Raw genomic sequence first — 57,671 nt, 5'->3', positions numbered from 1 at the left:
TACCGGTCTTGGCCGAGCATCTGACGATATCGTCAGCGTTACATCCCAACAATTCCACGATTTCTCCGACCACTCGTTCGGTCTCGGCGTTGGGCAGGTCTATTTTGTTGACAACCGGCAGAATCTCCAGGTCGTTCTCCATGGCCAGGTAGAGATTCGACAAGGTCTGAGCTTCAATCCCCTGCGAAGCATCGACAACCAGGATGGCTCCCTCGCAAGCGGCCAGTGAGCGACTGACCTCGTAGGTGAAATCGACATGGCCGGGGGTGTCAATCAGATTGAGCTGGTAATCGAGGCCATCGGAGGCTACATATTTGAGTCGGATCGCGTGGGCCTTGATAGTGATACCCCTCTCCCGTTCCAGGTCCATGGTGTCGAGCACCTGGGCTTTCATCTGACGGTCGGGCAGGGTGTGTGTGTCCTGCAACAGACGGTCGGCCAGGGTAGATTTGCCATGGTCGATATGGGCGATTATCGAGAAGTTTCTGATCTGTTTCTGGTCCATCACTACAGGCACACTTTCATTTTGCAGCCGTTTACTCGGCCCCGGTCGCATCTTTGATAGTTATCGGGCGACGGTTCAAGCTGCTTAGCGGCGGCGAAGATACTGGAATGTAGCTGATTTGTCAAATGAGTGGTGTCGGGGGCACACCAGAACGGCGAAAAGTCTCGGGCCTCCGTCTACCTCCAAACAGCTTGACTAAACCGGCAACAGAAGTAACTTAGCCAGTGGCAGAGCAACCGGGACCGGTTATCGCCGGAGTCCCCAAGGCTCAAAACGCTCCAACGGAGGACCGATTGAAGAACAGGCGAGATCGAAAAGGACCGAAGCCGTCTACCCGATCGCAACCATTCTGGATCGAACACAAGTCCCTGCTTATCATCATTGCCGTGGGTGCGTTGCTTCGTGGTCTCTACGACATTGATCTGGCCGGCAGTATTTTCTGGGGCAATTACCTGCTCGACAGCCAAGCCTATCATACCTGGGCGCTGGATATTCTGAACGGAGTTAAGATGGACAGCCCTTTTTTTCGGGCTCCACTTTACCCGTACACGGTGGCTCAATTGTACCAGTGGTTTGGCGTATCACCGTGGCCGGTTGTCGTTTTCCAGAACATTCTGGGTCTGTTGACAGTCGTTGTGACTTACCGTTTCGCAACGAAGCTTATCGGTCGGCGATTGGCCCTTTGGGCTGCTGCTGTAGTAGCGGTGTATCCGACTTTGATTTTCTACGAAGGGGAGACACTGATGACAACGATGACAGTGTTTCTCTACATGCTGGCAATCTACTGCAGCTATATCGCGGTCAACTCCCCCCGGTTGCGGAACAGTCTCGTTGCCGGTGTTGTCCTGGGCTTGGCAGCAATCACAAGACCGACGATACTTCCCCTTTTGATCATTCTTCCGGTAGCTCTCTTGTTGAAGAGTGGATGGTCCAACCGCAAGATGCTCATGTTGCCGAGCCTTTGGTTTCTACTGGGAATCTCTCTACCGATTCTTCCGGTAACCCTGGCTAATGTGACGAAGGGGGGGGAGTTTGTTCTGATCTCGACCCAGGGTGGAGTGAACTTCTATATCGGCAACAACTCAGAAGCAGACGGAATCACCGTCAAGTCGCCCGGGCCACCACTGCGCATGGGCAAGTACCGTGACAATGTATGGACTGCCTCGGTTGATGAAGCCGAGCGCCGGGCGGGGCGGAAGTTCAGAGAAAGCGAAGTCTCCAGTTTTTGGTTTGGTGAAACGGTGAAGGAAATGACAGAGGAGCCGATGGCGGCAGCGGTTCGGGTGGTCAGGAAATTCTACTATTTCTTCCATGGTCAGGAGATTATCAACAACTACTCATTGTATTACAGCGGTGAGTATTCCTGGTTTATGAGATTGGCTCTATGGAAGTACGCTCTCAATTTCCCCACCGGGCTGATCTTCGGACTGGCTTTCCTGGGGTTCTTTTATGCGCGGCGCGAGAGGCTGGACTTGTTCGTTCCCCTGGCCTATGTCGTCGGGATGGCCTTAGTTGTGACGGCCTTCTTTGTCTGTGCCCGTTTTCGCCAACCAGTCTTGCCACTGGCCGTGGTTTTTGCCGTTTACGGAGGCCGGGGTCTGATAGGATATTTTCATTCGGACCGCCGCTTCTTCTGGGTCGGTCTGACCGTTTTGGCGTTATTGCTGGCAGTATTGAACATCGGAGGAGACATTGATTCGCCCACCAATCGCTCTTTCTTTGCCGGGTTTGTGGGAAACAGTTACCACAACCGGGCGGACTATGATCAAGCGGCCATGTATATGGAGCGGGCGCTTCGGTTGTCGCCGGACAATATGCAGTTGTATGAAAACCTTGGGAAAACGTACATGAAGTCCAATCAGATTGACAAGGCGAAGAGTATCTTAGAGGCTGGGCTTCAGAAGTTTCCGGTATATCCCCAGTACAATTTCAGCCTCGGGCGAATTGCCCAACTGAACAATGACATTGAGGCAGCCAGACAGTACTTCCGAACTACCATACAGTACGCGCCGGATTTCGCACCGGGTTATGATCGCCTGGGGTATATTTTTGACCAGGAGGGGCAACTGGACTCGGCGCTGTACCAATACGAGCAGCTATACAGGCTCAGGCCAAATGACACGCGGTTGCTGGCCAAAATAAACCAACTGAAACAAGCGCTCGGACTCAATAACTGATTGGACGGCCTATCATGGTGGTTGTCTGTGTCTGTCCGGCGGCAGAGCCAGCTATCGCGCAAATCCACAAATAAAGCAAGGCTGCCCCGGATGGAGCAGCCTCTACCGATGATGAGCGTGGGTTCAGCCTAAAGTATCATACTATCGTTACGGCTCGATGACGCATCTCGTGCGACATTCCTTAAAGACGCAGCCACACGGATTGCTTGATCCTGAACAAGTGCCACAGTCATATACGGCGTGCGGAGTAGGTTCTGAACAAAGCGGACTGTCACAATCGTATAACGGTTGCCAGACCTCGGGGAGACAAATGCAAGCTGAGGCATTGCCTGGAAGGAATAGAGTGATTCCCATCCCGAGAATGGCGGCGGTACAGAACAACATACCAACCTTCAGAAAACGTTTCATAACATACCTCCATGGTCTGTTTGAAGTTCAAATGTTACAGTTTAGCGTGGTGGAAAGCCCCTTCAAGTTGTCGGCTGAACTAGCATGACACCGTTGTCAAGCACCCATCATCGGCAATTCCAATTGTCACATATCAAGACCGTCTCCGCGCTCGGTATTCAAACGAAGCTGCCCCGGATGGGGCAGCCTCAGCCAATGACAAGCGTGGGTTCAGCCTATGATGTCAGACTACCCTTAGATCGGGTTGGGACACCTAGTCCGACATTCCCTAAATGTGCAGCTGCACGGAGCGCCCGTTCCTACACAGGTGAAGCAATCAAAGAGGGCGTGCGGGGTCGGGGCTGAACAGAGCGGACTGTCGCACTCGAACATCACTTGGGGGTCGTAAAAGTCACATATACAAGCAACGGCGTTGCTGGGAAGGAACAGAGTGACTCCGATCCCAAGAATGGCGGCGGCACAAAAAACCGTACCGGTCAAAAGAAAACGTTTCATAACGTACCTCCATGGTTTGTTTGAAGTTGTGAAACTGAATGTTGTCACGGAGGAAGGCCTCCGTCGAGTCCCGGCTGAACCCGATAGACAGTGTTGTCTGCGCCCGTCATTGGTGACTCCAATCTTCTATAATTCAGGTTTCACCTGTGCTTCATCTTCAAACAAGGCCACCCCGGACGGAGCAGCCTCGGCCAATGATGAGCGCAGGTTCAAGCTAAAGGGTCAAGCTATTACTAAATCGGAGTCGGGCACTTCAATTGACAGCGGACGAACTGACAGTTGCAGGGAGTCCCGGGGGGGATGCAGTAACCGTCCCATGTTCCGCAGTCATAAAGGCCGACGGGTAATTCCGGCGTGCAACCGGGGTCTTCACAGTCGAACCAGGGCTGCCGGTCATTCTCGTCGCAATGACAGGCTACGGCGGTGGACGGCAGGAACAGTGTAATCCCGAGTCCGAAGAGAGCCGCGGTACAGAACAGAGTTCCGATCAAAAGAAAACGTTTCATACAAAACCTCCATGGTTTGTTTCGATTCGTAGGTCCAATGACAACCACACCCTTACGCCATCAAGGCAGCGGCGTCGGGCATTTTAGTTGGCAACGGATGAAAACGCAGTCGCAGGGAAGACGACCCCAGGGGAACCAGTCAGACCCGCAGTCATAAACACCAACCTGTGTCGGTTCCGAGCAAACCGGATCGTCGCAGTCAAACCAAGTGAACCGGTCATTAGTGTCGCACCAGGTGGCCGAGGCGTCGGTTGGCAAGAACAGTACTATCCCGAATCCCAACAATGCTGCTGTGCCGAACAACGCACCGACCAACAGAAAACGTTTCATACATACCTCCATGGTTTGTTTGAAGTTGCGAATCTAACTGACTTCGTTGAGAAATCCCTCCATCAGGTGTCGGCTTAGTCCGAATGACACTCACGTCAAGCACTCATCACCGGCATATCCCATTGTCAAGCACCAAGGCCAGGCTCACGCTCGGCTTTCAAACCCGGCTGCTCCGTCTGGAGCAGCCTGGATCAATGACGGGCGTGGATTCAGCCTGGTGTGTCAGGCCACCACTACAGCGGTGGGGGCGGGCACTTCAACTGGCAGCGGATGAATTGACAATTGCAAGGACCACCGGGGTCGTTGCCACCGTCCCAGGTTCCGCAGTCATAAACACCCACCGGTGTCGGGGGCGAACATGCCGCGTCGGCGCAGTCGAAGTAGGCCTGTCGTTCGGCTTCTATGCAGATCCCCGCGTATGCGTCGGACGGCAGGAACAGCGTGATCCCGAGTCCGAACAGAGCCGCGGTACAGAACAGAGTTCCGATCAAAAGAAAACGTTTCATACAAAACCTCCATGGTTTGTTTGAAGTTGTGAATCTAACTGACTTCGTTGAGAAATCCCTCCATCAGGTGTCGGCTGAATCCGATTGACACCGCTGTCCGCATTCGTCATTGAAAACTTCGGAAACTTCGATGATCCAAAGTTCCGACTTCACCTGCGCCCGTCATTTTGACCAGGCTGCCCCGGATGGAGCAGCCTTCACCATTGATGAGCGCTGGTTCAGCCTATCTGGTCACGGGTCTACCAGCCCGGCGGGCACCGCAACTGGCAACTGACATGGTAACAATCGCAATAGTGTCCCGGTGGATTGCTGGAACCGCAGTCCAGTTTTTCCACCGGAAAGTTCGGATCGGTACACTCGTCGGAAACGCACTTGAACATCGTTATGCGAGTAGTTTCGTCGCATTCCCAGGCTCCTGCCTCGGACGGCAGGAACAGCGTGATCCCAAGTCCAAGCAGAGCCGCGGTACAGAACAGAGTTCCGATCAAAAGAAAACGTTTCATACATCCCTCCATGGTGTGTCAGAAGTTTTGAGTCTAACTGTCTTTGTTGAGTATCCCTCCCATAGGTGTTCGGCCGAACCCGACGGACGCGATCGTCTATCGCTCATCAGTTGGTTGTTTCGACCTTTTTTGTTTCTCGAACCGCATGGGACCGCTGGCCCGTAATCCATATTGGCCGGGCTGCTCTGCCGAGCAGCCCCGGCCGATTGTGGCCACAGGTTCAAACTTATCGGGTCAGTCTCAAGTCACGGTTTGAGAAAGCAGCCGACGAACGTACATTGGCACGGTTCTCCACAACATGGGGTCACGGTGAAGCAATCGTACTTAGCACAGAGAGGGAAATTACAGGTCCCACTGCTGCAATCCCACACCGTCTGTGGGTAGCTGTGGTTACATTCTGTCGCCTGTGCATCGGGCGGCATGAACAGGGTTACGCCGAACCCCAACAAAGCCGCGGCACAAAAAACAGTTCCGATCAAAAGTAAACGTTTCATAACATACCTCCTTGTCTGTTTGAGATGTTAGATCAGATATTGTCGCGGATGAAATCCTCGGTGATGTATCGGTTGAACCCGGAAGCCACAAATTTCATGCGCCCATCCTTGCCTATGCCGATTAAGGTGGGGAAAGAGTATATGTCGTGCTCGTTTAGTTGATCCATCGAAACCTTCAGCACCGTGAGGTCAGTTTCCTCTTTGAACGGCTCCGGATCGAGGGCCAGCAGGATAACGCGCAGATCGTCATTGGTACCGATGCCCTCCCGCTCAGCAAATCGGATAAATCGGTGGCAAGGTTCGCACCCGGCAGATACTATGGCCACGACACACCGTTGCCCTTTCAAGAGCGGTACGAGGTCGACAGTGTCGCCATCGACACCGGTTGCCTCAAGCAGAGGAAACGGTGATTCGACCTTTAGAAGGCTGTTGTTGTCGAGATCTTCGACAGAATACGTCATCGACGAAAGTTTGTCGGCAACGCCGAGTTTTGTTGCAACCACAATGCCGGTAGCGACGCCACCACCGATAACGACAAAATAGATGACGGCTTTAATCAGATGGGAGCGATAGCCGCTCGGTCCTGTTGAATCACGGCTGGGTGAATGGGACATATCCATGTCTCCTGTCTTCGACTCCGGATGGAGGTTGATGTTGTCTTCTTCTCCGTGTGCATCGGAATTATACAAAAGGTCACTGCCACAGTCTGTCAGCGGCATGCGAGGAAAAGCAAAATAGTTCTCGCCGTGATCCGAACTCACTGTTCCACAAAACGTTGAGCGTATCACATTTGAGTCATCCAGGGCCGGGGTGGGCTGGATCGTGGAGAAAGAACACCAAGTACTATCGTGGGCGTTGTGTGCCAGTCCGCTGCAGGAGATGAAAATACGCCCTGCGAAGCCACGCGCTTGGCGTGGCCTCGGTAAACTCTACCTGCCCATATACTCGGTCAGCTTGTCCTTGAACTCTGATTTGGGAATATCGGTGTTCAACAGGCCGTTGTAGGCTATCGATACCTGGCTGGTTTCCTCTGATACCACCACCACGACGGCGTCGGAAACTTCAGAGACACCTATGGCAGCTTTGTGGCGCATGCCGAACAGTTTGCGATAGCGAAGATTGGTCGTCAACGGGAGCGATGTAGCGGCGGCCGAAATGTGATCACCGGAGACGATGACGGCGCCATCGTGAAGCGGTGTGTATGGTGTGAAGAGTGTTACCAGTAGCTCCGATGACAACTCAGCGTTTAAGTCCTTGCCCGATTCGGCAAAGTTCCTGAGACCGGTGTTGCGTTCCATTACTATCAGGCCGCCATAGTTCAACTCGGCCAGCCTGAGAACGGCCCGAGTGACCTCTTCGATTGTTCGGCGTTGTTGCACCGTGAAGAAACGTCTCAGAAAACGATGTTGTCCCATTTGGGCCAGAACGCCGCGCAGTTCCGGCTGGAAGACAATCACCAGCACGATCAGACCGAACGGCGCCAGGATACTAAACAGCCAGGTCAGTCCCTCCAGTTGAAACCAAAAGGCGACTGAAGCCAGTCCGGCGATCAAAGTCAACCCAATGACGATTTGGGCTGACCGAGTGCCGCGAACCAGTTTCAGTATCTGATAGATGATGAATCCGACGATGAGAATATCGACAACGTCCTTCAACCCAAACGTCAGAAAGTCGAGTTCAAAGAAACTCACGTGGGTCTCCTCACGGTCTGAACGAGCTTTTCCAGGAAACTCACCTGGGTCTCCTCACAGTTTGAACGAGCTTTTCCAGGAAACTCACCTGGGTCTCCTCACAGTTTGAACGAGCTTTTCCAGAAAACTCACTTGGATTCCTTAACTGCCTGCAAAACCTTCAGGGCTTCGACCGTCTCGGCTACGTCATGGGTGCGGACAACAGCGGCCCCCTTCATCACGCCGACTATCGCTGCCGACAGTGAGCCGCCCAGTCTGAGGTCGGCTTCTTTATCAGCGTCATGGAGCATGCCGATAAACGATTTGCGCGATGCGGCCACCATCACAGGCACACCCAGTTGCGAGAATTCCTCAAAGTGATTCAGAATATCGAGATTGTCACTAAGTCGCTTGCCGAATCCAAGGCCGGGATCGATTATGATTTTGGATTTATCAATTCCTTGTTTGATGCAGATTGCGATCCGTCGCCTGAAGAACTCCGATATTTCTCGGACACAGTCTTCGTAGTGCGGATCGGCCTGCATTTCGCGCGGTGTTCCCTGCATGTGCATGATCACGACCACGACTCGACGGTCGGCAACCAATCGCAGCATTCTGGTGTCGAACCTGAGACCGGAAATATCATTGACCATATCGGCCCCGGCATCAAGAGCCGCTTCGGCTACACTCGCTTTGTAAGTATCAATTGAGATCGGAATGGTGGTCAGATCGCGCAGCCTGTTGATGACCGGAATGACGCGCTTGAGTTCTTTTTCTTGCTCGACCGGTTTGGCTCCGGGTCGGGTTGATTCGCCGCCGACGTCGATTATATCAGCGCCCGATTGTTCCATCTGAAGGGCTCGTTCGACGGCTGCCTCGACCGTGGTAAACCGTCCGCCGTCGGAGAAGGAATCGGGGGTAACGTTCAGTATACCCATTACCAGGGGGCGGCTCAGGGTCAACTGCCGTCCGACAGCTAATTGCAGGACTTTCTTTAGTTCCTCTGGTCTGTGAAAGGTCTGTTTCTGCATCCGGATGCCTCAGCGGTATATAACGGCAATTGAGGATCAAAAACAAGGGGGAAAACCAACGATACAAGGGCCGATGTTCAATTGTTGATCGAGTGGTGTTGGGCGACCCCGCCCGCTGATAAAACAATTTCTTGCACTTCGCGCTTTTGTAACCTCACCCTGAGCGGAGTCGAAGGGTGACCATGAACTCACCAGCCCACGACAGCCAGGCGAGTCGCCTGACTGCACCTGCCAACCAGAGAGACAACCGGCGACACGAAGACGGAAGTTCAATTGTTTGACAACCGACCGGGTCTGGGCTACCTTGCCTGAGTAGGTGGATGTGAACATGCGTTCACCCGGTGTACAAAAACGTCGGGTGGCCGCCTTGAACTTTGTTTGGGGCCGAAGGAGGAGCAGACGAGAATGTCTGCCGCCCACAATTCAATGAGAAGGAAAACCACTGCCATGACATTAAAGAGAGCATCTCTTGTCCTGCCCTTGATGGTTCTGACGGCTCTGGTCGGTTTTGGCTGCGAAAGCGCCCCGCCGGGACAGTTTATGGCCGACATTACAATCGGCGATGTTGACAAAATCACGCGCGGCAAGATCTATGTACAGAATTCTCGGTACCGCATGGACCTATCCGAAGGTGGCGCTGCCTGGTTCATGACGGTCGACCAGGAGGCTAATTTGAGTCGGTCGTTTTCTCCCCAACATAAGACGTATGTAGAAATCGCGGCCAACGATCAGCAGAGCATTATGGTAGACCCCATCCAGGGAATGAGGTTCCTGCGCGGAATCGGCACCCTGCGGGACCTGGGCAGCGAGGAGATAGCCGGGTATGAGTGTCAGATCACTGTTGTCAGCATGCAGGGTCAACCGTTGGTGACTGAATACTTGTCGCTGGACCTTAATTTCGTGCTCAAGACGGTCAATCACATTTCGGAAGAGTTGTTTCTTGAGATAGACAATATCGAATTGACCGCTGTTCACGACTCTATGTTTGCAATTCCCGAAGGCTATAACACGAAATCCGAGGCGGGGCAGGGGCCGGTTGAAGTGCCGGGCTGGATTCTGGATGTGAGCAGTGTGGAGCATACTTCGCCGCCCTTTGAGCAGACGGTGGCCGCCGGTGAGCTTTTCAAAGTGGCCGTGGAGCCGGGCTACGGGCTGGACGTGCATGGGCGCAACGTCTCAGACGGCAGCGCCTCGTTCTCGGCCGTGCCGTTCATTCTCGGCCTGCCTATTGCCGATGTCTCGGTGTACAGTTTGAACCTGCCCAATCAGGGAACCGGCGGTGGTTGGACCTTTGAAGAAACACCCCTGGAGGCCGATGAAGTGGTGATCCGTGTCAACGAAGGTACCGTCGCCTTTACTATACAGCAGATCGAACTCGGATTTGGTCAGACCATTGCCGCCGGACGTCAGCACAAGCAGACGGTGGCGCCCAACCAGGAAATCGTGATGCGCCTTGTTAACATTCACGACGGTGAATCGGTGTGCGTGGTCAAGCTGGCCAAGGATGGCGCCTTGCTTGAGGGTGACACGGTGGGTCCTTTGAGTTTCCGCACGGTTTCGCTGAAAACCAAGCATGCCAGCGAACGTCGTACTTACACTGTCGATGCCGACGAGATCATTGTCGAGGTGCAGAAAGGCCAGATGCTGATCAACATCCGGCAGCCGTAGGCACGGTCAAGCCGTGGGTGTCACGGTCAAGCCGCGGGTGTCACGGTCAAGCCGTGTTCTTGTGGTTTCGCCACCTGCCCCACTGTGGGTCGTCATATTGGGAAGTTTCGTCGGTCGATACCGATGTGGTTTCGACGTTGTGTCAGGAGCACAGGGCTCCTGACCTACTCGAGAAGGACTCACACAAAAGGCAGGAGCTTGTGCTCCTGCCTTTGTTGGTTCTAGTATGTGAGCCGGTCGCCTAAACGACCAAGGTCACGAATGAATACGACCTTCGTCACAAGACGTTGGTGTTTTAATTCCTCAGTCTTGTAGGTCGATACCCCTGTGGTTTCGACACCGTGTCAGGAGCGCAGGCGAAGACGGACCCGCCCTACAAAACCTGCTCCGGGTGGTCGTCTCAAACCTTGTTTGGGACGGAGAAAACAATGTCCACCCCCAAACCGAGTTTGAGGGTGCCACCCACGATCGTCAAGACCAATTTAGGAATCGCAGAGATCACCAACACAAAAGGCAGGAGCCCATGCTCCTGCCTTTTTCTGTTCTAGTATGTGCCTGCGAACGGCAGATGTGGACATCTGCCGCGCACAAGAAATTGGATTCCCGCCTTCGCGGGAATGACAAAGGGGCGCGAAGCGCCAAAAAACTGGCTTGCCTGCTATTTCATCAGAACCATCTTCTTCGTCTCAATCATGTCATCCGCCTGTAAACGATACAGGTAGATACCGCTGGACAGATGGGATGCGTCAAACTCGTACTCGTGCAGCCCGGCGTTGAGCGTGCCTTCGTACAAGGTCGCCACGTTTTGGCCGAGAACATTGAACACTTCCAGCCGGACGTTCATCGAGGACGGCAGACTGAATCGGATCGACGTTTTCGGGTTGAACGGGTTGGGATAGTTCTGGTCGAGATTGAACGTGTACGGCATCGAACCGTCGACCAGTTTGGCCGCGCCGCCTTCGCAGTCGGAAGATTCGACATTTTGCGAGGGATCGTAGACGTTGCTGCCGAGCGAAACACCTGTGACCGTAAAGCACCAGTTACCGACCGGGCTCTTGATCCGCTGCGAGGTGAGAGTCACCGAACCTGAGCCATCGGTTGTGCCGCCTTGAGTGTCGGAGGACGGGCCGCTGAAGTCGCCAGTGACTGAGGCACCACCGACCGGTTGACCGGACTGGTTGAGGATTGTCACAGTCGCCTGGCCGTTGTAACGGTTACCTTTGCCACCGATGCGAGTCACCGTGATGCTGTTGACATGCATGGTGTCCGGCGGCGGTGGAGTGCCACCTGTTTCGATGTACATGTAGTCGATGAACACATCGTCAAAAGTTCGTGCGCCCTGAGTGTGATCGGTGTCGACGCAACGGATGTAAACGGTTCCGCTGACATTGGGCATTGACACCGAATACATCTGCTCAACGGCAGAGGTGACCGTTACCAACGACGAGTAGTTGATGTCATCGGTGGAGTACTCAAATGCAAAGTCGTCACCTTCGGCGTTGTCCGGACGGTAGGCTTCGACATTGAAACTGGTCGTAGCACCGGCAATGACCGAGAAGTTCCATTTCCAATCGAGCGTGCTGTAACGTCGGCTCGGTTTGCCGCCGGACTCGCCTTCGGTAAGACCTTCGTAGGAGTCATCGCTGGCCTGAGTGTTCAGGTAGCTTCCCGAGGCGGTGCCATTCACCGGAATGTCGGAAAGTGCAAAGGCCTGGTTGACGGCGGTGGACGGATCGGCAGTGATGTAATCCACTTTGGTGTTGACATCGGAACCGCAGGCGTTGGTAGCGGTCAGCGTCACCGTGTAGGTACCGGCTGTGTTGTAGGTGTAGTTCGGATTCTGCTGTGTGGAATTTCCGCCGTCACCAAAGGTCCACGACCAGGACGTAGCGCCGGTCGAGAGATCGGTGAACGAAACATCCAGCGGAACCTCGCCGTTGGTCGGTGTGCCTGAGAAGTCTGCAGTCGGTGACACGCACGGGTTGACTGTAATGTAGTCGACCTTGGTGTTGACATCGGAACCGCAGGCGTTGGTAGCGGTCAGCGTCACCGTGTAGGTACCGGCTGTGTCATAGGTGTAGTTGGGGTTCTGCTGCGTGGAATTTCCGCCGTCACCAAAGGTCCACGACCAGGATGTAGCGCCGGTCGAGAGATCGGTGAAACTTACATCCAACGGCTCGGTGCCCGAGGTGGGGCTGCCTGAGAAGTCGGCGGTGGGTGCTACACAGGGGTTGACTGTGATGTAGCCATTCTTGGTCTCGCCATCGGAACCGCCGGGACCGGTCACGGTCAGGGTGACGTCATAAGTGCCCGCCGAAGTGTATTCGTATGACGGGTTCTGAGATGTTGACGAACCACCGTCGCCGAAAGTCCAACTCCAATCGGTAATACTGCCCGTCGACTGATCGGTGAAGTTCACGGTCAACGGCTCGGTACCAGAAGTCGGAGAACCGACAAAGGCGGCTACCGGAGGCGGGGGCGGACCGGTGTTGACGGCGTCGTATAGGTTTATACGGCCGGCGCCCATTTTGCCGATATAAGCTCCTGATAATTCGGCGTCAATGTTCTCGGCGCTGGCATATAGCTGAGTTTCAACCTGAGAAGCAGTCCATGTCGGATTCTGGGACCATATCATGGCGCCTACAGCGGCGGCCATCGGACAGGCCATCGAGGTGCCGTCCATCGATGCCCAGTAATCAACACTGGGATCATAGTGATCATGATATGTCGAGTAGATGCCTACACCGGGGGCGCAGATATCCACCCAGGTGCCGTAGGTTGTAAAGGATGCTGCTCCATCATTTTGATTGGTAGCCGCAACAGAGATACAATCTCCACGTCCGTTCAGATAGTCGGCTGACTGGGTGCCGTCGTTACCGGCGGCGACAAAAATCAGACCACCATTGCTCAGGAAGTAGTTGGCTGCGGCGCCGATGCCGCCCGAGTTGGAGGAACCCCAACTACACGAGGCGATTTTGGCTCCGTTGTCGGCGGCGTAATAGAACGCTTCTGCGGCAGCGTCCATGTAGACCACTCCAACCTCACCATATAGAGGGTGATTATAGGAAAAGCCCATACGACAGGCCATAACTTTCACGCCGTTGCCATACTGCTGTTCGGAACCATTGCCCCAGCCGCCGGCAACACCGGCCATGCCGTAGCCGTTGTTGGTGATCATGCCAACAATACCCGCAGTATGCGTACCGTGGCCGTTGAAGTCGCGAGGATCATTGTCTTGAGTATTGCAGTCTTCGCCGGGCCAACAGTTGGAGGTCGAGGATATGAAGTCATATCCGATCCAGTCGTCGGTATAGCCGTTACCGTCATCGTCGACGCCGGTGGAACCGTTCAGTTCGGCGTTGTTTATCCACATATTACCGCGTGCGGCAGCTTCATTTGACGGCGATGTGTTGCCGCCGCCAAGGTCGCGGTGATAGTAACGAGTTCCGGAATCAAGAATCGCGAGGATGAAAGAAGAGCTGCCGGTCTGGATGTCCCAGGCTTCGGGTGAATCCAAATCGTCATCATTGGTTTGATTGTGATACCATTGATAGGGGTCAAAAAAACCGTCGTTCGGCGTCGCAAGCATCGTGTGGATGCCGATCGGCTCTACTTTTTCGACCATCGGATGATTTCGATAGGCCTCCATAGCTTCATCCAGGGTGCCTTGCTCGAATTTGACTTTGTGATATTTGGCCAGTTCTGCGGTTGGCGACAGAGCACCGGCCTCTGTGCCCGGGAACTGTTTTTTGATACGGGAAACTACGAATTGCTTTGATATATTGTCGAAATCGGTTTCGCCAATTGCGACGATTCCGCTGGCCGCCTTTTGCGTACTCAGCTTGCCAACATCAGGGCGCATGACGACAATAAACTCATTTGATTTATACCCGAGAAACGACGGCAGTCGGTCCGGCCGGTCAATCTGTTTGATTTGATCGGCGGATGTCGCCAGTGGGGCGATAAGACAGACCATCAATAGTGCAACGGCGCAAGTTTTCATGGATCCTCCGAAACGAAATGAAGAAGTTAGTCACCAATGTACTGCAAATACGGACTAATTCAGGCCATTATCCATATAGGCTCCTCCAGATCATGCAAAAACGCGGCCGCTACCGGCTCGGCTATGCTTTGATCAATCATAGTTGGTTTGTTTTGCTGCGTCTCTGAAGGGAGTATACAGAATTGGATGCTTCTGGTGCAAGTGAAAAAACACCAAACGCGCCTCACTCTAAAACCGCACCCTGAGCCGCACAACCTAACCTTGAGCATCCCATACTGCCTCACCCTGAGCATCCCACCACCTCACCCTGAGCGGAGTCGAAGGGTGAACCGGAAGACAAAGTTCATGGTTCGACTCCGCTCACCATGAGGTTGGAAAGGACTTTTCAACTGTAGGTATCTGCCTTACTTTTGTCCGAGCTTCGACCCCGCTCATGGTTCGACCAGCTCACCATGAGGTTGCAGCGGGCTTGGCTAGAGGTTGAAAAGGACCAGGTTGCCGCACCGATTTCTCCTTTTGCGCAAGCTGGTACCGGTTTTTGCCGGTTTTTGTCTGCTCAATATTTGAACAGTATTGGCTTCCGGCGCGTCTGATATCCAGGGAAGTTACTACATTTGGGGGACTTGGCCGCGCCGGAAGAAGATAGGTTGCGGCCAGGCCGCTTTTTTGCAAGGAACATCAGATCGTGGTTTTTTTGCGAACTTGACATTTTCTAAGGAACTTCGTACTATCTGTCGATTTATACAGTGAGAGGAAATGAATATAGCATAACGGTTAACTGGTTGAATCATTCGGTCTGACAAGACCGACACAGTACAAAGGCAGGTCGCGTGCGATCTGAACCGTAGCTATGTTTTTTTTCGGTCGGAGAGCCGGGGTGGATTCCCCGGTCCTCAAGGACAACAGCCTGTATAAGTCACTTTTTCCATATATCTGTATGGTGGCTGTGGCGCTGGCCGGCAATGTCGGTGGCGCTGAAACAGCCGTGCTGCAATCCAGTGAGCAGGAGTTGCAGTTTCTCGTCAGTATCCCCGATAGCCCGGCTGAGTTGTTTCAAGAGGTGGGTCCTGATTCGACTGTGCGGCTTTACACCGTTACCTTGATCGGGCTTCCACCCGGAGCCACTGCTGAAATCGTCTCAGTGGTCGGGCGGCAAGCAAGAGCGACTGAGCATAACTCGGTCCCACCAGTGTCCGGACCGGGCCCCTTGGCCAGATTACAGAAACCGTTCATGGTGCGGGGTCAGCGGCTGGTTGGCATACGGGTCTATCCTGTCACCGAGCAGTCGATCTACCGAGAGGTCCAGGTATCACTTCGCTTTGGTGGCGGCCGGGCGGGCGTGGGTGTATCGGTACCCGATCCGTTTTTCGGCCGTTTAGCCGAGGTGGCCGTGGTCAACCATGAGCAGTTGAGCCATTGGTCGACGACCGAAAAGCCAGGTTACAAGTTTGCTTCGTCCGGTCTTTTTGGGGTTACCTCGGACTGGTACAAGATCACAACCAATCAGAGCGGACTTTACAAAGTCACCGGAGCGCAGTTACAGCGGGCGGGAATGATTCTCACCGGGATTCCATCAGAGCAGATTCATCTGTTCAATGCCGGTGGACGGCAGTTGGAGGTTCCCAACGAATCACCGAGGCCTGATTTTCGCGAGGTGGCTATCCTGGTCGAGGACGGCAATGATGGTGTCTTTGACCGCGAGGATTATATACTGTTTTACGGCGAGGCGCTCAATCGTTGGTGGTATCGGCCTTATGATTCGGTCGGGTTTTATCACCACCACTATGCTACCCAGAATGTCTATTGGTTCACCGCTTCGGAGCTCATTGGCACTTCTGGTCGCCGCATGGCCTCAATGGCCGGGGCGCCGGACGGGTCCGAGGATACGGTCGTTACCAGTTTCCGTCGCTTGGTTCATTCTGAGAGTGATACGCTGTTAAGCAGTGACAACACCGAGCACATTCGCGACTACTACCGCTGGTATGCAAGCGACGACATGAGTCAGTCGGTTTACATTGCGGCATCAAACGTCGTTGTGGGTCCGCCGGCTGAGGTGCGAGTGGTGGCCAAACTGCCGTGGTCGACCGATTCCTACACTCTGCGAGTGGCCGGCGTGACGGCCGCTAAAATGTCCTGCGACGACTCCAGCTGCACTTTCGCAGTATCTTCGCTGCGTGAAGGACTCAACCAGTTCAATCTGAATTTCAACATCGGTGGCAGCCACCGACCGTTCCTGGATTACATCGAGTTGGCCTACTCAAGCGATCTGGCCCCGCAAAGTGACCGTTTGGAGTTTAATCTGGTGAGCTATGATGGTCGTGCCCGGGTGGAACTGATCGACGATTTTTCATCTGTGCCGCTAATCGTCGACATAGCCGACGGCCGCCAACCGAGAGTACTAACGGGATTCACACGGGCGGGAGGTTTGCTTTCGTTCGGTCTCGATATGACGCCTACGCGACCAAACCATTTCTTCGCAACTACCCTCAACCGGACGTTGTCACCGGTGGCCGTTGAAAAAAGCAGCCCGGAAGACCTGAGGGCGGGAAACGCACAGGCCGATCTGATTGTCGTCACACCTGCCGCCTTTACTGAGGCCATGCAGGAGTATATCGACTACCGACAGAACCAGCGGGTGCGAATAGTGTCCACCGAAGACATTTACGACAATTTCGCCGGTGGTGTTTTTGACCCGGTGGCCATCCGGGATTTCCTCAAGTTTGCCTATGAAACCTGGCCGGCCCCGGCGCCTTCAGTGGTGCTGTTGGTCGGCGACGGCAACTATGACTACCTGAATCTGACTGGTCACGATGCGCCCAACCATGTGCCGCCGCTGATCCATGAATACGACCAGGCCTTTGCCTACAGCGACGACAACTATGTGTACTTTGGCGAGTATGGCACTCTCGACGGTGATTCCAGCTACAGTCCACAGGTCGACCGCGGATTGGACATGGTATCGGCGCGCTGGACGGTGCGAAACGCAGGTGATATACAGACTATTATCGACAAGATCAAACGGTATGAGTCGCCGACAAATTTCGGGCTTTGGCGGACCAAGATTGCCATGGTGGCCGATGACGAATTCGCCGGAAACCGAACCTCCGAACTGGTGCACACCGGACAAACCGACACCCTGGGCATGTACCATCTTCCACCCATGTTTGCGCGCGACAAAGTTTATTCGATAGAGTATCCATTCGTGAACAACCGCAAGCCCGAAGTCAACGACGCCATCGTCGATGCTTTCAATGAGGGTCGTCTGGTAATCAACTATGTCGGGCACGGCAATCCCGGCCTATGGGCGCACGAGCGTATTTTCACGGTGGCCGACGATCTACCCCGTTTGGCCAACTATGACCGCCTGCCTCTGGTGGTGGCTGCGTCGTGTGCAATCGGCGCCTATGACGAACCGGAGGGTCAGGCCATGGCTGAAGACCTGCTGACGCATACAAACGGCGGCGCCATTGCTGTTATCTCCGCCACCCGGCTGGTCTGGTCTTCACCCAACAAGCAGTTTAATCAGACCGTCTTCGACGTCTTGTTCTCGGCGCCGCGCTTAACTATTTGCGAGAGTATGTTCACAGCCAAACTGTTGCATCAACTCTGGGCAGGCGGTCCCTCTACTCAGACGAGAAACGACAGAGCTTTCATATATATGGGCGACCCCATGCTAAAACTGGCCCAGCCGAACCACGTCGTGAACTACGATACGGCGCCGGACAGTCTGGTGGCGCTTGAGCCGGTCGCGGTCACCGGCGAGATTGTCGATGAGTTCGGCGGCCTGTTCCGTGGCGATGGCCGACTGGACATCAGAGTGTATGATTCCGACCAACAAAAGAGCTACAACTCCGCCCAGCACGGTGGCACCGGCGGAGTTATCGATTATAGTGTGGACGGCGCTGCGATTTATCGTGGATCGGCCAGTGTTTCAGACGGTCGCTTCAGTTTTGAGTTTATGCCGCCGCTGGACATCGGATTCGGCGGGCATAGGGCGCGGATCACCGCCTATGCCACCTTGGACAGTGTCGACGCGGCCGGTATCATCGACAGCGTCTATGTCGCGGAGTCTATCGCTGAGGTGACCGACTCGGTTGGACCATCGATTGAGTACAGTTTCAGCGGCCAGAGCCACTTCGCCGATGGTGATCACATTCAACCCGGTGATACTCTGCGCGCGGTGATTTCCGATCCATCAGGGATCAACCTCACGGCCGGTTTGGGACACGGCGTGACGCTTGAGCTTGACGGCCGCTCCGATCGCGTTTTGAATTTGACCGCGCAGTTCGAGTACGACACCGATGATTTTACCGGCGGCAGTGTCGAGTATGCACCCGACAGCCTGGAGGAAGGCCGTCACAGCTTCAAGATCAAAGCGTGGGACAACGCCAACAACTCAGCATCGGTTTCGTTTTCCGCCGAGATGGTTGCCGCCGGCGGACCGGTGGTTACCGAGTTGTTGAACTACCCCAACCCGATGCAAAAGACGACCCGGTTTTCGTTCTACGCCGCGCGTCAGTTGGAAAGTTTTTCCCTGGAGATTTTTACACTTTCCGGCCGAAAGATAAAGAGTTATAGTCAAAACTCGCTCCTCCCCGGTTATCATGATGAAATCGAATGGCGGGGCGAAGATTCCGGCGGCGATCGCGTGGCCACCGGAGTCTATATTTACAAAGCGACCGCTCGTCCGACCGACGGACGAGACGAGGTCGAGATGTTTGGTAAAGTTGTTGTTATCAATTAGTGAGGAGAAGGCAATGATCCGACCAAGGATATTTGTGTTACTGGCCCTGGTGCTACTGTTATCCGTCATAGCGGGCGATGCCACCGCCGACATTTCAAACGCCGCCGTGTTGTATCTCAGGATTGCCCCTGGCGCCCGAGCCGCCGGAATGGGCGAGGCGTATGTGGCAATCACCGACGATGCCACGGCCACCCACTGGAATCCGGCCGGGCTGGGGGCCTATCCTTTGGCTGATTCCTGGATCGAGGCCGGTATCCCTAAAGCTTATCGACCTTTGAAAGGCATGGCCGCGCTCAAATCCGGCGGCGCCGGTGACTATACGGCCTACGAAATCTGGGCTATATCACCCAAAGGATTGGTGCGGTTTGATAACAAGAATTGGCACCTGAGCGAAAAGTTCACCACCAAGACCGACCAGACAGTGGAGAAAATCCTCACTTCGTATTTCAATGTGAGCGACGAAGAACGGCTGGCCGAAATGGTCCAGAGGATAGCCGCGATCAACAACAAGCGGACATACACCTACCTGGACAGTCTGCGCGGACGGGTGATGGCCGCTGTCGACACCGAGTACTCCGGCCTGGAGTCACTAACGACCCTGTTCGACAGCCTGATGCTGGCCTACAATAAGTGCCGTGTCAACTGGGATCAGGTGAAGCAAATCGAACGTCGCCTCAAAGACGGCTTGAAAGACGATGGCGTATCGGAGGTGGAGGCCGACCGGATCAGTATTGCGGTTGAGAAATCACGCTCACGTTTCATTAAGGAAGAGATAACTGTTCCGTACAGTGTCAACTACACCGGCGAGCCATCCGCCGTCGCGGTTTCCGGCTCTGACCTTTTGGTCGGCACCAACGACGGTCTGCTGGTATACAATGCCAACAGTAACCGGTGGCGGACATTGACCGTTGTCGACGGACTTCCTTCGAACAGTGTCACCAGTGTTTTTGCGGTTCAGGGTCAAGCCTATGTGGGCACGAGCGCCGGTCCGGCCCGTTTCTTCGGGGCCAGAGTGGCGCCTATCGAGGGCGCCGACCAATTGCCTGAAGGATCGGTGCAGGCCATCGGTGGACGATCCCAGAATGATCTGTGGATGGTTCTCGGCGACGACCTTTATCATTTCGATGGCCGGACCTGGTCCAACAGCATGAGTTATAAAGTCGCGCTGGACGACACTCCTGAATCTATCGCACGTCGAAATGTCATCTACAATTCTTCCACCGAAGTCCAGGGATACATCGAAAAATACCGGTTGGCCAACGAAGCCACCAGTGGCGTGGGAATGGTCGATCCGGGTGGTTCAGGCGAGGTCGATATCATGTCTATGGTGGCCCAGGGAAATGCCGGGAATGAAAACGATACGACCGAAACTTCAGCCTCAGACACAACCGATACTCCGGCCACCGACAATGAAATAACCCAGGAAACTACATCCTCCCCAGGCGCTGACTCGGGCGGTTTGAAGCCGGGGAATATTGTCCAGGTTCCTTATGTGAACGCCATCAAGGGGAAGGTCAACTCCATCTTCGGTGGACCCAACAACCGCGTCTGGATCGGGACCGACTACGGCTTGCTCTATTTTGACGGCTCCACCTGGTCGACGCCGGGCTATCGTGACTACACAATGAAGGCCGGAGAAACTTTTGACCAACTGGTCGATGTAAAGAATCATGCCGACGCCGACGCGCGGGCATCGTATGCCGCAGCAATCACCGATATCAACGATCTCGACGAAGATCCGATCGCCCCCGGACGCCGGGTCAAGATGTATCGCAATCCCGCAGCAGCCGGGATCAACGCTATTGTTCGGGCCGGTGAGCGTCTGTTCTTTGCCACCGACGTAGGGCTTATCGCCCACGACGGCCTATACTGGGAACGAGCCAATATCCGGGGGCTTGATCGCACTCCGACGGCCGATGTGTACTCTGTTGATGATGAACTATGGTTGGTGGGCCCGGACAAGATCGTAATCAAGGCCAACGCCCTGCAGCAGATTACTCTGATGCACGTTAAGTGGCTGCCGGAGTTGACTGATGATGTTTACTATGAGTTCGTGTCGTTTGTAACCTCCAGCGAAGAGTGGGGGACCTTCGGCGGCAACATCACCTTTATTTCATACGGAAAATTCCTCCGCACCAACGAAGCAGCCGACACCCTGGGATCGTTCGACTCTTTTGACATCTCGTTTACCGGCTCCTACGGTACCGCTCTGTCATCGCGTCTCAAAGTGGGACTCTCGGCCAAAGTGCTGTACTCAAAACTGTCCGACCTCGGGGCCGGGCTGGAGAAGGGCAAGGGAACCTCGGGCGGATTTGCCGTCGACTTCGGTTTGCTCTATATGTTGTCGCACCGTTTGACCTTCGGGATGGCTCTTACCAACTTAGGTCCCAAGATGGCCTACATCGACGCCGCCCAGGCCGACGACCTGCCGCGCAACCTGGCGGTCGGGTTTGCCTATGAGTTGCTTCAGTCTGAGTACTATCGACTGCTGGTGACGTCGGAGGTGAACAAGATTCTGGTCGGTATGGACGATGGCCTCTCCGAAGAGTTGAAGCAGTTGATCCTCAATACCGGCGCGGAGTTCTTGTATGCCAATATGTTCGCTCTCAGGGGTGGATACATCCATGACGAAGAGGGTGATGTCAAGACTCTGACCCTGGGTGTGGGACTCTCGCTCTTTGATAAACTCAAATTCGACTTCTCTTATATCCCCTCAGGTTCCACGGAGTCACTCAGGAACACCTTGCGCGTCTCACTGGCCGTGCTGTGGTAGATGGAAGGAACATGCGCACCAATCGAATGACATTTGTGCCCCGACTCATCTTGTCGCTAGTTCTGAGCCTTGCTATGGTTACGACTGCATACATGGTCTCGACCGCCCAGTCCGGTGGCCGTGTTCTCAGAGTTGAGCGACAACGAGAGGACACCCGGGTTACCGACAACAAAGTGCAACATCACTCGCTGGCCCAGCGACGTCCCCGGTCGGACCTGGTGGCGCTGGAACGTAAGGCGCCCTGGTCGTTGCCGACGATGGCTTTGGCTGATCCACTCGACACAATCAAGATACTCGTCATGCGTTTCAATTTTCAAAAGGAGACAAGCGACGATCCCAACACCACCGGCAACGGCGAGATGGATCTCAGGCGTCCGCTCGATAACCTAACCGATTCGGCCGCTTACTACAATGAGGTCAGGCACTGGATCGATCCGCCGCCCCACGACTCGCTCTACTTTGACGCCCACCTGAAAGCGCTCCGGGTTTACTGGGAGACGGTCAGTGACGGCAAGATCACTCTCGACTGGGATGTCTGGCCGCCCGGGATCGACTCGACCTACCGCCTGCCGGCCCCGATGAGCGAGTACGGCATCTGCGCCGCCGGTCTGCCGGAAAACCAGGCTTTCGACACCGTCATCTACGGGCTGGTGCACTACTTTGTCGATTGCTTCGAGACAGCCGATGCCGTCTCTCCGGAAATCGAGTTTTCAAAGTACGACTCGTACTTTTTGTTCCATGCCGGCAGTGATCGTCAGAACGACATCGGCTTCCCGACGACATGTTCCGATATGTTCACCGGATATATCAATTTCGTACCCGACACGGTTTTCTTTGACACCCTCTATGTCGACAACGACTCGACCACCATCTGGGATGCCATGATAATCCCGGAAACCTCCAACCAGGACAACCGCGCCACCGCCCTCAACGCCGTTTTGGCGCACGAATTCGGTCATCAGTTGGGCCTGCCCGATCTGTACCGCACCGATGCCTTCATCACCAATCTGGGTGACTTTGCGCTGATGGATCACAACGGTTTCAACACCGGTGTCGATTTTGGTTGGGAGGCCGGTAATTCTTTCGGCACCATCCCGGTTTTCCCCTGTGCCTGGTCGCGGGCCTACCTGGGCTTTGTCGAGGTGCGCGATTTCCGTGCGGGGACCGACATCTATCTCGCCGCCGCCGAACTGGCCTCAGACAGCACTCGGATCGCACGTATTCCCATCAGTGAAAACGAGTACTACCTGCTGGAGAACCGGGTCGACGATCTTTACCCCGATATCGAAACCGCTTTGCTGGCCGATTCGGCCACCGGGGTGATTCAGTATCCGGTCGATGTAGAGACCCGTGAATTCACCGGCGAGTTTGACTTTCTGATTCCCGGCAACGGTCTTTTGATCTACCATGTCGACGAAGGAGTGGCCGGGCTCAACTACGACTGGTTTACCGGCGACACGGTGGTCAATTTCGAGGATAACAAACTGCAACTGGTGCCCACCCGGCGGTTTATTCGGATCGTCGAAGCCGACGGCGTCGTTGACATGAGCGGTTACTATGAAACCGGACGCCGCCGCTTCGGGTCGGCCGAAGATATGTTCCGTGAGGACACCAAGAGTTCGTTTACGCCCAACACCAACCCACCGGCAATCGACAACTCCGGCAACGACACTCACGTGCGGGTGGAACGTATCGGACGTGTTCGCTATTCTGTCGGCGGCATTCCCCGCAGGCTGGACACGGCCATGACTTTCAATCTGGAGACGGATAAGCTGGTCGATGGTTTTCCGGTACGTGGCGGACCGCCTGTTCTCGGCCTGTCACCTGTGCTGGATGATCTCAACGGCGACGGCAGCAGCGAGATTATTTTCGCCTCCGGCAGCAATCTGTCGGTGGTGACTTTGGATGGTCAGAATTTCCTGCACCAGGTGTCCCAGTGCGACCCGTGTGTCACTTACGATGATACCGCGCTGGCTTCGATCCATACCGGTCGCCCGCATCCGCTACCCCTGTTTGCACGGACTGCCGAGAATATCTATGCCGGGCCGGTCACCGGAGATTTCGGATTCGGCCTGACCGAGAAATTCGTCGCGGTCGGCTATCCAAGCGGCGCGGCCGGACGGGTGGCCATCTATCGACCGAGCGATGCCAACAACGACGGCCTGGCCGATGCAGCGATCCCAGGCCAGCCTGATTTCTCCACCTCGGGTGCACCCCTGGCCTTGTCGTTCGGGGACGCTCTCTGGGTCTTGACCAGTGATGGCAGTGTCTATCTCAAAGAGGACCTGGGACCAACTTTTCCACGCGTCCATGTATTGGACGAAGAGGTCTTTCACGGTATTTGCCGTAGTGAAGATCTACTCTGGGTATTGGCTGGAGACTCGTCGGCGACGGATGCAACAGTGCAGACGCGGTTGTGGCTTATGGATGGCGCTGACAGCCTGAACTTTGCGCTTGACGGTTACTACAACCTGGGCCCCATATTGGTCGATGTGGACCGCAACGGCATCCCTGAATTGGCTATGGCTTCTTCCGACGGCCGCATCCTGCTGTTGACAGTTCATTGGCACCTCGGACCTGCACTGGTCTTCGACCCCCTCACCCAGGTGTTGGCTTCAATAGAGACCGGCTACAGTTTCACCACCAATCCAGTCGCAGGAGATATTGATCGCGACGGGTATCCCGATCTGGTCATCGGCGGCGCCAATGCCGTGTATGCGTTCAACCGAAATCTAACCCTGCTGACCGGTTTCCCGATTGAAATCGATGACCGGTTGCAGTATGACGACGTGAATTTCTTTGGATACTACGAAGACCTGGCCATCGCCGCGCCGGTAATCGGTGATATTCAGAAGGGTGGATCGCCCGAGATAATCTTCCCCAGTTTCGCCGGTAACGTCTATTCGTTCGGTCCCGAGTTGTCTTATGGTTTTCCGATGTCGGCCGGCGAACGTGGCGCGGGTTCCTGTCTGACCTTTGCCGACACGTCGTCGAGCGGTCGACTGGGCTATCTGGGCGCCGACGGCTGGTTCTACCTGTGGGAAACAGGTCCCGATATTGATCCTATTCACTGGCCGATGGGTGGTCACGATCCGTCCGGCAGTTTTGCATACGACTCGGCCAGTTTGTCCGCACCGGTCAGTCTGTATTCCGGACTGTTCCCCGAGGAAAGGTATTACAACTATCCCAACCCGGTGGTAGACGGCAGCACGACCATTCGATATTACCTGGGCGAGGATGCCAACGCCGTGGAGTTTACAGTTTATGATCTTTCGGGTCAGGAAGTTGCCCGTTTTGATGGACCTCGCAATGGTGGGGTGGACAACGAATTGGTGTGGGTATGCTCAGACGCCACGCCCGGAGTGTATCGCTGTTTGATTGAAGTAGATTTTGGCGGAACCACAGAGACCGCCTTCACCGATATCGCCGTTATCAGATGAGGAGTCAGAAACATGAAAACGAGAATTAGAATAGTCGGTCTCATTTTGAGTCTGGGTTTGCTATTGCTGTTGTCAACCCCATCGGTTGCTATTGCCGAAGGTGAAACATCGGTATTCGAAAGTGAACTTCAGAGAATCCGTTACAACTATGACTATGAAGCCACTCAGACGGATGATGTAACCGGCACTCCGTCGGGCGAGGATAATCTGACCCTGGCTGATCTGTCCCAGGCCGATCTCCGTCCGCCGGAATACAAGTCGCCCGGCAAGGCCTTCATCTATTCGTTGGCCGTGCCCGGTTTGGGCCAGTATTACTCCGGCAGTAAGTGGAAACCGCTGGTGTTTCTGGCCGTCGAGGTGTTCGGTCTGAGTCAGGCGTTTAAGTATCATGGCAATGGTGAGGATATCACGGCCGAGTTCGAGCAGTTCAACAGGGATCACTGGAACCATCCCGACAGCATATACACCGTCAACGGCGACGACTACCTTGCTTATCAGGCCTATCTGATGTCGGCTTATGGTACCCTGAGTCCGGACACGCTGAAGGAACCGGATGATAGACATGGTTTCACCCACATCCTGCCCGACACACGAACGCAGCAGTACTACGAAATGACCGGTAAGTACCACCAGTTTTCGTGGGGTTGGGACGATGCCAATATAGACGGCGAGTATCTGAACGATTTTCTCCTCGGAAATGGTGTGCAAAAGGCTGTAACCGAGGAAACTATCCCGCATTCTGAGAACCGTCTCCACTATGAAGGCTTGCGTGACAACGCCAACAAAGAGTACGACAAAGGGATGAAGATGGTCTTTGTGGTCATGGGTAATCACCTGATCAGCGCTTTTGAGGCCTTCTTCGCCACCAAGCGACATAATAACGGGTTGAAGTACGACCAGCCTTTTTCGAATATCGATGTCAAACCATCTATACGCTCCTACAACGAGTGGAAAGACACGCCCTACGTGACTTTCACGTACAAGTTTTGATGGGGTTTGGACAAAGTGTTAGATCGTTCTAAAGTGCCGACAGATTTGTCACCCCTACCAAGGGACGTATCAAAAACCGACCATCCCGTTGTGTCGGGTCTTGGACACGCCGAAGGCGTGGTTGTGACCCGACACACCATTGCCGGTCAGACGAGGGCGGCGGGTCACATCCCGCCAGGGCGGGACAAGACCCACCGCAACATGGGCCTGAGTGGTGTTGGGCTACCCCGCCCGACACCTACCGTGCATCCCAGAGGCGGTCAGGCGAGTCACCTGACTGCACCGACGCGGCGCACGCGGACGTACACCACGCACAAGGGTGTGGGTGATGTTGGGCGACCCCGCCCGACACCTACCGTGCATCCCAGAGGCGGTCAGGCGAGTCACCTGACTGCACCGACGCGGCGCACGCGGACGTACACCACGCACAAGATGTTTGCCGCTATGCGACGTATCTGTATCATATTTGGTCTGTGCACGTTGATGACAGTGCCGGTTGTGGCCTCAGGCTTCCGACCCGGTCCGACACCAATCCAGTCAGGCTTCGCTGCCCTGGCCTCATATTCCGCTCCCACTCGGCCTGTAATCGGTTCACCGGTGTCTCTGGCCCAGCAGGATCGCGATGATTGGGGCTTGACAAAACAGGATGCCAACCGCAAATCCGTTTCCAGAGCCATGCTGTACTCTGCTCTGTTGCCGGGTCTGGGTGAGCATTATGTGGGCAGTCGCAAGAAGGCGCGCTACTTCTTCGCGGTTGAGGCGATTTCGTGGTTGGGTTTTCTGTCGTACCACACTTACGGCAACTGGAGAGAGGATGACTATATAAACTTTGCCCGCGAACGAGCCGGAGCACAGCTTGAAGACAAAGACGATCTCCACCGCGATTGGGTCGGGTTCTATGATGACATCGATCAGTTCAACGAATTCGGTCGGGTGCAGGATCGCGAACGCCCCTATCTGGTGGACAACGAATCAAACCATTGGCGCTGGCGCAGCGCCTCCGACAAATCGGCCTACCGCGAGCTTAAGAATCGCAGTCGGGAAGCCTTTCGGCGACGAGACTTCACGGTCGGCCTGATGATTCTCAACCGGATCGTGTCAATCATTGACGCTATTCACGATGCCCGCAAAACCCGCCGTCTGTTCGGTGATACTACACCGTCCAACGGGCGTGAGCGCTTCGGTTATCGCCTGGACATAGATCCCTTGAGCGCCGGGCAACAGGTTCGGCTGGAACTGTTGGCTCGCTTCTGATCAGACGTTACGAGGTCGGCATGTACAGGTTCATCACCTTGCTGTTCTTGTCGGTCCTGGCTTGTGGTCCTGGGCCACGAGTAGGATCAGAGAAACCTGACGATACAAGTGCACCCTCCGCTCTGCTGGTAGAGCAAGTGATCGAGGGACCCATGCTGGGACAATCTCTGAAAAACCCGCGCAGTGTGGCGGTGGCGACCGACGGCAGTTGGTATCTGGTCGACAACGGAAACAACCGGTTGATAAGGTTCAACACCGCGCTGACACCACAGGACCAAACCGGTGGCTACGGTTTCGGCGCCGGCCTGCTCAACAACCCGGCCTGGGTGACCCTGGACAACAGCCTTAATCTGATGGTGGCCGATGAGAGTAATCACCGCCTGGTGCGATTTGACACCCGCTTGAACTTCGTCGATGATTTCGAGTTGCGCGATGAAGACGATCCTTTCAAGTACGGACGACCGGCCGGACTGGGCGTGACCGATTACGGCGAGGTATGGCTGGCCGATGCAGATCAGGACCGTATCGCCGTCTTTGACAACGTCGGCAAATTCAGCCGATTCGTCGGCGATTTCGGTTATTCCGGCGGCCAACTGTCACGTCCCAGCGAGATAGCGCTGGATGCCGATGGGCAGTTTGTGGTCTGCGATCCGGGCAACTTACGATTGGCCCGCTATGATGCCTACGGTGGATTCATCGCAGAAACTTCTACACGGACTTTTGGCGCTCCCACCTCGGTGGCCATTGCAGAAGATGTTGTGTGGCTGCTTGACATCGCTCAGGGCCGCCTGACCTGTCTGGATTCAAGAAGCGGTGAGCAGTTGCTGGTAACCGGCCCGCAGCTTATGGGTGATCGAAAGCGGCTGAAAGAGCCGGCCGATGTTGCCCTTCTGGATGATGGTCGCCTGATGATTGTCGACTCGGGCAATGATCGAGTATTGGTTTGTCGCGTAATCTATGATGAGACGGACTAAGGGCAAAGCCCAACGGAGCATAGGCTCTTTGTGCAAACCCGCAAGCGGCCTGAGCCGATCTTTCTTTCTCACAATTAGCTCTCTCTTGTTCATGTTGGCTGCCTCTGTGACCGGCGGCACGGTCCGGCAGGTTTTGGTTGGACCTGATATCCCAAGCCGTTTGTTTATCGGATCACACCACATATTCGACGGATCGGACTCGCTCTATTTCAACGGCCGCCACTTGAGGCGCGGTGTTGACTATAGTTTTGCAAGCGGGCAAGGCGCCTTTGATCTTTCATCGCTTGAGCCGACCGTTAACGACACGCTGATTGCAAGCTACCACCGGCTGCCTGAATGGCTCAAAACAAGCTACGGCGCCAGTCTGCCGACGACGACCCCGGCCCAGCCAACGGTCCCGGAGTTCTCTACCGACCTCGGCCTGCCCGGTCGAGCTGCCGATGAAAGCAGCGTGTCGCTAACCGGCGCCAAGACCTTTCGTTTTTTGGCGCGAACCAATGGACCTTCCCAGTTCAGCCAATCATTGGATCTTTCTGTCGAGGGTGAGTTGGCCCCCGGCGTTATCATCAGCGGCGCTGTCTCCGACCGTGGCTACGACCCATCATACGGCACCGCCGACAGTCGGCTCAACGAACTGGACAAGGTCCGACTACAGTTGAACTCCCCATCGGTCACGGCCCAAATCGGAGACATATCCGTGAGCAGTCGCATTTCGCCATCGCGAGTAATCCCCCGAGCTCTGTCCGGGGTCAGGTTCATGGTGCATAAACCAAACTGGCGGGTCGATGCTCTGGCTGCCCGACCCAAAGGAAGGTTTGCCAGCGTGCGTATCGCAGGTGACGATGGCTTGCAGGGACCTTACTTCATCGGTGAGAGTTCTCGTATTCAGCCGATAGTCCCCGGTTCGGAGTCGGTCTGGCTGGATGGTGAGCGCCTGGAGCGCGGCACGACCAAAGATTACACCATGGAATATCCGGTCGGCGGCATAACTTTCAATGTCAATCATCCCATCGACCGGCGCAGCAGAATCGAAATCGACTTCGAGCCGCTGATAGCCGACTACAAAGGTGAACTGTTGTCGATGGCCGGCGGTGCCGTGTTTGGAGATTCGATGTTCTCTGTCGACGTTGAAGTTCAGCGCGACGGTGACGACAAAGACCAGCCGCTCTGGGGTGAACTGTCGGCGGCCAATACCGAACTTCTTTCGGAGCTTGGCGACAGTACCCAACAAGCGGTGCGATCCTCGGCGACAGAGGACAGCCTTGGCGCATACCGGTTGATTGCCGACAGTCTGCCCGATTCTGTGTTTCAGTATGTCGGCGTTCCCAACGGCGACTACCGTGTCACTTTCAGTTTCGTCGGTCTGGGTGCGGGGAGTTATCGTTTTCTCGGTGCGGACGTCTACGAGTTCTCGGGCGCCGGGCAGGGCGACTATCTTCCCCTGGTCACTCTGGCTGCAGCCGTGCGGACCGATCACTACCGCCTGCGAGCCCGACTCAAAACCGCAACGCTGGGCACCATCAGCACCGATGTGCGTCAGAGCCGCTTTGATCGCAACTTGTTTTCATCTTTGGACGACGACAACAATGACGGCCTCTATTACCGCGTGAATCTCGATAAGCGTTTCGGTCGCGAGGATGAACTGACTCTCACCGTCCGTCATCGGCAATCTGAATACATGACCCTGGAACGGTTGAACGAACCGGAGTTCCGCCGCGAGTTTCTGCTACCACGGCAATACGATCAGGACGATGATGAAACAGTGTTTCGCGGAAGAAGTGTCGCCAGACCGTTCGGTTTCCTGACAGTGCGTTCCGAATTTGGACGGCTTCAGTACGCTGAACAGTTCCAGGCCAACAAGGGTCACCTCGGCCTGCAAGTCCAGCCGCACGATCGGGTCGACATAACTCTGGAGGCCTACGCCATCAGATCGGAGTTTTCACCCGACGCTCAGTCACGCCAGGGTGATGGTGAAAACCTGCTGGGACGGGTGCGGTTTGGTTTAACCAAAAACATCAGCCTCACGTCGTTGGTCGAGTCAGACAACCGCAAGCACGAGTATAACGGAATCGCCCAGGGGACCCGGTATCTGAGGTCCAGCATTGGATTGTCCGGTGAAAACGAGAACCTCCGTTTTGAACAGTATGGCGAAGACAGCCTTGTAACAGATTGGCAACAGAGTCTGAGGCGGAGGCGAATTGCGCTGGCATCCAACCGTCGCATCGGCGAAATGAGTTACCAGTTGACTGTGACCCATCAGTGGCTGGACGGCCCAAGTATCACGGAACGCAGTTTTCTGGGGCGGTTGGGTTATCGCTACCACAGTCAACATAGACGACTGACTATCGAAGGAGCTTACACCATCTCCACCGAGTCGCGCCATGCCCGTGGCTTGACCTACCTGGAAGTTGAACCGGGCCGGGGCGACTTCATTTTCGAGGACAGCATATTCGTCCCCGATCCCGACGGCAACTTCATCCAGGTCGACCAACTCCTTTCCGAGCGTTCGCGGGTTCGTCGCGGCGAGAAAAGTTTTCACCTCAGGCGTGAGTTCAACCATGTCTATGTCCGTTTCAATTCGCGTATCAACGAAGAACTTCTCGATGGTGGTAATCGCGGGCTCTTGTGGAGTCTGCCCTTTTATTCAGATGAGTCTGAGCCGTACCTGTTTTATGATCGTCAATACGATTCAGACCTGCGTTTGTGGAAGGTGGGCGGTTTTCACGTGATCAACCTGTCGTACCGCGAGACCATGCAGCGCCGTCAGGTGGCCGACGCACCCCGGTTGCGCAGGCAGCGAGAAGAATCGTTGAACCTAAAAGAGGTGGCCCTGGATACCTATCTGGAACAAAAGCTGGAACTCTTCCAGGTCGACCGTGACCGTTACTATGGAAGTTCGGGAGAGATCGATGGTTATAAGATCAGTATCTCGGCGCGTCGACGAATTACGGTTTTGGAAATCACAACTACCGGCAGCTACCGTCGCGCAAAATCATCGACCGACGAACTCTCGCAACTCTATACCGTCTCACTGAACGCGCGGTGGCAGATGGTGCGCAAAGGGGAGTTGCGCTCCTCGCTTGAGGGGTACAGCCAACGATTGACCAACGTTGGGGGGTCGCACTCCTACTTCCTGACCGACAACAGACCTGGTGAGAAGGGTGCTATCTGGTCGGTAAACCTGAACTACGGGGTGAAAGGTGAGGTTCGTCTCAATTTCTCGTTGACCGGTCGCCATGCCGACAACCGCACGGCCCGATTGACCGGTCGCACCGAGATGGTGGCGGGATTCTGATCTGTTATGAAGCGACCAGCCATTATAATACTGATTACAGCCGTGATAGCCGCTTGCGGCTCGGCGGGCGAACTGGTTTGGCGCGGCGATCATCCGGTAAACGCAAAGCAGATCAAGCGGCTGACGGCCTCTCGGTTATCGGCGAGAGAACAAGCTGACAGCGCGGAGGTACTCTTGCATGATCTGGGATACCTTGAGGCCAGGGCCGGGCTTCGTGGCGAGAGTCTGATTGTCCATGGTGGGTCGAGATTCAGTCTGGGTCGGATAGCTATCTTCGGAGATAGCACTTTTGATGTCTACGGTCAGGGCTTCTTCAGTCGTCGCAACGTTCAGGACCGGCTGGCCGGCATAATCGACAGATTGAACGACCGAGGGTACTACTTCGCATCGATGCAAATCAGTGGTGTGCATCGGGACGGTCATTCGGTGAATCTGGATATCAACCTCAACCGGGGTCCGGTTGTGACGGTATCAGACTTGCGCTTGGTCGGACTTACGCGAAGCCTCCCTGCCATGATCGAACGCAGCCTGCCGGTTCGTCGGGGTGATACGCTGACCGGTCGGCTTTTGCGCTCGGTCGAAGCGGCGGCTGATGAGTTGGACCAGGTTGTGTTCCAGCCGCCGCTGCGAGTGCAGCCACAAACCGGCTTTAGGGCGGCAGCGTTGGAAATCGGTTTTGCCGAACGAAAGCAGTTTCATCTCGAAGGCAGCGCCGGTTACATCCCGGATGCATCTATCGGTCTGGTCTGGTCGCTGAGGGCGGCATTCACCAATATGTTCGGCCGGGGTCGGCAGGCATGGGTTCATACCGAGCGATCCGAAAAAGGGCGTAATAGCCTGTTGTTGAAATACCGGCAGCCGCTCTATCTCGCCGGAGTGGGAAGGCTTGGCATTGAAGTGTCGACCCGGGACTATCGGGATCAGTTCTACGAGTTCTACGCCGGCGCCGATTACACCGCCCGTCTGGCTGCCGGCTGGGAGGGGGGCTTGGGAGTATCATACAAAGCAGTGACGCCCGACGATTATCACCCTTCGTTCGTCCGTTGGGCCGCCAAACTTTCTTCTGAGCGACAGACTCTGCACCCTGAACACAATCCGACCGGCGGCTGGGCGCTTTCGTGGTCCCTGATCTACGCTCATCGACGCTACCGGCAGGACAGTGCGACCGCCGAGATTGAACATCGGGTCTTGAACGATACACGCGCTGCTGTGGCAATGCAACTGGCGCCTGCGCTTTGGGGACGGCTGGTTACAAAGCTGGGGGTAAGGTACCTGGGCTATCTGACCGATGAGCCACTGCCGCCGACATCGGAGTTGTTCCTGATAGGCGGGCCGCGCTCGCTTCGCGGTTTTCGCAACGAGAACTTCCCGGCTGTGCATGCCGTGATAGGCACCGTGGAACCGCGTTTTCGTTTTGAAAGCGGCTACCTGTACTTGTTCCATGACGGCGCCTATCTGAACAATCGGGTGCGCCGCTTCGATGGTTCGGTCTATACGGAAGAACGCTATCGTCACGGCTACGGAGTGGGGCTGGCCGTGATAGGGCCGGGAAGCCGCTTGCGGCTGTCACTGGGCTGGAATCCGGAGTCGGCCATTGACCAGCCGCGACTCTCCATCGAGTTCTCAGCCGACATCTAAACTTGACCACCACGGTGACATGTGCCTATCCTCAACTGTGCGTAAGCTGATAGAAACACTCAGGCTGATTCGCGTTATCAATTGCATCATGGCCATGTTGGGAGTGGGGTTGGGCGCGCATTTGGTCGAGGCCAGTGTGGCCTACTATGGACCGGCTATGGCGGCTTTGTGTGCCGCCTTCGTTTGCGCCGCCGGGAATATCGTAAACGATCTGGTCGACATAGACATAGACCGCATCAACCGTCCACAGCGTGTATTGGTCAGGCAAGCGCTCAGCCGCCGCTATGCGATAACACTGGCTGTGATTCTGAATCTGGCCGCCCTGGCCGTGGCCCTGACTGTCAGTATGGCGGTGGCCCTGATCGGGCTGGTAGCAATCGGGCTGCTGATGGCCTACAATTTCAAGCTGAAGCGGGTCACTTTTCTTGGCAACGTAATCATTTCCATTCTGGGTGGTATGACTTTTTTGACCGGTGGTATGGCGGTCGATACTGCCGCCGCTTTCGGACTACCGGGGCCGCTGATTCCGGCGCTATTTGCGTTTATTTTTCACCTGGTGCGGGAAATCGTCAAAGATGTTCAGGACATTGAGGGCGATCGACGGTTGGAAGTGAGGACTTTGCCGCAACTGGTCGGTGTCAGGCGGTCACTTTGGCTCGCCTGGGGTTTTTTCATGCTCTTGGCGGTGCTGACGCTCGTCCCCATTTTGCTGGACTGGTTTGGCGGCTGGTACAAACTGATTACGGTATTCATAATGGACTTGCCTCTGGGCGCACTTTTGTTTTTACTTTGTCTCCGGCCCACTGACGGGATGTTGCAGACTGTGTCCTGGGCCTTGAAGGCTGGAATGGTCGTGGGAATTGTGGCCATTTGGGTGGCCTGAGCTTTTGGGAAACGAACAATGAGCTTGCGCGTATAACAGCCGTTACGAGCAGGGCTGGACGCAGGCAAAAAACGAAACAACCGCCCGGCGTTAACCGTACCGCTGGAAAGTCGGCCCCAAACAGGAGTTAGATTCACGGTTCTTCAAAATGATCAAGCAACTGATAACGCTTCTCTCCCTTTCAACAATAGCCGCTTCGATACTAGCCGATGGCATCTCAGTCAGCCAGACGGTAAGCAGTTCCAGTATTGCCTTTGAAGACAGCGTGCTGTTCGAGATCGAGCTGTCCTGGGACGGATCGCAGGCTGCCTACTTGTTTCCCCGGCCGCTCAGTCCCATAATAGACCGGATGACTGTTCGCGGCTTCTCCTCATCGGTGGCTTCGGCCGGCGATGACGAATCCGAGAGAACGATCAAGAAATACCGCTATGTCCTGCTGCCGAAATCGTCCGGATTGGGACACATAGCGCCGGTTACGATCAGCTATTATACCTGGCCGGATTCGTTGCCGGGTGAATTGACCACCGAAGCGATGACCATATCAATTGCCCAGCCGCTGCCGCCCGTGGAACCGTTCGATTTTACGATATTCTGGTGGCTGGGCGGCGCCGTCCTGATCGCGGTGGTCGGATTGTTAACAGTTATTAACAGACGAGCCCGGAACCAGCAGCGGTTGGAACCGGTAAGAACGGTAGTGGAACAGTTCCTGGATGAGTTGAGCCGGTTGAAAACTGAGTCCGGAAACGACCACAAGCGGTTCCAGACCGGGCTGCACAAGATTATGACCGAATTCCTCAGCCGACAATACGGCCTCAGTCCGGAAGGAATAGGCCAGGAGGACCTGAAAGATCAACTTCTCTCAGTCGGTTTGAGCGACCAGTCAGGTTCGAAAATCGCAGCCTGGTTCGCACAGGCGGCGCGCGACAAATTCAGCCCGGTCTCAGTGGGTCCGGGTCAGACCATTAGACTCGAAGCGGAAATCCGCCAACTGTTTGAGAAACTTTAGTTTTGAACGATACCGGAGGATGAATGAACATCGACATTGAAGCAATTCAAGCCAAGGTAGAAGAGGAGTCGTCATTTGTTGAACGATTGACTCAGCAAATGCATAATGTCATCGTCGGTCAACAGTATCTCATAGACCGGCTCCTGATTGGAATTCTGGCCGACGGTCACATCCTAATTCAGGGTGTGCCGGGTTTGGCCAAAACGCTATCGGTAAAAACGCTGTCGGATGCCATCGATGCCAAGTTCCAAAGGCTTCAGTTTACACCCGATCTTTTGCCGGCTGACCTGATTGGCACGCAGATTTACAATCCTCAGACATCTGAGTTCTCGGTGAAAAAAGGTCCTATCTTCGCCAATATTATTCTGGCCGACGAGATAAACCGTGCCCCGGCCAAAGTACAGTCGGCTTTGTTGGAAGCGATGCAGGAGCGGCAGGTTACGATTGGTGAAACCACTTTCCCGTTGGACGCGCCTTTTCTGGTTCTGGCCACACAGAACCCGATTGAGCAGGAGGGTACCTACCCTTTGCCTGAAGCGCAGGTTGACCGGTTTATGCTGATGCTAAAGATAGGCTATCCGACCCCGGCTGAAGAACGCGAGATTATGGATCGTAACACCGGCGCCCTGGTTGAGCAAGTCTCAAAAGTGGTCACGCCGACCGAGATTCTGAATGCCCGGAAGGTCCTCAGGGATATCTACGTCGACGACAAAGTCAAAGAGTATATCATCAACATCGTCTTTGCCTCGCGCGAACCGGCCAAGTATGGTCTGGGCGACCTGACCGATCTGATCGCCTACGGCGCTTCGCCCAGGGCATCGATCTATCTCAACCTGGCTGCGAAGGCTCATGCTTTCCTGAAAGGTCGTGGTTACATCACGCCTGAGGATGTCAAGGCGGTCGGCTACGACGTGCTGCGCCATCGCGTCATTATCACCTATGAAGCGGAGGCGGAGGAGATCGACTCGGACAACATCGTCGCGAAGATCTTCGACACTATAGAAGTTCCGTAGCAGACGCCTATGATCCCGAAGGAAGTACTCAAAAAGATTCGTCGAATAGAGATTCGGACCAAAAAACTGGTCAACGACCTCTTTTCGGGCGAGTATCACTCCACTTTCAAAGGTCAGGGGATGGAGTTTGAGGAAGTACGTCTGTACGAGCCCGGCGATGATGTGCGTCTGATTGATTGGAACGTAACGGCTCGTACCGGCTATCCGCATATCAAAAAGTTCAAGGAAGAGCGTGAACTGTCGGTGGTGCTGTTGGTCGATGCTTCATCGTCCGGTCGGTTCGGCACCCGGGGTCGATTCAAGAGCGATATGGCGGCGGAACTGTGCGCATTGTTGGCCTTCTCGGCTATCAAGAACAACGACAAAGTCGGCTTGATAATATTCACCGACACTATCGAGAAGTTCGTGCCGCCCAAAAAAGGCCGTGGCCATGTTCTCAGGCTCATTCGGGAAGTCTTGTATTTCAAGCCGGAGGGAACAAAGACCGACATCGGCGGCGCTCTTGAGTATTTCAACAAAGTCATCAAAAGAAAATCGGTGGTGTTTTTGGTGTCGGACTTTTTGTCGGAGGATTTCTTTCGCCCCCTTCGTATCGCCAACAACAAGCATGATATTATCGCCGTGAAAATCACCGATCCGCGCGAGACTCGTTTTGATGATGTCGGCTTGATCGAACTTGAGGATGCCGAGACGGGTGAGGTAATCATGGTCGACACCGGATCGCGGACCTTCCGTAGACAGTTCGCAGCCAAAGCGGACGAAGATACCTCTGACCTGAAAAGAGGCTTCCAATTGATAAACCTCGACTTTATCGACATTCACACCGACCAGTCGTATATCGTCCCTCTTATAAACTTTTTCAAAGCAAGGGAGCGTCGGCATTAGCAGGCTGTTGAAAAACTTAGGGACTGTGTGTGGTGTACGTTCTCTTGCGCCACGAGAATGTCATGCCGAGCGGAGTCGGGGTAGAGGCAGACAGGAGCCGTCACAAGTGGTCTTCACATGCCGCCCACAATCGCTTCGTGCGCGGTGTACGTCTTCGTGCGCCGCGAGAATGTCATGCCGAGCGGAGTCGAGGCAGGGGCAGACGAGGACGGCCACAAGTGGCTTCCACTTGCCGCCCACAAAATTGAGGCGGCCACCCGAGGCGCGCGCAGCGCAGAAGACATATTTGCAGGCAGGCAGGCCTGTGACCGTTGCCCTCGGCATACTCCTGATGGCTCTTGTGTCATGCACCAATGTCGATAACTCTGCGGCTATCGAACGACACAAGAAGCTGGCCGGTGAGTTGCGCGATACCAGGCTATACACGGCAGCGATCGAAGAGTACCAGACGTTACTTAAGTATCCTGATGTCGACGTTAAGACCCGTGGCAATGTCAACTATCTGATCGGGAAGATTTACTTTGAGAACCTTTCCAACCACGACCAAGCGGCAGCTTACTATGTCCGTGCTCGTTCGATCGATCCGAACGGTTCCTTCGTGAATGAAGCGTCGAAAAACCTGGTAGCATCGCTTGAGAAGATGGGGCAAATACTGGAAGCCAGGCAGCAATTGAACGACGCTACCGATCTGGTGACCACGCCCAAGCAGCAAGGGGATGTGGCCGTGGCGCGGGTCGGCGGCGTACCCATCTGGTTGTCGCAGGTGGAAGATGAAATTCAGGCGATGCCGGTCCAGATTCAGAAACAGTTCACGTCGCGTCAGGCACGGGTGGAATATGCGCATCAATACGTTGCCATGGAATTGATCTATCGCGCCGCCCTGCGGGAAGGGTATGACAACGACCCCGAAGTTCAAAAACAGCAGCGGCAATTGCAGAGAAAACTGCTGGTTGACAAATATGTTGTAGATAAAGTCATGCCGAAAGTGACTATTGATTCAAGCGACGTGCGCAATTTTTGGCTGGCTCACAAGCAGGACAAATACCAAAACGCGCCCTATGATTCGGTGCGGGCGCAGGTGTTTTTGGATTATCAGGGAACGAAAGCGAACGCAGCTTTTTCAGATTACATCGCCATGCTGTCGAAAGCGGAGAAAGTAGAATTCTACGATCAGAATATCAAATGACGAAGCGTGAGTCCCCAGATTGGGTCGACCTGCGTGGTCGACTTGTTTTTCGAGAAGCGGCAGCAGTTTCGCTGATGGTGTGGCTTGTCGTGACCGCTTTGTCCTTGCCGGTGATGGCTCAGGTCGACACCGTATCCACGATCCGGGGGATCACCGTGGAAACAGCGGTGGACCGAGCCGATATGTTCATCGGTGACTTGATCAATTACAAACTGACCATCACCTACGACTCCACCTACGAGTTGGTGCCGCCGCCGCTGGGCGCCAACCTGGGTGCATTCGATGTTAAGGATTACCAAACGGATCAGATTTCGCGGCTTGATGACGGACGGATGCGAAGCGAAAGCAATTTCGTGCTTAGCACTTTTACCACCGGCGACTACGTCATCCCGCCGATACCTGCGTTGTTCAACTTGCCCGACGGTTCTCGGAAAGTGATTCTGTCTGAAGCGGTGCCGATTGTGGTGAATTCTCTTTTGGGTGCAGAATCTGACTCGGCCGACATTCGTCCGCTCAAACCGCCGAAACCACCCACCGTGTTTGCCCGTGATCCTCGTGAAAAGGGAATCATTGGCGGCGCCGCCACGGTTGTTCTCATAGTCATTGCCTGGTATTTGTGGCGTCGTTTCCGTCGCAAGCCTGATCGAGCTGCCTTTGTCGACCGGCGCCAGCCGTGGGAGATTGCGTTCGAACGACTAGCCTTGCTTTCCGAGAAAAGCCTAATGGCCCAGAGTAAGCACAAACTCTACTACATAGAACTGACCGAGATCGTCCGCGAGTACTTCGGACGGATGTATGAGGTCGACGTTCTTGAGATGACAACCGACGAGTTTCTGGTGAGGTTTATCGATGTTGCCCTGCCGAACGACTTGTATGACAACCTGCGCAATTTTCTCAGTCATGCCGACCTGGTGAAGTTTGCGCGCTTCGTTCCCCAGGAGGAACGGGCCGGTACCGATTTCAATCTCGCGCACGATATGGTTGAGTCGGTGCGCCTTGAGTTTGAGCGACGATTGCAGGTCGAAATGGCCGTGGCTTCCAATGACAAAGAAAAGCCGACAGAAGGTCCCACGGAGGTGGAGGAATGAACCTCGAATTCGCCGGCCTGAGTATCAACCTTTTTGATGTAGTCAATACCACCATTCCACCGCTGGCCATATTCATTGTCGGCGGGCTGATTCTGGCCTGGATGATCTACTACCATCGTCGGCACCGTCGGTTCAAATCGGCTACCATCAAATACTCCGACTTAAAAATCGTTCGCCGCGCCGGACGGTCGGCTCGTCAGCGTTATCGCTTTCTGTTGACCGCCTTTCGCATGCTGGCCGTGCTTTTGTTTGTGGTCGCCTTTGCTCGTCCGCGCAGCGGCACCGAGTACACCGAAGTGACTTCGGAAGGTATCGACATCATGCTGGCGCTCGACGTCTCGTCATCGATGCAGGCCGAAGATTTCAAGCCGCACAATCGTCTCCACGTAGCCAAGGAGGAGATCAAAAAGTTCGTCGAACGCCGTGTCAATGATCGCATCGGCCTGGTTGTGTTCGCGCGCTACTCATTCACGCAGTGTCCGTTGACCACGGACTACGGTGTATTGCTGAACTTCATCGATCAGGTGGACTTCGGGCTGGTCGAGGACGGCACGGCCATCGGTATGGCCTTGATCAACGGTGTCAATCGGTTGCGTGAGTCGGATTCCAAGAGTCGCATCATGGTTCTTCTGACCGATGGCGACAACAACGCCGGCGAGATCGACCCGGTGACGGCGGCTTCATTGGCTGAAGCCATGGATATCAAAATCTACACCATCGGCGCCGGCAAACCGGGCAATGCCATGTACCCGGTTCAGGACCCGCTGTTCGGCAAGCGCTATGTATACCAGCCGACGCGGATCGACGAAGAGACGCTCAAACAGATTGCCGAGAAGACCGACGGTAAGTATTTCCGGGCACGATCGGGTGAAGAACTGGAAGAAATCTACGGAGAAATCGATGCCCTGGAAAAAACTGAGGTCAAAATCGCCTCACACATCCAGTACACAGAGCTGTTTCATTTTTTCACGTATACCGGCCTGCTGCTCTTGGTGCTTGAGATACTGTTGGCCCAAACCTTTTTTCGAAAGTTGCCTTAGCAGAGGTATAGATAGCCCATGCGTTTTGCCGATCCGATAAACTTCGCCATCCTGCCGATCATTTTGTTGTTGGGCGTCTTTGTCTTTTTCGCCCTGGCGCGCAAGAAGAAGCTGATGCAACGGTTTGGTGATCTACCCCTGTTGATGAAAAACGCACCGTACATCAGTTTCACTCGTCAACGAACAAAGAGCGTATTGATCCTCCTGGCTTTGATGCTGGTTGCCGTAGCCCTGGCTCGGCTTCAGTTTGGTACCCATCTGGAACTGTTGAAGCGCGAAGGGATCGACATCGTGATCGCCCTGGACGTGTCAAACTCGATGATGGCTCGTGATATGGCGCCCAACCGATTGGATAAAGCCAAGCAGGAAATTCGCGGCATAATCGAACGTCTTAAAGGTGATCGTATCGGCCTGGTCGTTTTTGCCGGGGAGGCGTTTATTCAGTGTCCCCTGACCCTTGACTACTCGGCAGCCGGGTTTTTGCTTGAGGCTGTCGACAACGCCTCGGTGAGCGTCCAGGGTACATCGTTGACTTCGGCCATCGAAATGTCTTCACGCGCCTTTGCTCAGCAAGAGAAACAACACAAAGTGCTCTTGTTGTTGACCGACGGCGAGGATCATGAAGGCGGGGCCGAAGAGAAAGCTGAGGAAGCTCGTCAGGAAGGCATCAAGATTTACACGGTAGGGATAGGCAACCCCGACGGCGAACCGATCCCGATCCTCGACCGCGCAGGCAAGCAGATGGGTTTCAAGAAGGATGAGAACGGTGAGGTCATTGTTTCCAGTCTTGACGAAACCACGCTTCAGAAAGTGTCGTTGGCCACGGGCGGCAAGTACTACCACGCCACAGCGGGGGAGATTGAGTTGGACAGGATTTTTGACGAAATATCTTCTATGGAGAAGAAAGAACTGGAGGGAGCGCTGGTGACTCGTTATGATGACCGCTTCCAGTGGCCGCTTTTATTGGCCATATTTCTGGTGATCGGTGAGTTCTTTCTTTCTGAACGAAAAAAGCGAACGGAGGCCAGTGGCCATGCGTAAGTCTGTTATGATGAGAGTAGTTGCAATACTGTTGGTTCTGGCTGGTTCGGCGGCCGCCGAAGGCCTTTTTGACAAGGTGAAAAAGGGCAATGAGGCGATGAAATCAGGTGATTTCCAGACGGCTCTGGACTACTATCATAACGCCGAAACGGACATTCCGGAATCGCCGGAACTGAATTACAATATCGCCGGGGCTCTTCATGAGGACGGCGGTTTCGAGGAGGCCGTCGACAAGTACACGCGAGCCTTAAACACCACCGACATTGAGACTGAAGCTCAGGCTCATTACAATCTTGGCAACACCCTCTTCCGTATGCAAGACTATCAAAACGCTATTCAGAGTTACCAGAAGTCTCTGGAAATCAATTCCGACGACATGGATGCCAAGTATAATCTTGAACTAGCGCGTCGCCTGCTCAAAGAACAGATGGAACAACAGGAACAGCAACAGGACCAGCAGAAGGACGGGCAGGAAGAGCAGGAAGAGCAACAGCAGGACAAAGAGCAGGAAGAGCAGCAGGATCAACAGGGACAAAACGAAGACGAACAACAACAGCAGCAACAGCAGGATCAGGAAAACAAAGACGAACAGCAACAAAAGCAGCCGCAACCACAGGATGCGCAACAGATGTCCAAAGAGGATGCTGAACGAATTCTAAACGCCATGCGCGATGACGAAAGTGATATCCAGAAGAAGATCAAGCGTCGTAAGGTATCAGGGAATTATGTCGGCAAGGATTGGTAACAAAGTTTTTTTTGATCATCGTATCGTTTGGTGTCTTTCCGCCGCACTGACCGTGGTTATAATGACGACCGCAGTTATGGCGGCCGATGAAATTACCGTCGGCGTTACTTTGGACCGAACCACCATCGGCATGGACGAACAGGCGCTTCTCCAGGTGCAAGTGGCCGGTAGTGTTCAGAACCTGCCGGAACCACAACTGCCCACCCTGCCGACTTTTGAAATCTACTCGAAGGGTCGCTCCTCCAACATCAGTATCGCCAACGGCGTCGTGGAGTCGTCTCTGATCTACCGCTATCTTGTCATACCGCGTAAGGCGGGCAAGTTTCCCATAGACAACATCTCAGTCGTCCACAATAATAAACGTTACAAAGGCAACATGGTAATGTTGACGGTACTGAACCGGGGCAGCAGTGCCTCGGATGACATCAATGATCGCAGCCTGGATTCCAAGGGCGACAGTAAAGACTATTTCCTGGAAGCGGTCGTAGATAAGAAGGACCCGTATGTGAACGAACAGGTGACACTCACCCTGAAGTTTTACATCGCAGTTCAGTACTACGGCAGCCCCGAGTTGACCGAGCCGACCACCACCGGGTTCTGGACCGAAGTGCTGGGCAACAAGGCGCCGTATTACCAAAGCCTCAACAATCGTCGCTACCGCTTGATCGAACGCAAGTATGCGCTCTTTCCAACTCAGACCGGAGAACTCACCATCGGTCGCGCCACAATCCGGGCCACCGTGGCCGGTAAGCGGCGGCGTTCCCGTGATCCTTTCGGTTCTTTCAATCTGGATGATTTCTTTGGACGTGGTGTCGAAGCGCGTGCATCCAGCCAGCCCTTGCGCATTAATGTCAAACCAATTCCGCAGGAGAACCGACCCGCAGACTTTACCGGCACTATCGGTCGCTTCAAAATCAAGGCCGAAGCCGACAAACGGCAGGTTGAGGTAAACGAACCGGTCACGGTGAAGTTTCGGATATCTGGAACCGGTAATATCAAATCGGTAGCTGAGCCGGTGTTGTCGGAGATGGACGAATTCCGGATCTATCGGGCTTCGTCATCGGAGTCTGTTTCGCAGCAGAACGACAAGCTGGGCGGCACCAAAGTTTTTGAAGAAGTTTTCATCCCTCGTGTGCCGGGAGACCTCGTGATACCCAGCGTTGCTTTCAACTACTTCGACCCGGACCGTGACCAATACAACAAGGTAGCAACTCAGCCGATTCAGGTCACCGTGACGGCGCCGGCCGGATACTCGGGCAGTTCCGGCGTTCCATACTCGGCGCCCGGTCTGACTATTGACAGTCGCGCCCACGACATCAGGCACATCAAAGCTGAGCTGGGCAAGATGCAGGCCACCGGTCATCTTCCGGTCTTCAATTATGCATACGTGTTGGCCAATTTCCTACCGTTGGTGGGTCTGATCACCACCGTGCTGGTGCGCCGTCGGCGCGAGAAGCTGGCTGCCGACACCGGACGAGCCAGAGCCAGGGGGGCGGCCAAGATCGCCAAAAAGAGACTAGCCCAAGCTCGGGCACTGGCCAACCTGGACTCGGTCGGAGAGTTCTACGTCGAGATATATCGTGCTTTGACATCCTACCTGGCCGACAAACTCAACATCTCGCCACACGGTTTGACCACCGACACAATTCGCCAGGAGTTGGCCGAGCGTTTGACTCCCGAGGAACTTATAGAGAGTTACACCGGCGTTATCACCCAATGCGATTACGCCCGGTTTGCCTCGGCTGCCCTTACCCAGTCGGATATAGATCGGACGCTTAAGCAATCGGAGGAAGTCATCATCAGGATCGAGGGGGTAAAGCTTGCTTAGGCGTGTGCTTTGTCTGCTCGTGTTGGCGGTCTTGTTCATGGTGACTGGGCGGTTTTCTGTGATGGCTCAGTCGGAAGAGTTCGCCATGGCCAACAGGTTTTATGAAGACAAAGACTTTGCCAGCGCTATCAGAATGTATGAAAGCATTCTCAACCGCGGCGTGGAATCGGCCGACGTCCATTTCAATCTGGCCAACGCATATTTCAAGTCCGGCGACCTCGGTCACGCCGTCTTATATTATTCCAAGGCCCGCCGCCTGGCGCCCGGTGATGAGGACATAGCCTTCAATCTGGAGTTTGCCAAACAGTTTTCGCGAGTCCAAATGCAGGGTGTGCAACTCAATCCGATTCGCAGCTTTTTCGTGGATTTAGTGGATACCTATGAATTACAACGCCTGGCCTGGATTGCCACCGCCTTTTTCGTCTTGTTGCTGGCCACCTTGACCGTTCGCTTCGGACTCGGTCACAACTCCTCGCCGGTGCGAGTCCTGATGGTCATTTGTGCTATTTTACTTTTGGCCGCCGGCAGCCTGACGACATTCAAGTATCGGTACGACTATCTTACGCGCCGCGCGGTCATCATAGCCGACGAAAGCCCAGTCTACACCGGCGCATCGGAACAGTCCGAAATCGAACTGCGCGGTGCGCCCGGACTCATTGTCGAAATCGCTTCCGAATCAGGTGACTTCCTGAACGTTCTGTTTGAAAACAAGCGTCGCGGATGGATCAGAAAAGAACTCGTTGCTCCAATCTGACGGATCGTTCCAGTTCGGTCAGCCCTGCCCCCTACTTTCATTCTCCCCCACTCTTTCGTCATTCCCGCCCCTCTCTGTCGTTCCCGCCCCTCTCTGTCGTTCCCGCCCCTCTCTGTCATTCCCGCGCAGGCGGGAAGGTGAACCCATCTTCTCTTTGCAAGGCGGCATCCCTGCGCCGAAGGTCCGCCGCGGCGGTTGCCCTACGTAACTCTTTGTGCGTGGTGTACGTCCTCGCGCATCACCAACCTCACCCTGAGTGGAGTCGACCGGTGACAAGGACTTCGGTACCCCACCCAGAGCGCTTGGCGGCGGGTGGGTTCTTGGGCGGGGCACAAATCTCGTCATGCCGGACTTGATCCGGCATCCCGCTCCGACGTCGAAGACTGGATTCCGGCCTTTGCCAGAATGACCGACCTTGAGGCAACACCGCCCGAATTATGGAGCGAGATTGCAGCGTCACGTCCGGCGAGACGCGGGATGTATCGCAATGACGCAATCGAGGGCTTGTCAACCAGCCCTTTGGTTCGGGATTCACCCTTCGACTGCGCTCAGGGTGACATTGCCTGTGGTATCCCGTCCGGGTGGTCGAGTCAGACTTTGTTTGAGATTATAAACGGCAACATAGATTCACCCTTCGACTGCGCTCAGGGTGACAATGTAATTAGTATCCCTTCTGGGTGGTCGAGTCAGACTTTGTTTGAGATTATAAACGGCAACAGGGATTCACCCTTCGACTGCGCTCAGGGTGACATTGCCTGTGGTATCCCGTCCGGGTGGTCGACTCAATCCTCTTTTGGGGCGGGGGTTCATGCTTCGACTGCGCTCAGCATGAGGTTGTGCTCCTAGCACGAGGTTGCGTACACAGAACCGCAACCACTGTTTTCGTTGACACTGTTTTGCTCAGACTCTATCTTACACGCCGACTTTTTGCCGGAGAAGTGCGTCTGATGTTTTGGAAGAGTAAGCAATTCTGGGGCACAATTGTAGCGGTGGCCCTGCTCGGCTACTGCGTTAAGGATATCACGCTGGACGAATTGAGAATACTCTCCCAGCGTGTCGATTACTGGTACCTGCTACCGGCTCTTTTCTGCACTTTTCTGTTTGTCGTCCTGAGGGCCATGAGGTGGCAACTCATGGTGTCGCAGCACAAGAAAATCAAAGCCCCCCGAGCCATTGCTCTTTATTCGGCCGGCCAGGTTCTGAACATTGTCATGCCGATGCTGACCGGTCAGGTCGGCCGGTTGTTTTTGTTTGCTCGCAAGGAAGGCCTCAGAAAGACCTTTGTCTTTTCAACGATCATCCTGGAAGTGCTTTTCGATGCCACGAGCCTGGTGATCTTTCTGGCCTTTTCCTCTTTAGCCTTTGGAGTAAAGGCGGAGTATCGCGCGGCCGGCGTTGTCATTGCCGTAATCACCGTCAGCTTGTTGATACTCCTGTACACGGTGCTCCACTTTCAGACCAAGCTGGAAGATATCGGACGGCTCCGGCTGCGACACCGCTGGCCGAGCATGTATGTCGGTCTGAAGAAGTTCATGCGCTCATTCACCAAGGGGATTAGGACGCTACGTTCCAGCCAGCACTTTTTCGGCACCGTGGCGTACTCGTTGGCTTCATGGACCGCCCATACAGCTGTCATTTACTTTTTGTTTCTGTCGTTCGGACTCCATCTACCCTTTGCCGCCGCCGCCGTGGTTATGATAGTAAACACGCTGGCCCTGTTGATTCCCATCACGCCGGGCAATGCGGGGACTTTCGAAGTAGCCGTGAGCACCTCGCTGACAGCCTTTGCAGTCGGTCGAAGCGATGCCGTGCTGTTTGCCGTCGCCTTGCACATCATCGATTTGCTGCCGGTGTTCGTGTTGGGCATGTCGTTCTTGCACATGGAAAGAGTATCGATCAGAGAAATCAAATCTGAGCACCGGGACAGAGATATTCTCGATCAGGTGTCTGAGAACGGAACGCTAATCGAAGCCGAGGAGCGTCCATGATAAGATCATTTTTGTATCTGCCGGATGTGGGCGTCAAACTGCATGAAGGTATCGGCGATTTTGATTCCTGGTGTGAACAGGATAATGCTCTCCTGTGGATAGACATGTGCAAACCGACCGATGAGGAGTCGTTCGTCCTCACCAATGATTTCCAGTTTCACCCCTTGGCCATTGAAGACGTAATCGCCGAGAAACCGCGCACCAAAATCGACGACTATGATCGTTATCTGTTTTTGGTGTTTCAGGCGGTTGATTATGTCGGTCGGCAGGAGGGTCTCAAGCTCAGCGAGATCGATCTGTTTCTGAGCGGCAATTCACTGGTGACCGTGCACTACGATGAACATCGGATATTCGACTACCTTTATGCCCGCACCGAGCGTGACGAGCGATTGATGATGCGAGGTATCGACTTTCTCTTCCACGCCGTGATCGATACGATTGTCGACAACTACAACAGCACCCTGGACATTCTTGAGTACGAAATCGACCAGGTGGAGGAAGACGTTCTGGCCGAACCGGATCAGGACACCGTTAAGTCAATTTTTACTCTCCGCAGAGACATACTCCAACTCAAACGGACCGTCCTGCCGCAAAAGGAAGTGATCAGCCAGCTTTCCCGGCAGCATTACAAGTTGGTCAGTGAAAAGGCGGCGCTCTATTTTTCTGACATCCACGACCATCTGGTTCGGATATCCGATGTGGCCGATTCTCATCGAGAAACGCTGAATTCATCGCTTGAGGTCTACTATTCCTCGGTCTCCACCAAAACCAACCAAATCATCAAAGTGCTGACCATGTTTACCGTGCTTTTTATCCCGCCGACCTTTCTGGTGGGGCTTTGGGGGATGAATTTTGAGTTCATGCCGGAGCATGAGTGGAAGTACGGATACTATATGTCGCTGGTTCTGATGGCGGCTATCGTCCTGGGCTTGATTGTCTTCTTCCGCAAGAAAAAGTGGCTGTGATGTCGCATCATTAGCTGAAACTTTTCCGACACAACTTCGTTAAAACCTGTTGACAACGGAACGGACACTTCTATTTTAGATACTAACCAGTAGGTATCTAAGAGAGAGTGGCCACATTAGAAAATCTGATTGCCGAGAATCATGAGTAAGATAAAGCAAAGCCCCAAGTTACCGCCGGAAAAAAGGCGTGAACAGCTACTGGCCTCAGCCCGCAAGCTCTTTGTCAAAAAAGGCTACCGTGGCACGACTACCGATGAGATTGCGAAGAGCGCCAGGCTTACCAAAGGCGCCCTCTACTTTCATTTCAAATCCAAAGAGGATATCTTCCTGGAGTTGATAAAATCGATTACCGATCACAACCGGGCCACTCTTGAGGCGGAGTTGGATACGAGCGTGAGTCCCTCGGAGTTTTTCGGCATACTGCTGAAACTGCATCACAAATGTGATGTCAATGAGTACGGTGATCTTGTAGATATCTGGACACAGGCCTGGCGAGTGCCCAGGATCAGACGTTATATCACCAGGCGGATGCGTTCGACTGTGGAGCTGTTTGCCGACCGGGTAAAACTCGGTCCCGGTTGGACCAAGAATGATGTTCATACTCTGGCCATGTTCATTTTCGCCCTGGTGCACGGCTTGTCTGGGTTGCGTATGCTGACCCCGCGTGATGTTAATCTGGAGGCCCAGGTGAAATTGATGGAGACATTGTTCGAACGCTCAACGACCCGACAACAAAGGAAACGTCGATGACAGGGGACAGGGGTTTACGAAGACAGGACAACGATGCGATGCGAAGGCTATTGGTTGTGGTCCCTCTGGCGCTCATCGTTGTGGCGCTATTGGTTGGAAATGCTCCGGCCCAGGAACTGAAACTCACAGTCGAGGAGGTGCGTCAGCGGGTTCTGCAATCCAATCGGGGTGTACAATCGGCCAAAGAAGAGGTCAACAAAGCTAAGTCCGAGATAGTCACCGCCCGCGCCGGAGCCTTTCCGGAAATCGATTTGTCGAGCTACTACCGGCGGGACTTTTCGATTGCCCCGGTCTTTTTCGAGGCCGATGGTGAGATTCAGCAACTGAAGTTTGGCTTCAAAAACAACTTTGGGGCATCAATCTCACTCAGGCAACCGTTGTGGGAGGGGGGCAAGGTTTTCACCGCCTACAAGATTGCCAAGCAATATCATCAATACGCCCAGGTCGGCGCCGATCGGGTAGGTGCGGTGGCCGTACATGACGGCGAGTTGCTCCTGTACCGGGCGATTCTGGACGAAGCTCGCGTGGCGGTTCTCAAGCAGGCGCTCAAAACGGCTGAGAAAAACCTGGAAGTGGTCGAGGCGCATCATTCACAAGGCATGGTGTCTCGGTTCGAGTTGATGCGAGCCCGAGTTGAAAGGTCCAACCTCCTGCCAAGAATCCTCGGCGCCGAGTCTGATGTACGTCTGTCCAAAAAACGACTGCAATCCTTTTTGGACATCGACCTTGATCAACCTGTGGCGCTGGTTGAGCCGGACGATGATACCTCTTTGGAGAGTCTGGGGGCACTTGAGTTTTTCACCGATACGGCGTTAGCTTCGCGACGGGAATTGAAACAGATCGACCTGATGGTCGACATGACTCGTCGGGCCGTGCGGGTGGCACGGGCCGGTTACTTTCCCAGCCTGGCGGCAGTGTCGAATTACAGTTGGCAATCGCAGTCGGACGAATTCACGTTGAGCAAAAACGAAGCCACGTCATTTACAGCCGGTGTGACCCTTTCGCTGCCAATCTTCGACGGTGGCGTCACTCGTGGCGCCGTCGGCAAGATGAAAGCGGAACATCGACAGTCGCTCATTAACCAACAGGAATTGACCGATCAGATACGGCTCGAAGTGGAGCAGGCTTACGACCAACTGGTGCAAGCCCAGAAGATGGTTCAAATACACCGTGAGACCATCGCTCAAGCGGAAGAGGGACTCAGAATAGCCGATCTGCGCTACCAAGCCGGAGAAGGCACACTGTTGGAAGTTCTTTCCGCCCAGACAGTGCTCACCGACGTTCGCACTTCATTGGCCGAAGCCACTTTTGCGTTTCGCCGTTCGCTGGCAGCGCTTAAGCTGGCCAGTAATATAGATACCATTGGGGATTGACAAAGATGCACAAGTTACACCTGAGAGTTTTCTTTCTATCTACAACTGTCGTACTGTTGGCCACATCGTGTGCCAACAACAATGACGTCGTCGAACAGCAGGCGCCCAGGGCGACTCCGGTGAAAGCCGTGATTGTACAAACGTCCAGCCACGATGTCACTCGAGGCTTCACGGGAACGCTGGTCGGAGAAAAACAAGCCGAAATCCATGCACGAATCGCCGAGACGGTTGATCGTGTTCGTGTTACCGAAGGTCAAAACGTCAAACAGGGTCAGGTATTGATTCTGCTGGACAAGGGCGGCCCCGCTTCGACCTATCGCAAGGCAGAATCGCTCTACCGCAACGCTGAGAAAACCCATGACAACCTGAAGTACCTCTATGATCAGGGTGCTGTTTCCGAGTCTCAGTACGATGCGGCGCTAACCGAGTACGAGGTGGCCAGAGCCTCGTTCGAATCTGTAACGCAACTGGTTGAAATCACTTCGCCCATCGACGGCGTGGTTACTTCGTTAAATGTGAGCGAAGGAGACTACCTGCAACCCGGCGCCAAGTTGGTCACGATTGCCAAGCTGGCCAGTCTGCGTGTAACTTTCGGGGTAAACACTCGCGACGTGGCTACCATCAAAATCGGCGACACGGTCATGATCTCATCGTCGGCTGTCGAGCTGTCGGCGCCGGGGATAGTAGTTTCGATTGCACGATCGGCTGATCCCTTAACGCGGGCTTTTGATGTGGAGGCGCAGGTAACAAACCATGGAACACACTTGCGACCAGGGATGTTCGTTCGCGCATCCGTTGTTCTCGAACGGTGGCAGGACGTCATTATAATACCGCACGACGCAGTGGTGGCACTGGACAATCAAGAGACAGTGTTTGTAGTCAACGGCGGCGCCGCTCACAAGCGTAGCGTGGCCATTGCCGGAGAGACGGCGGAGGGTGTTGTGGTCGAAGAAGGCTTGAACATCGGCGATACACTGGTCACACTAGGCCAGACCTATCTTGACGAGGGGTTTGAGGTAACGATCACTTCTTTGGAGACGAGCACCCGATGAAACTGTCCGACGTATCTGTAAAACGCCCCGTCTTTGCCACCATGATGATCGGTGCCCTGTTGGTGCTGGGCCTGTTCTCTTACATTGAACTGCCGGTTGAGATGTTTCCCGAAGTCGATTTCCCCATCGTTGTGGTGCAGACGGTTTATCCCGGCGCTTCGGCCGAGGCCGTCGAGACCGAAGTCACCCGGAAGATCGAAGAGGCCATCAACCAGATCAACGGCGTGCGTCACATCCAGAGCAGTTCGCGCGAGGGCTACTCGCTTCAGGTGGTGGAGTTTCTTTTGGAGGTCGATGGTACCATTGCCTCGCAGGACATCCGTGAAAAAGTGGCCGGCATTCGGGTCACTTTGCCGGAGGATATTGAAGAGCCGGTGGTCGGCCAGTATGACCCCGATGCCGAAGCCATCATGTCGCTGGCTTTGTCCGGCAGCCGCTCACCACGCGAAATAACACAGTTGGCCAAGGACGTTATCAAACCCCGGTTGGAGCCGATCTCGGGCATCGGTGCCGTTCAACTGATAGGCGGCTCCGACCGTGAGATCAGAATCTTCCTTGATCCCGACATGATGGAGGCTTACGGAGTGACCGTGGGCAACGTGCGTCAAGCCGTCGTTGCCTCCAACCTGGAGGTGCCGGGCGGACGAGTGGAAGAGTCATCACGCGAATACCTCGTTCGACTGCAAGGTCGAGTAACACAGGTTGCGCAATTTGACAGCGTCATTGTCAAGAATTCAAACGGCACCCCGATCTATCTGAGTGACCTCGCCCGCGTGGTCGACACGATTGCCGAGCAACGGTCACTGTCACGCTTCAACGGTCGAAGCGCTATCGGCATCAACATCGTTAAGCAGTCCGGGGCCAACATTGTGCAGATGGCGGCCCGTACCCGCGAAGCGATTTCCGAACTGCAAGGCGAACTGCCGCCCGACATTGATATCCGCATTGTCAACGATAACTCCACGTTCATTGAAGATTCCATTCATGAAATCCTGACCAATATCCAGATCGGTACTATCCTGGCGGTGTTGGTGATTTTCCTGTTCTTGTTGGACAGTCGACCCACACTAATTACCGGTCTGTCAATTCCGATCTCCATCATCGGCACCTTTACCGCCATGAGGTTTCTTGGTTTCTCGATCAACTTTATGACGCTGCTGGGACTTTCGCTGGCGGTGGGGATTTTGATCGATGATGCTATCGTAGTGGTCGAAAATATTTACAGGCATCTGGATGAAGGCAAGTCACCTTTCCAGGCGGCCTTGGGCGGCACCAAAGAAATCGGTCTGGCCGTGTCGGCCACTACTTTTGCCATCGTTGTGGTATTCCTGCCGGTGGCCTTTATGGAGGGAATCGTCGGACGCTTCTTCTACCAGTTTGGTATGACGGTGGCCTTTGCCGTGTTGATTTCATTGTTCGTGGCCTTTAGTCTCACGCCCATGCTATCGTCCAGGATGCTGAAAAGTAACAGTCAGCCGGGCAGCCATGATCCGGCGGCAGCGGCCTCGCCGATCAGACGCCTCTGGATAGCTATCCGCAGGGTTTTGAATTTGTGGAACAAAGGCTTTGACCTGCTCAAACCGGGTTACCGAGCTCTCCTGGCTTTCTCGCTAAGACAACGCTGGCTGGTGATGTTGGTTGCGGTGGGTGCGTTCGCAGCGGCCATCATGCTGGCCGGTCAATTAGGTTCCGAGTTCATTCCGGAGACCGACGAAGGACGGATGTACGTCACCATCAACACCCCACCCGGCACCGATCTTAACCAGACTTCCCAGCGATTTGAACTGGTAGAGGAGATGCTGAACGGGTTCGATGAAGTTACCGCTACCTTTGTCAAGATAGGTGGCGGCAATACACCGGTGACTGAAGGAGCCATCCTGGTGCGGCTCACCGATGCAGCCGAGAGAGAGTTATCGGCCATTCAGCTGATGGACTCGGTGCGCTCACTGATGGGTTCCATGCCCGGGATCAAGTATTCGGTCTCCAAGGAAAGCGGTGAAGGTGGACATGGTAAACCGATCGAGATATCCATTCGCGGCGACGACCTGGAAGAGCTGTCGCGGCTGGTGCATGAGGTGCAGAGTATTGCTCGCACCGTGCCGGGTTGTACCGACATTGATAACACCATGGAGGAAGGCAAGCCGGAGGTTCGCATAGACGTCGACCGGCAGGCGGCTGATGATCTGGGTCTGGACCTGCAGGCCATCTCGATGACTGTCCGCTCTTTGGTTGAAGGGGATGTTGTCACCCGTTTCAAAGAAGGTGACGAGGAGTACGACGTGCGCATCCAGCTTGACCAGCCTTTTCGCAACTCCGTAGCCCAACTCGGACGAATCCGGGTCGAGAGTGAAACCGAATTGCCGGGCGGTGACAAATTGCAGGTGCCCCTTGACCGGGTGGCGACCTTGACACGTCAAACGGATATTGGCGAATACAATCGGTACGACCGCAAGCGTGAGGTGCGCGTCAATGCCAACGCCCTGGCCGGCGCATTCAGCGGTACCATTGCTGCGACGATAATCGACTCGGCGGCCACCATGCAGCTTCCACCCGGCTATGAAGTCGGCGGCGTGGGCACACAGGAGTTTATGGAGGAGTCGTTCACCAACATTATCAAGGCGTTGTTATTGGCCGTTGTATTCATCTACCTGCTTTTGGCCTCGCAGTACGAGTCTTTCTTCGATCCGGTGTCAATCATGGTCTCTTTGCCGCTTTCGCTGGTCGGCGCGATTCTCGGTCTGCTCGCCTTTCAGTCATCGTTGTCGATCATGTCGATGATCGGGATAGTGATGCTGATGGGACTGGTTACAAAAAACGCCATACTCTTGATCGATTTTGTAAAACAACAGAGGGCCAAAGGCGTTTCGAGATCCGAAGCCGTTCTGATCGCGGGCCCGGTTCGGCTGAGACCTATCCTGATGACCACTTTTGCCACCGTGTTCGGCATGTTACCGCTGGCTTTGGGCATAGGCCCCGGTGCCGAGATGCGATCCGGTATGGCGCGGGCAGTCATCGGCGGGATGATATCGTCGACAATGTTGACGTTGGTAGTGGTCCCGATAGTATACACGGTCGTAGATGACGTTGTAGGCTTTTTCCGCCCCAGGAAGAAAGCCCCGAGCGCACCCGAACCGGTGGACTTAAAGGTATGAGTGCTCTGATCACGGCAACAAAGGCTATGGGCTACTCCGACATCTACCTCGACTACCTTTGTGGTCGCGGCAGCGCCTGTGGGTTCTACTGCGCCGGCAATATCGATGATGCAGCCGCAGGACTCGATGGTCGCAACCATGACCGTCAACAGATTGTCGAAATACTGCTCAAGCAAAACCGTGCCTATGGCGCTTCGTCGTCTACTCTTGCATCTATTGAACGCCTTAAAGAACAAGACACATTGTGTGTCTTCACCGGACAGCAGGCCGGATTGTTCGGCGGTCCACTGTTGGTTGTGATCAAGGCGTTGGCCATCGTCAAGGCGGCCCGGCTCTATACCCAGCAACTCAAACGACCGGTCATCCCGGTTTTCTGGATCGCCGGTGACGACCACGATTTCGAAGAAGCCAACCACACTTTCGTGCTCGACCGCCAATCGGAATCGGTGCGCCTGGAGTATACCGCCGCTCCGAGCCGGGAGGTGCCGACCGCCGATATTACCTTCAACGACGCCCAATGTCTGAGTGATGTTAAAACGTTGATGGCTGCGACGCTTGGGCAAACCGACTTCACCGAGGAACTATACGGGCTGGTCAACCGATGCTATACGACCGACGATACCATGGTGTCGGCTTTTGGTAAGTTCATGACCAAAGTGCTGGGCGATCATGCGCCGGCCTTGTTCTCACCCGGTGACTCAGCCGCCAAACAAATGGCCGCGCCCTTATTCAAGGCCATCGTTTCGCACCAGGATGAATTGCACGATCTGCTAAACGAAAGAAATCGATCAATCGTCGATGGTGGCTACCACATCCAGGTTGAAAAGAAGGAAGACTCCACGCATCTATTCTGCAACGAGGACGGTCGCAAGCCTCTATTGCGTGATGGTGACCGATTTGTCCTCGGTGACAAAAGTATGACTCGTGAGGAACTGCTGGCCAGGATAGACAGTGAACCGCAGAAATTTTCACCCGATGTGATGACCCGTCCGATCCTGCAGTCGTATCTCTTCCCGGTGTTGAGCCAAAAAGGAGGTCCGGCCGAGATCGCCTACCTGGCCCAGATCAATCCGCTTTTTGAACTGTTCAACCTGGCCCCGCCGTATCACATGGCGCGGGCTTCGATGACCATAGTGGAGAACCGGTTCAAACAGTTACTGCATGACAACCACATCGAATTCGGCGAGTTGACCGGTGACATTGAACAAGTCATCAATCGGGTGCTGGCCCTGACCTTTCCGGCCAGTTTGGAGAAAGAGTTTACCCAACTGCGTCAGGATGTTGAGTACCACGTTAACAAGTTCGCCGAGGAAAGTCTGAGGTTTGACCCGGCCTTGAAAAAGTCGGCCGAGCAGACTCACGGCAAGATCGACTTCGTTTTGAAGAATTTCGAGAGCAAGGTTTTCGCAGCACACAAAAAAAAGTCACAACAGGTGCGCGACCGCATTTATCGGTTGCACCGCACACTCTATCCGAATCGAGGTTTGCAGGAACGTTGTCTGAATATCTCTTACTTTGTTAGCCGCTACGGTATGAAATTCGTATCTTATCTGTATAACATTCTCGACAGCGAAGAAAAGAGTCATCAGCTTGTTGATTTGTCGGATTTTGAAACATAGAAAGCCCGTCGGCTTATGGTGATCGGCATTACCTGTTACCCCTCGGCCGGTGGTTCCGGTATCGTGGCGACCGAACTGGGCCAGCAATTGGCCGCTCGTGGTCACCAGGTGCACTTCGTCTCGTATGCCCTGCCGTTCAGGCTGGACAAGTATCAGGCCAACCTGATGTACCACGGCGTGGAGATGACAGCCTATCCCTTGTTCAAGTATCCTCCGTACACGCTCACTCTGGCGGCCAAGATGGCCGAGGTTGCGCGCAATTTCAAGCTGGATATCATGCATGTACACTATGCCATTCCCCATGCTATCTGCGCCTGGCTGGCCAAACAACTCCTGGAGTCCAACGGCGATGCCAACAGCACGAAGATAATCACCACTCTGCACGGTACCGATATCACGCTGGTGGGGGCTGATCCGTCGTATTTTGATATAACCCGCTTTTCAATCATATCTTCGGACGGAGTCACAGCCGTTTCGAAGTACCTGGCCGATGAGACCACTGAAGTTTTCAATCTGGACCAAGAGATCAGAGTGATTCACAATTTTTTCGACGACACCCGTTTCAAACCGGGCGCCGACGCCTGCTGTCGGTCTGAGTTTGTCACCGATGATGAATTCCTGATTGCACATATTTCAAACTTTCGACCGGTCAAACGAATCATCGATGTGATCGATGTATTCGAGAAAATCAATCAGGAACTACCGGCCAAACTCGTCCTGGTCGGTGAAGGCCCGGATACTATTCTGGCCCGACGGCAGGTTACCAAGAAGGGCCTGGGAGATCGCGTGATTTTTCTGGGCAATCAAAGTCGGGTCGAGGCGGTGATGCCGTGCGCCGATCTCTTTCTGGTACCTTCCGAGGAGGAATCTTTCGGGCTGGCGGCGCTTGAGTCTCTGGCCTGCGGTGTACCGGTAATAGGTACTTCCGGAACCGGACTGACCGAGGTTGTCGAGGACTACAAAAACGGTTTCCTCCTGCCGGTGGGAGATACCTCAGCCATGGCTCGGGCTGCAATATCTTTGTTGAAGGATTCTGATCGATTGACACAGTTTAAGAAGGCGGCAGCCGAACGCGCGCTGGCCAAATTCTCAGCCGACCGGATTGTGTCGCAATATGAAGATTACTACCAGGAGATCCACGATGACTGACCCGACCAATCTTGACATTCTGGCCATCGCTGCTCATCCCGACGACATCGAGATCACCTGTGGCGGTTTCATGATCAAGATGGCTTCGATGGGGCGCCTGACCGGCGCGCTTGACCTGACCGGCGGTGAGATGGGGACCTATGGAGATCAAACCGATCGGGCCGCCGAAGCCGCTGCTGCCGCCGAAACAATGGGTCTCACCTGGCGTGGGAATCTCGCACTGCCGGATTCCGCGGTCGAGTTCAACCAGGCCAACAAACTGAAAATAGCTCAAGTCATCAGGCAAAAGCGACCGGAGTTGGTCGTCCTGCCGCATTGGGAGCAACGTCATCCCGACCATGCTGCCTGTTCGCGTCTGGGTTTTGACGCTTGTTTTCTGGCCGGTCTGAAAAAGATCGATGTCGAAGGGGAGCCGTTCAGACCTCGCAAAATAGCCTACGCCTCTTACTTTCGAAATCATGATCACTCGTTCCTGGTAGACATCACCGAATCCTTTGAAACCAAGTGTCAGGCGATAGCGGCTTACCAATCGCAGTTTGCCGAAGAGATAGCGGCCAAACGGATTTTTATGCCCGGTGTCGATGTCTATGAAATGATACGGATTCGGGCCGCCCAACTGGGTCAGCAGATCGGTGTGCGGTACGCCGAGGCATTCACGATCAAAGAACCGATTAGATATGACGATCCTCAGAAGATGCCGGGGCAGTCGATCTGATACGATCAGTACTGTCTGTCCCGTGAGTTTTTCGA

The 57,671-nt window shown here is 54.6% G+C and carries 41 protein-coding genes (1 of these 41 only partly in view); 31 read left to right on the top strand and 10 right to left on the bottom strand.

The window, feature by feature from the left end; translation table 11 throughout:
* Window positions 1-505 carry the beginning of a translation elongation factor 4 gene (lepA, locus tag OEV49_04145; protein ID MDH3890252.1) on the bottom strand. The gene continues 1,295 nt to the left of window position 1, outside the view, so the window shows 505 of its 1,800 coding nt (coding positions 1-505); its start codon is at window positions 503-505; the stop codon falls past the left edge of the window.
* A 293-nt stretch (window positions 506-798) separates the two neighbouring features.
* Here lepA and OEV49_04140 point away from each other — a divergent pair, with 293 nt between their 5' ends.
* Entirely contained in the window at window positions 799-2,682 is a 1,884-nt protein-coding gene (locus tag OEV49_04140; GenBank protein MDH3890251.1) for a glycosyltransferase family 39 protein, read from the top strand.
* A 1,136-nt stretch (window positions 2,683-3,818) separates the two neighbouring features.
* On the opposite strand, the gene OEV49_04135 is transcribed toward OEV49_04140, so the two are convergent.
* From OEV49_04135 to folP, 8 genes are all read right to left on the bottom strand, one after another.
* Window positions 3,819-4,091 (bottom strand): hypothetical protein, encoded by a 273-nt coding sequence (locus tag OEV49_04135; GenBank protein ID MDH3890250.1) that lies wholly within the window; start codon window positions 4,089-4,091, stop codon window positions 3,819-3,821.
* 60 nt (window positions 4,092-4,151) lie between these two features.
* A complete protein-coding gene (locus OEV49_04130) occupies window positions 4,152-4,421 on the bottom strand; it encodes a hypothetical protein (GenBank protein MDH3890249.1) in 270 nt (89 codons plus the stop codon).
* Between the two features lie 233 nt (window positions 4,422-4,654).
* The gene (locus tag OEV49_04125) at window positions 4,655-4,927 is read right to left on the bottom strand and encodes a hypothetical protein (protein ID MDH3890248.1); all 273 of its coding nucleotides are present in this window, start codon (window positions 4,925-4,927) and stop codon (window positions 4,655-4,657) included.
* 239 nt (window positions 4,928-5,166) lie between these two features.
* On the bottom strand, window positions 5,167-5,430 hold the full coding sequence (locus tag OEV49_04120; GenBank protein MDH3890247.1) for a hypothetical protein: 264 nt from the start codon (window positions 5,428-5,430) through the stop codon (window positions 5,167-5,169).
* 245 nt (window positions 5,431-5,675) lie between these two features.
* Window positions 5,676-5,924: a hypothetical protein gene (locus tag OEV49_04115; GenBank protein MDH3890246.1), complete on the bottom strand. Its 249-nt coding sequence runs from the start codon at window positions 5,922-5,924 to the stop codon at window positions 5,676-5,678.
* A gap of 32 nt (window positions 5,925-5,956) precedes the next feature.
* Window positions 5,957-6,712 carry a hypothetical protein gene (locus OEV49_04110; GenBank protein ID MDH3890245.1) on the bottom strand — a complete coding sequence of 252 codons (756 nt, stop codon included), beginning with the start codon at window positions 6,710-6,712 and terminating at the stop codon, window positions 5,957-5,959.
* A gap of 141 nt (window positions 6,713-6,853) precedes the next feature.
* On the bottom strand, window positions 6,854-7,615 hold the full coding sequence (gene cdaA, locus OEV49_04105) for a diadenylate cyclase CdaA (GenBank protein MDH3890244.1): 762 nt from the start codon (window positions 7,613-7,615) through the stop codon (window positions 6,854-6,856).
* Between the two features lie 128 nt (window positions 7,616-7,743).
* Window positions 7,744-8,625 carry a dihydropteroate synthase gene (folP, locus tag OEV49_04100; GenBank protein MDH3890243.1) on the bottom strand — a complete coding sequence of 294 codons (882 nt, stop codon included), beginning with the start codon at window positions 8,623-8,625 and terminating at the stop codon, window positions 7,744-7,746.
* 447 nt (window positions 8,626-9,072) lie between these two features.
* On the opposite strand from folP, the gene OEV49_04095 reads away from it, so the two are divergent.
* Window positions 9,073-10,293: a hypothetical protein gene (locus tag OEV49_04095; GenBank protein MDH3890242.1), complete on the top strand. Its 1,221-nt coding sequence runs from the start codon at window positions 9,073-9,075 to the stop codon at window positions 10,291-10,293.
* 658 nt (window positions 10,294-10,951) lie between these two features.
* Here OEV49_04095 and OEV49_04090 read toward each other — a convergent pair.
* Complete coding sequence (locus OEV49_04090) at window positions 10,952-14,296, bottom strand: PKD domain-containing protein (GenBank protein ID MDH3890241.1); 3,345 nt, start codon at window positions 14,294-14,296, stop codon at window positions 10,952-10,954.
* An 877-nt stretch (window positions 14,297-15,173) separates the two neighbouring features.
* On the opposite strand from OEV49_04090, the gene porU reads away from it, so the two are divergent.
* The 29 genes from porU to bshB1 all read left to right on the top strand — a co-directional run bounded on the left by porU (window position 15,174) and on the right by bshB1 (window position 57,636).
* Window positions 15,174-19,040 (top strand): type IX secretion system sortase PorU, encoded by a 3,867-nt coding sequence (gene porU / locus OEV49_04085; protein MDH3890240.1) that lies wholly within the window; start codon window positions 15,174-15,176, stop codon window positions 19,038-19,040.
* 13 nt (window positions 19,041-19,053) lie between these two features.
* On the top strand, window positions 19,054-21,813 hold the full coding sequence (locus OEV49_04080) for a PorV/PorQ family protein (GenBank protein ID MDH3890239.1): 2,760 nt from the start codon (window positions 19,054-19,056) through the stop codon (window positions 21,811-21,813).
* Window positions 21,814-21,887: 74 nt separating this feature from the next.
* On the top strand, window positions 21,888-25,253 hold the full coding sequence (locus OEV49_04075) for an FG-GAP-like repeat-containing protein (GenBank protein MDH3890238.1): 3,366 nt from the start codon (window positions 21,888-21,890) through the stop codon (window positions 25,251-25,253).
* A gap of 12 nt (window positions 25,254-25,265) precedes the next feature.
* On the top strand, window positions 25,266-26,243 hold the full coding sequence (locus OEV49_04070; protein ID MDH3890237.1) for a DUF5683 domain-containing protein: 978 nt from the start codon (window positions 25,266-25,268) through the stop codon (window positions 26,241-26,243).
* A gap of 444 nt (window positions 26,244-26,687) precedes the next feature.
* Complete coding sequence (locus OEV49_04065) at window positions 26,688-27,497, top strand: DUF5683 domain-containing protein (GenBank protein MDH3890236.1); 810 nt, start codon at window positions 26,688-26,690, stop codon at window positions 27,495-27,497.
* A 20-nt stretch (window positions 27,498-27,517) separates the two neighbouring features.
* Window positions 27,518-28,471 (top strand): NHL repeat-containing protein, encoded by a 954-nt coding sequence (locus tag OEV49_04060; protein MDH3890235.1) that lies wholly within the window; start codon window positions 27,518-27,520, stop codon window positions 28,469-28,471.
* 28 nt (window positions 28,472-28,499) lie between these two features.
* Window positions 28,500-31,766 carry a hypothetical protein gene (locus tag OEV49_04055; protein ID MDH3890234.1) on the top strand — a complete coding sequence of 1,089 codons (3,267 nt, stop codon included), beginning with the start codon at window positions 28,500-28,502 and terminating at the stop codon, window positions 31,764-31,766.
* Window positions 31,767-31,772: 6 nt separating this feature from the next.
* A complete protein-coding gene (locus OEV49_04050) occupies window positions 31,773-33,404 on the top strand; it encodes a BamA/TamA family outer membrane protein (protein MDH3890233.1) in 1,632 nt (543 codons plus the stop codon).
* 37 nt (window positions 33,405-33,441) lie between these two features.
* The gene (locus OEV49_04045) at window positions 33,442-34,287 is read left to right on the top strand and encodes a geranylgeranylglycerol-phosphate geranylgeranyltransferase (protein MDH3890232.1); all 846 of its coding nucleotides are present in this window, start codon (window positions 33,442-33,444) and stop codon (window positions 34,285-34,287) included.
* Window positions 34,288-34,435: 148 nt separating this feature from the next.
* Complete coding sequence (locus tag OEV49_04040; GenBank protein MDH3890231.1) at window positions 34,436-35,293, top strand: hypothetical protein; 858 nt, start codon at window positions 34,436-34,438, stop codon at window positions 35,291-35,293.
* A gap of 23 nt (window positions 35,294-35,316) precedes the next feature.
* Entirely contained in the window at window positions 35,317-36,306 is a 990-nt protein-coding gene (locus tag OEV49_04035; GenBank protein ID MDH3890230.1) for a MoxR family ATPase, read from the top strand.
* A 9-nt stretch (window positions 36,307-36,315) separates the two neighbouring features.
* Complete coding sequence (locus OEV49_04030) at window positions 36,316-37,191, top strand: DUF58 domain-containing protein (GenBank protein ID MDH3890229.1); 876 nt, start codon at window positions 36,316-36,318, stop codon at window positions 37,189-37,191.
* Window positions 37,192-37,495: 304 nt separating this feature from the next.
* Entirely contained in the window at window positions 37,496-38,377 is an 882-nt protein-coding gene (locus tag OEV49_04025) for a hypothetical protein (protein MDH3890228.1), read from the top strand.
* The gene (locus OEV49_04020) at window positions 38,374-39,465 is read left to right on the top strand and encodes a hypothetical protein (protein ID MDH3890227.1); all 1,092 of its coding nucleotides are present in this window, start codon (window positions 38,374-38,376) and stop codon (window positions 39,463-39,465) included. Before OEV49_04025 ends, OEV49_04020 begins: the two co-directional genes overlap by 4 nt.
* A complete protein-coding gene (locus OEV49_04015; GenBank protein ID MDH3890226.1) occupies window positions 39,462-40,505 on the top strand; it encodes a VWA domain-containing protein in 1,044 nt (347 codons plus the stop codon). The genes OEV49_04020 and OEV49_04015 overlap by 4 nt, the downstream gene beginning before the upstream one ends.
* 18 nt (window positions 40,506-40,523) lie before the next feature.
* Window positions 40,524-41,546: a VWA domain-containing protein gene (locus OEV49_04010; protein MDH3890225.1), complete on the top strand. Its 1,023-nt coding sequence runs from the start codon at window positions 40,524-40,526 to the stop codon at window positions 41,544-41,546.
* Window positions 41,539-42,291, top strand: coding sequence for a tetratricopeptide repeat protein (locus OEV49_04005; GenBank protein MDH3890224.1), 753 nt, complete (start codon window positions 41,539-41,541; stop codon window positions 42,289-42,291). Before OEV49_04010 ends, OEV49_04005 begins: the two co-directional genes overlap by 8 nt.
* Before the next feature lie 61 nt (window positions 42,292-42,352).
* A complete protein-coding gene (locus tag OEV49_04000; protein MDH3890223.1) occupies window positions 42,353-44,119 on the top strand; it encodes a BatD family protein in 1,767 nt (588 codons plus the stop codon).
* A gap of 85 nt (window positions 44,120-44,204) precedes the next feature.
* Complete coding sequence (locus OEV49_03995; GenBank protein MDH3890222.1) at window positions 44,205-44,873, top strand: tetratricopeptide repeat protein; 669 nt, start codon at window positions 44,205-44,207, stop codon at window positions 44,871-44,873.
* A gap of 477 nt (window positions 44,874-45,350) precedes the next feature.
* Window positions 45,351-45,719 (top strand): hypothetical protein, encoded by a 369-nt coding sequence (locus OEV49_03990; GenBank protein MDH3890221.1) that lies wholly within the window; start codon window positions 45,351-45,353, stop codon window positions 45,717-45,719.
* A gap of 101 nt (window positions 45,720-45,820) precedes the next feature.
* Complete coding sequence (locus OEV49_03985; protein MDH3890220.1) at window positions 45,821-46,861, top strand: flippase-like domain-containing protein; 1,041 nt, start codon at window positions 45,821-45,823, stop codon at window positions 46,859-46,861.
* Window positions 46,858-47,826, top strand: coding sequence for a magnesium/cobalt transporter CorA (corA, locus tag OEV49_03980; protein MDH3890219.1), 969 nt, complete (start codon window positions 46,858-46,860; stop codon window positions 47,824-47,826). Before OEV49_03985 ends, corA begins: the two co-directional genes overlap by 4 nt.
* A 141-nt stretch (window positions 47,827-47,967) precedes the next feature.
* The gene (locus OEV49_03975) at window positions 47,968-48,576 is read left to right on the top strand and encodes a TetR/AcrR family transcriptional regulator (GenBank protein ID MDH3890218.1); all 609 of its coding nucleotides are present in this window, start codon (window positions 47,968-47,970) and stop codon (window positions 48,574-48,576) included.
* A gap of 38 nt (window positions 48,577-48,614) precedes the next feature.
* Entirely contained in the window at window positions 48,615-49,949 is a 1,335-nt protein-coding gene (locus tag OEV49_03970) for a TolC family protein (protein ID MDH3890217.1), read from the top strand.
* A gap of 5 nt (window positions 49,950-49,954) precedes the next feature.
* Window positions 49,955-51,001 (top strand): efflux RND transporter periplasmic adaptor subunit, encoded by a 1,047-nt coding sequence (locus OEV49_03965; GenBank protein MDH3890216.1) that lies wholly within the window; start codon window positions 49,955-49,957, stop codon window positions 50,999-51,001.
* On the top strand, window positions 50,998-54,153 hold the full coding sequence (locus tag OEV49_03960) for an efflux RND transporter permease subunit (GenBank protein ID MDH3890215.1): 3,156 nt from the start codon (window positions 50,998-51,000) through the stop codon (window positions 54,151-54,153). Before OEV49_03965 ends, OEV49_03960 begins: the two co-directional genes overlap by 4 nt.
* Entirely contained in the window at window positions 54,150-55,772 is a 1,623-nt protein-coding gene (bshC, locus tag OEV49_03955; protein MDH3890214.1) for a bacillithiol biosynthesis cysteine-adding enzyme BshC, read from the top strand. The genes OEV49_03960 and bshC overlap by 4 nt, the downstream gene beginning before the upstream one ends.
* A 15-nt stretch (window positions 55,773-55,787) precedes the next feature.
* Window positions 55,788-56,921: an N-acetyl-alpha-D-glucosaminyl L-malate synthase BshA gene (bshA, locus tag OEV49_03950; protein ID MDH3890213.1), complete on the top strand. Its 1,134-nt coding sequence runs from the start codon at window positions 55,788-55,790 to the stop codon at window positions 56,919-56,921.
* Window positions 56,914-57,636 carry a bacillithiol biosynthesis deacetylase BshB1 gene (gene bshB1 / locus OEV49_03945; GenBank protein ID MDH3890212.1) on the top strand — a complete coding sequence of 241 codons (723 nt, stop codon included), beginning with the start codon at window positions 56,914-56,916 and terminating at the stop codon, window positions 57,634-57,636. The genes bshA and bshB1 overlap by 8 nt, the downstream gene beginning before the upstream one ends.
* Window positions 57,637-57,671 lie beyond the last annotated feature (35 nt).

Source organism: Candidatus Zixiibacteriota bacterium (genome assembly GCA_029860345.1).
Lineage (GTDB): Bacteria > Zixibacteria > MSB-5A5 > GN15 > FEB-12 > JAJRTA01.
The sequence above is the reverse complement of the archived record's forward strand: the minus strand, read 5'-3'. Positions and strand labels throughout refer to the sequence as shown.

What these genes read in the sequence shown, in the direction of transcription:
- OEV49_04065 (MDH3890236.1), top strand. Translation starts at nt 26,688, where the DNA reads ATGCGACGTATCTGTATCATATTTGGTCTGTGCACGTTGATGACAGTG.
- folP (MDH3890243.1), bottom strand. Translation starts at nt 8,625, where the DNA reads ATGCAGAAACAGACCTTTCACAGACCAGAGGAACTAAAGAAAGTCCTG.
- corA (MDH3890219.1), top strand. Translation starts at nt 46,858, where the DNA reads ATGATAAGATCATTTTTGTATCTGCCGGATGTGGGCGTCAAACTGCAT.
- OEV49_03975 (MDH3890218.1), top strand. Translation starts at nt 47,968, where the DNA reads ATGAGTAAGATAAAGCAAAGCCCCAAGTTACCGCCGGAAAAAAGGCGT.
- bshA (MDH3890213.1), top strand. Translation starts at nt 55,788, where the DNA reads ATGGTGATCGGCATTACCTGTTACCCCTCGGCCGGTGGTTCCGGTATC.
- OEV49_04060 (MDH3890235.1), top strand. Translation starts at nt 27,518, where the DNA reads ATGTACAGGTTCATCACCTTGCTGTTCTTGTCGGTCCTGGCTTGTGGT.
- OEV49_04005 (MDH3890224.1), top strand. Translation starts at nt 41,539, where the DNA reads ATGCGTAAGTCTGTTATGATGAGAGTAGTTGCAATACTGTTGGTTCTG.
- OEV49_04090 (MDH3890241.1), bottom strand. Translation starts at nt 14,296, where the DNA reads ATGAAAACTTGCGCCGTTGCACTATTGATGGTCTGTCTTATCGCCCCA.
- OEV49_04130 (MDH3890249.1), bottom strand. Translation starts at nt 4,421, where the DNA reads ATGAAACGTTTTCTGTTGGTCGGTGCGTTGTTCGGCACAGCAGCATTG.
- OEV49_03995 (MDH3890222.1), top strand. Translation starts at nt 44,205, where the DNA reads ATGGCCAACAGGTTTTATGAAGACAAAGACTTTGCCAGCGCTATCAGA.
- OEV49_03965 (MDH3890216.1), top strand. Translation starts at nt 49,955, where the DNA reads ATGCACAAGTTACACCTGAGAGTTTTCTTTCTATCTACAACTGTCGTA.
- OEV49_04030 (MDH3890229.1), top strand. Translation starts at nt 36,316, where the DNA reads ATGATCCCGAAGGAAGTACTCAAAAAGATTCGTCGAATAGAGATTCGG.
- bshB1 (MDH3890212.1), top strand. Translation starts at nt 56,914, where the DNA reads ATGACTGACCCGACCAATCTTGACATTCTGGCCATCGCTGCTCATCCC.
- OEV49_04035 (MDH3890230.1), top strand. Translation starts at nt 35,317, where the DNA reads ATGAACATCGACATTGAAGCAATTCAAGCCAAGGTAGAAGAGGAGTCG.
- OEV49_03960 (MDH3890215.1), top strand. Translation starts at nt 50,998, where the DNA reads ATGAAACTGTCCGACGTATCTGTAAAACGCCCCGTCTTTGCCACCATG.
- OEV49_03990 (MDH3890221.1), top strand. Translation starts at nt 45,351, where the DNA reads ATGTATCGCAATGACGCAATCGAGGGCTTGTCAACCAGCCCTTTGGTT.
- OEV49_04050 (MDH3890233.1), top strand. Translation starts at nt 31,773, where the DNA reads ATGAAGCGACCAGCCATTATAATACTGATTACAGCCGTGATAGCCGCT.
- OEV49_04075 (MDH3890238.1), top strand. Translation starts at nt 21,888, where the DNA reads ATGGTTACGACTGCATACATGGTCTCGACCGCCCAGTCCGGTGGCCGT.
- OEV49_04010 (MDH3890225.1), top strand. Translation starts at nt 40,524, where the DNA reads ATGCGTTTTGCCGATCCGATAAACTTCGCCATCCTGCCGATCATTTTG.
- OEV49_04070 (MDH3890237.1), top strand. Translation starts at nt 25,266, where the DNA reads ATGAAAACGAGAATTAGAATAGTCGGTCTCATTTTGAGTCTGGGTTTG.
- OEV49_04115 (MDH3890246.1), bottom strand. Translation starts at nt 5,924, where the DNA reads ATGAAACGTTTACTTTTGATCGGAACTGTTTTTTGTGCCGCGGCTTTG.
- OEV49_04080 (MDH3890239.1), top strand. Translation starts at nt 19,054, where the DNA reads ATGATCCGACCAAGGATATTTGTGTTACTGGCCCTGGTGCTACTGTTA.
- OEV49_04120 (MDH3890247.1), bottom strand. Translation starts at nt 5,430, where the DNA reads ATGAAACGTTTTCTTTTGATCGGAACTCTGTTCTGTACCGCGGCTCTG.
- OEV49_04020 (MDH3890227.1), top strand. Translation starts at nt 38,374, where the DNA reads ATGACGAAGCGTGAGTCCCCAGATTGGGTCGACCTGCGTGGTCGACTT.
- OEV49_04125 (MDH3890248.1), bottom strand. Translation starts at nt 4,927, where the DNA reads ATGAAACGTTTTCTTTTGATCGGAACTCTGTTCTGTACCGCGGCTCTG.
- OEV49_04015 (MDH3890226.1), top strand. Translation starts at nt 39,462, where the DNA reads ATGAACCTCGAATTCGCCGGCCTGAGTATCAACCTTTTTGATGTAGTC.
- bshC (MDH3890214.1), top strand. Translation starts at nt 54,150, where the DNA reads ATGAGTGCTCTGATCACGGCAACAAAGGCTATGGGCTACTCCGACATC.
- OEV49_04095 (MDH3890242.1), top strand. Translation starts at nt 9,073, where the DNA reads ATGACATTAAAGAGAGCATCTCTTGTCCTGCCCTTGATGGTTCTGACG.
- OEV49_04000 (MDH3890223.1), top strand. Translation starts at nt 42,353, where the DNA reads ATGACGACCGCAGTTATGGCGGCCGATGAAATTACCGTCGGCGTTACT.
- OEV49_03970 (MDH3890217.1), top strand. Translation starts at nt 48,615, where the DNA reads ATGCGAAGGCTATTGGTTGTGGTCCCTCTGGCGCTCATCGTTGTGGCG.
- OEV49_04135 (MDH3890250.1), bottom strand. Translation starts at nt 4,091, where the DNA reads ATGAAACGTTTTCTTTTGATCGGAACTCTGTTCTGTACCGCGGCTCTC.
- OEV49_04040 (MDH3890231.1), top strand. Translation starts at nt 34,436, where the DNA reads ATGATCAAGCAACTGATAACGCTTCTCTCCCTTTCAACAATAGCCGCT.
- OEV49_03985 (MDH3890220.1), top strand. Translation starts at nt 45,821, where the DNA reads ATGTTTTGGAAGAGTAAGCAATTCTGGGGCACAATTGTAGCGGTGGCC.